The organism is Streptomyces diversicolor, from assembly GCF_057537855.1.
In genome coordinates, this window is sequence record NZ_BAAJXA010000046.1 from 1 (window position 1) to 57,437 (window position 57,437).

Annotated in this window: 51 protein-coding genes and 1 pseudogene (1 of these 52 running past the window's edge); 31 read left to right on the plus strand and 21 right to left on the minus strand. The window is 70.4% G+C overall.

Annotated elements, in window-relative coordinates; all coding sequences use genetic code 11:
* The first annotated feature begins 61 nt into the window (after positions 1-61).
* The 8 genes from AC27LF_RS37355 to AC27LF_RS37390 all read left to right on the plus strand — a co-directional run bounded on the left by AC27LF_RS37355 (position 62) and on the right by AC27LF_RS37390 (position 7,165).
* Positions 62-706: an HAD family hydrolase gene (locus AC27LF_RS37355; protein ID WP_479661092.1), complete on the plus strand. Its 645-nt coding sequence runs from the start codon at positions 62-64 to the stop codon at positions 704-706.
* An 89-nt stretch (positions 707-795) separates the two neighbouring features.
* A complete protein-coding gene (locus AC27LF_RS37360) occupies positions 796-2,040 on the plus strand; it encodes an MFS transporter (RefSeq protein WP_479661091.1) in 1,245 nt (414 codons plus the stop codon).
* Positions 1,991-3,163, plus strand: a complete 1,173-nt coding sequence (locus tag AC27LF_RS37365) for an acetoin utilization protein AcuC (protein ID WP_479661090.1) — start codon at positions 1,991-1,993, stop codon at positions 3,161-3,163. The genes AC27LF_RS37360 and AC27LF_RS37365 overlap by 50 nt, the downstream gene beginning before the upstream one ends.
* 317 nt (positions 3,164-3,480) lie before the next feature.
* Complete coding sequence (locus AC27LF_RS37370; RefSeq protein ID WP_479661089.1) at positions 3,481-4,296, plus strand: phosphatase; 816 nt, start codon at positions 3,481-3,483, stop codon at positions 4,294-4,296.
* Positions 4,297-4,425: 129 nt separating this feature from the next.
* Positions 4,426-4,635, plus strand: coding sequence for a helix-turn-helix domain-containing protein (locus AC27LF_RS37375; protein ID WP_067299677.1), 210 nt, complete (start codon positions 4,426-4,428; stop codon positions 4,633-4,635).
* Between the two features lie 132 nt (positions 4,636-4,767).
* Positions 4,768-4,866 carry a 30S ribosomal protein bS22 gene (locus tag AC27LF_RS37380; RefSeq protein WP_003948845.1) on the plus strand — a complete coding sequence of 33 codons (99 nt, stop codon included), beginning with the start codon at positions 4,768-4,770 and terminating at the stop codon, positions 4,864-4,866.
* 179 nt (positions 4,867-5,045) lie between these two features.
* A complete protein-coding gene (locus tag AC27LF_RS37385; RefSeq protein WP_479661094.1) occupies positions 5,046-6,107 on the plus strand; it encodes an NAD-dependent epimerase/dehydratase family protein in 1,062 nt (353 codons plus the stop codon).
* 14 nt (positions 6,108-6,121) lie between these two features.
* Positions 6,122-7,165, plus strand: a complete 1,044-nt coding sequence (locus tag AC27LF_RS37390) for a lysophospholipid acyltransferase family protein (protein ID WP_479661088.1) — start codon at positions 6,122-6,124, stop codon at positions 7,163-7,165.
* A 209-nt stretch (positions 7,166-7,374) separates the two neighbouring features.
* Here AC27LF_RS37390 and AC27LF_RS37395 read toward each other — a convergent pair whose 3' ends face one another.
* From AC27LF_RS37395 to AC27LF_RS37405, 3 genes are all read right to left on the minus strand, one after another.
* Positions 7,375-8,583: a DUF5667 domain-containing protein gene (locus AC27LF_RS37395; RefSeq protein WP_479661087.1), complete on the minus strand. Its 1,209-nt coding sequence runs from the start codon at positions 8,581-8,583 to the stop codon at positions 7,375-7,377.
* Positions 8,584-8,830: 247 nt separating this feature from the next.
* Positions 8,831-9,664, minus strand: coding sequence for an ECF subfamily RNA polymerase sigma factor, BldN family (locus AC27LF_RS37400; protein ID WP_404034150.1), 834 nt, complete (start codon positions 9,662-9,664; stop codon positions 8,831-8,833).
* A gap of 374 nt (positions 9,665-10,038) precedes the next feature.
* Positions 10,039-10,995, minus strand: a complete 957-nt coding sequence (locus AC27LF_RS37405) for an HAD family hydrolase (protein WP_479661086.1) — start codon at positions 10,993-10,995, stop codon at positions 10,039-10,041.
* Positions 10,996-11,124: 129 nt separating this feature from the next.
* Between AC27LF_RS37405 and AC27LF_RS37410 the strand changes: the two genes are divergently transcribed.
* The 5 genes from AC27LF_RS37410 to AC27LF_RS37430 all read left to right on the plus strand — a co-directional run bounded on the left by AC27LF_RS37410 (position 11,125) and on the right by AC27LF_RS37430 (position 16,995).
* The gene (locus AC27LF_RS37410; RefSeq protein WP_404034154.1) at positions 11,125-11,406 is read left to right on the plus strand and encodes a glutaredoxin family protein; all 282 of its coding nucleotides are present in this window, start codon (positions 11,125-11,127) and stop codon (positions 11,404-11,406) included.
* 369 nt (positions 11,407-11,775) lie between these two features.
* The gene (locus AC27LF_RS37415) at positions 11,776-12,537 is read left to right on the plus strand and encodes a redox-sensing transcriptional repressor Rex (RefSeq protein WP_479661085.1); all 762 of its coding nucleotides are present in this window, start codon (positions 11,776-11,778) and stop codon (positions 12,535-12,537) included.
* Complete coding sequence (locus AC27LF_RS37420; RefSeq protein WP_479661084.1) at positions 12,534-14,333, plus strand: glutamyl-tRNA reductase; 1,800 nt, start codon at positions 12,534-12,536, stop codon at positions 14,331-14,333. Before AC27LF_RS37415 ends, AC27LF_RS37420 begins: the two co-directional genes overlap by 4 nt.
* Complete coding sequence (hemC, locus tag AC27LF_RS37425) at positions 14,330-15,292, plus strand: hydroxymethylbilane synthase (protein WP_479661083.1); 963 nt, start codon at positions 14,330-14,332, stop codon at positions 15,290-15,292. Before AC27LF_RS37420 ends, hemC begins: the two co-directional genes overlap by 4 nt.
* Positions 15,289-16,995 (plus strand): bifunctional uroporphyrinogen-III C-methyltransferase/uroporphyrinogen-III synthase, encoded by a 1,707-nt coding sequence (locus AC27LF_RS37430; RefSeq protein WP_404034162.1) that lies wholly within the window; start codon positions 15,289-15,291, stop codon positions 16,993-16,995. Before hemC ends, AC27LF_RS37430 begins: the two co-directional genes overlap by 4 nt.
* Positions 16,996-17,411: 416 nt before the next feature.
* Here the strand turns inward: AC27LF_RS37430 and AC27LF_RS37435 are convergent, their stop codons facing one another.
* The 4 genes from AC27LF_RS37435 to AC27LF_RS37450 are packed head-to-tail and all read right to left on the minus strand — an operon-like array spanning position 17,412 to position 20,315.
* Positions 17,412-18,932, minus strand: a complete 1,521-nt coding sequence (locus tag AC27LF_RS37435; protein WP_479661082.1) for a hypothetical protein — start codon at positions 18,930-18,932, stop codon at positions 17,412-17,414.
* A 50-nt stretch (positions 18,933-18,982) separates the two neighbouring features.
* Positions 18,983-19,528, minus strand: a complete 546-nt coding sequence (locus AC27LF_RS37440) for a DUF3558 family protein (protein ID WP_479661081.1) — start codon at positions 19,526-19,528, stop codon at positions 18,983-18,985.
* 17 nt (positions 19,529-19,545) lie between these two features.
* On the minus strand, positions 19,546-20,067 hold the full coding sequence (locus AC27LF_RS37445; RefSeq protein ID WP_479663711.1) for a hypothetical protein: 522 nt from the start codon (positions 20,065-20,067) through the stop codon (positions 19,546-19,548).
* Positions 20,064-20,315, minus strand: coding sequence for a hypothetical protein (locus AC27LF_RS37450; protein ID WP_479661079.1), 252 nt, complete (start codon positions 20,313-20,315; stop codon positions 20,064-20,066). The genes AC27LF_RS37445 and AC27LF_RS37450 overlap by 4 nt, the downstream gene beginning before the upstream one ends.
* Positions 20,316-21,138: 823 nt before the next feature.
* Here AC27LF_RS37450 and hemB point away from each other — a divergent pair.
* Positions 21,139-22,131, plus strand: a complete 993-nt coding sequence (hemB, locus tag AC27LF_RS37455; protein ID WP_479661078.1) for a porphobilinogen synthase — start codon at positions 21,139-21,141, stop codon at positions 22,129-22,131.
* Positions 22,132-22,453: 322 nt separating this feature from the next.
* Positions 22,454-22,819, plus strand: a complete 366-nt coding sequence (locus AC27LF_RS37460; protein WP_479661077.1) for a DUF805 domain-containing protein — start codon at positions 22,454-22,456, stop codon at positions 22,817-22,819.
* Positions 22,820-22,868: 49 nt separating this feature from the next.
* On the opposite strand, the gene AC27LF_RS37465 is transcribed toward AC27LF_RS37460, so the two are convergent.
* The gene (locus AC27LF_RS37465; protein WP_479661076.1) at positions 22,869-23,156 is read right to left on the minus strand and encodes a hypothetical protein; all 288 of its coding nucleotides are present in this window, start codon (positions 23,154-23,156) and stop codon (positions 22,869-22,871) included.
* A gap of 340 nt (positions 23,157-23,496) precedes the next feature.
* On the opposite strand from AC27LF_RS37465, the gene AC27LF_RS37470 reads away from it, so the two are divergent.
* On the plus strand, positions 23,497-24,996 hold the full coding sequence (locus AC27LF_RS37470) for a polysaccharide pyruvyl transferase family protein (protein WP_479661075.1): 1,500 nt from the start codon (positions 23,497-23,499) through the stop codon (positions 24,994-24,996).
* Positions 24,997-25,054: 58 nt separating this feature from the next.
* Here AC27LF_RS37470 and AC27LF_RS37475 read toward each other — a convergent pair whose 3' ends face one another.
* From AC27LF_RS37475 to AC27LF_RS37500, 6 genes are all read right to left on the minus strand, one after another.
* Positions 25,055-25,906: a DUF4253 domain-containing protein gene (locus tag AC27LF_RS37475; protein ID WP_479661074.1), complete on the minus strand. Its 852-nt coding sequence runs from the start codon at positions 25,904-25,906 to the stop codon at positions 25,055-25,057.
* Positions 25,907-26,098: 192 nt separating this feature from the next.
* Entirely contained in the window at positions 26,099-26,701 is a 603-nt protein-coding gene (locus tag AC27LF_RS37480; RefSeq protein ID WP_479661073.1) for a hypothetical protein, read from the minus strand.
* Between the two features lie 223 nt (positions 26,702-26,924).
* A complete protein-coding gene (locus tag AC27LF_RS37485) occupies positions 26,925-27,287 on the minus strand; it encodes a hypothetical protein (protein ID WP_479661072.1) in 363 nt (120 codons plus the stop codon).
* 94 nt (positions 27,288-27,381) lie between these two features.
* Complete coding sequence (locus AC27LF_RS37490) at positions 27,382-28,632, minus strand: helix-turn-helix domain-containing protein (RefSeq protein WP_479661071.1); 1,251 nt, start codon at positions 28,630-28,632, stop codon at positions 27,382-27,384.
* Positions 28,633-29,178: 546 nt separating this feature from the next.
* On the minus strand, positions 29,179-30,300 hold the full coding sequence (locus tag AC27LF_RS37495; RefSeq protein ID WP_479661070.1) for a hypothetical protein: 1,122 nt from the start codon (positions 30,298-30,300) through the stop codon (positions 29,179-29,181).
* Positions 30,225-30,677, minus strand: coding sequence for an NUDIX domain-containing protein (locus tag AC27LF_RS37500; RefSeq protein WP_479661069.1), 453 nt, complete (start codon positions 30,675-30,677; stop codon positions 30,225-30,227). The genes AC27LF_RS37495 and AC27LF_RS37500 overlap by 76 nt, the downstream gene beginning before the upstream one ends.
* Before the next feature lie 178 nt (positions 30,678-30,855).
* Here AC27LF_RS37500 and AC27LF_RS37505 point away from each other — a divergent pair, with 178 nt between their 5' ends.
* The 3 genes from AC27LF_RS37505 (at position 30,856) to AC27LF_RS37515 (ending at position 33,301) form a co-directional block, all read left to right on the plus strand.
* Entirely contained in the window at positions 30,856-31,017 is a 162-nt protein-coding gene (locus tag AC27LF_RS37505; protein WP_479661068.1) for a hypothetical protein, read from the plus strand.
* A 664-nt stretch (positions 31,018-31,681) separates the two neighbouring features.
* Positions 31,682-32,434, plus strand: coding sequence for a DUF6879 family protein (locus AC27LF_RS37510; protein ID WP_479661067.1), 753 nt, complete (start codon positions 31,682-31,684; stop codon positions 32,432-32,434).
* A gap of 15 nt (positions 32,435-32,449) precedes the next feature.
* Positions 32,450-33,301, plus strand: coding sequence for a helix-turn-helix domain-containing protein (locus AC27LF_RS37515; RefSeq protein ID WP_479661066.1), 852 nt, complete (start codon positions 32,450-32,452; stop codon positions 33,299-33,301).
* 86 nt (positions 33,302-33,387) lie between these two features.
* Here the strand turns inward: AC27LF_RS37515 and argS are convergent, their stop codons facing one another.
* A complete protein-coding gene (argS, locus tag AC27LF_RS37520) occupies positions 33,388-35,166 on the minus strand; it encodes an arginine--tRNA ligase (protein WP_479661065.1) in 1,779 nt (592 codons plus the stop codon).
* 127 nt (positions 35,167-35,293) lie between these two features.
* Between argS and lysS the strand changes: the two genes are divergently transcribed.
* Positions 35,294-37,033, plus strand: a complete 1,740-nt coding sequence (gene lysS / locus AC27LF_RS37525) for a lysine--tRNA ligase (RefSeq protein ID WP_479661064.1) — start codon at positions 35,294-35,296, stop codon at positions 37,031-37,033.
* A gap of 135 nt (positions 37,034-37,168) precedes the next feature.
* Here the strand turns inward: lysS and AC27LF_RS37530 are convergent, their stop codons facing one another.
* The 3 genes from AC27LF_RS37530 to AC27LF_RS37540 form a co-directional block, all read right to left on the minus strand.
* On the minus strand, positions 37,169-38,653 hold the full coding sequence (locus AC27LF_RS37530) for a DUF2637 domain-containing protein (protein WP_479661063.1): 1,485 nt from the start codon (positions 38,651-38,653) through the stop codon (positions 37,169-37,171).
* A 90-nt stretch (positions 38,654-38,743) separates the two neighbouring features.
* Positions 38,744-39,622 (minus strand): DUF3558 family protein, encoded by an 879-nt coding sequence (locus AC27LF_RS37535; RefSeq protein WP_479661062.1) that lies wholly within the window; start codon positions 39,620-39,622, stop codon positions 38,744-38,746.
* Positions 39,623-39,739: 117 nt separating this feature from the next.
* On the minus strand, positions 39,740-40,600 hold the full coding sequence (locus AC27LF_RS37540; protein ID WP_479661061.1) for a DUF3558 domain-containing protein: 861 nt from the start codon (positions 40,598-40,600) through the stop codon (positions 39,740-39,742).
* 228 nt (positions 40,601-40,828) lie between these two features.
* Between AC27LF_RS37540 and AC27LF_RS37545 the strand changes: the two genes are divergently transcribed.
* Positions 40,829-42,022, plus strand: coding sequence for an RtcB family protein (locus tag AC27LF_RS37545; protein WP_479661060.1), 1,194 nt, complete (start codon positions 40,829-40,831; stop codon positions 42,020-42,022).
* Positions 42,023-42,670: 648 nt separating this feature from the next.
* On the opposite strand, the gene AC27LF_RS37550 is transcribed toward AC27LF_RS37545, so the two are convergent.
* Positions 42,671-43,168, minus strand: a complete 498-nt coding sequence (locus AC27LF_RS37550) for a MarR family winged helix-turn-helix transcriptional regulator (protein ID WP_479661059.1) — start codon at positions 43,166-43,168, stop codon at positions 42,671-42,673.
* Positions 43,169-43,528: 360 nt separating this feature from the next.
* The gene (locus tag AC27LF_RS37555) at positions 43,529-43,996 is read right to left on the minus strand and encodes a hypothetical protein (protein ID WP_479661058.1); all 468 of its coding nucleotides are present in this window, start codon (positions 43,994-43,996) and stop codon (positions 43,529-43,531) included.
* Between the two features lie 119 nt (positions 43,997-44,115).
* Here AC27LF_RS37555 and AC27LF_RS37560 point away from each other — a divergent pair, with 119 nt between their 5' ends.
* From AC27LF_RS37560 to AC27LF_RS37575, 4 genes and pseudogenes are all read left to right on the plus strand, one after another.
* Positions 44,116-44,454, plus strand: coding sequence for a YnfA family protein (locus AC27LF_RS37560; RefSeq protein WP_479661057.1), 339 nt, complete (start codon positions 44,116-44,118; stop codon positions 44,452-44,454).
* Between the two features lie 88 nt (positions 44,455-44,542).
* Positions 44,543-45,319, plus strand: coding sequence for an SDR family NAD(P)-dependent oxidoreductase (locus tag AC27LF_RS37565; protein ID WP_479661056.1), 777 nt, complete (start codon positions 44,543-44,545; stop codon positions 45,317-45,319).
* A complete protein-coding gene (locus AC27LF_RS37570) occupies positions 45,319-45,477 on the plus strand; it encodes a hypothetical protein (protein ID WP_479661055.1) in 159 nt (52 codons plus the stop codon). Before AC27LF_RS37565 ends, AC27LF_RS37570 begins: the two co-directional genes overlap by 1 nt.
* Positions 45,478-45,588: 111 nt before the next feature.
* A pseudogene (locus AC27LF_RS37575) lies at positions 45,589-45,825 on the plus strand (hypothetical protein); the annotation flags it as partial.
* Here AC27LF_RS37575 and AC27LF_RS37580 read toward each other — a convergent pair.
* Complete coding sequence (locus tag AC27LF_RS37580) at positions 45,776-47,560, minus strand: TIGR04141 family sporadically distributed protein (RefSeq protein WP_487227831.1); 1,785 nt, start codon at positions 47,558-47,560, stop codon at positions 45,776-45,778. The pseudogene AC27LF_RS37575 and the gene AC27LF_RS37580 sit on opposite strands and share 50 nt — an antisense overlap.
* Positions 47,561-47,754: 194 nt before the next feature.
* Between AC27LF_RS37580 and AC27LF_RS37585 the strand changes: the two genes are divergently transcribed.
* The 6 genes from AC27LF_RS37585 to AC27LF_RS37610 form a co-directional block, all read left to right on the plus strand.
* Positions 47,755-49,875, plus strand: a complete 2,121-nt coding sequence (locus AC27LF_RS37585; RefSeq protein WP_479661054.1) for an N-6 DNA methylase — start codon at positions 47,755-47,757, stop codon at positions 49,873-49,875.
* A 78-nt stretch (positions 49,876-49,953) separates the two neighbouring features.
* Positions 49,954-52,050: a type I restriction-modification system subunit M gene (locus AC27LF_RS37590; RefSeq protein ID WP_479661053.1), complete on the plus strand. Its 2,097-nt coding sequence runs from the start codon at positions 49,954-49,956 to the stop codon at positions 52,048-52,050.
* Between the two features lie 47 nt (positions 52,051-52,097).
* Positions 52,098-53,336 (plus strand): restriction endonuclease subunit S, encoded by a 1,239-nt coding sequence (locus AC27LF_RS37595; protein ID WP_487227832.1) that lies wholly within the window; start codon positions 52,098-52,100, stop codon positions 53,334-53,336.
* Positions 53,337-53,343: 7 nt separating this feature from the next.
* Positions 53,344-54,585: an AAA family ATPase gene (locus AC27LF_RS37600; RefSeq protein ID WP_479661051.1), complete on the plus strand. Its 1,242-nt coding sequence runs from the start codon at positions 53,344-53,346 to the stop codon at positions 54,583-54,585.
* Positions 54,582-55,196, plus strand: coding sequence for a DUF4276 family protein (locus AC27LF_RS37605; RefSeq protein ID WP_479661050.1), 615 nt, complete (start codon positions 54,582-54,584; stop codon positions 55,194-55,196). The genes AC27LF_RS37600 and AC27LF_RS37605 overlap by 4 nt, the downstream gene beginning before the upstream one ends.
* 6 nt (positions 55,197-55,202) lie before the next feature.
* Positions 55,203-57,437 carry the 5' portion of a type I restriction endonuclease subunit R gene (locus AC27LF_RS37610; RefSeq protein WP_479661049.1) on the plus strand. It continues 966 nt past the right edge of the window, so only the first 2,235 of its 3,201 coding nucleotides appear in the window; the start codon lies at positions 55,203-55,205; its stop codon lies off the right edge, out of view.

The following is a 57,437-nucleotide window of genomic DNA, read 5'->3' on the forward strand; positions in this document are numbered from 1 at the left end:
TAATCGTGGGAAAACCCCCGTGCCTTTTGGCACGGGGGTTTTCTGCGTTTAGGGTCGGACCATGCGCTATGACCTGGTCATCTTCGACAACGACGGTGTGCTCGTGGACAGCGAGCCCATCTCCAACCGGCTGCTGGCCGCCTATCTCACCGAACTGGGTCATCCGACCTCCTACGAGGACTCCCTGCGGGACTACATGGGGGCCGCCATGCACCGCGTGCACGACCTGGTGGCGGAGCGGACCGGGCAGCGGTTGCCCGCGGACTTCGACGACGTCTTCCACGCGCGTGTGTTCGCCGCGTTCGAGCGGGAGCTGAAGCCGGTCAGCGGGGTCGTCGGCGTGCTGGAGAAGCTGGCAGCGGACGGGGTGCCGTACTGCGTGGCGTCCTCCGGGAGCCATGAGCGGATCCGGGTGGGGCATCGGGCGACCGGGCTCGACAAGTGGTTCGAGGACTCCAGGATCTTCAGCTCGCAGGACGTGGGGCGCGGAAAGCCGGCGCCTGATCTGTTCCTGTACGCGGCCGAGCGGATGGGGGTCGCGCCGCGACGGTGTGTCGTCGTGGAGGACAGCCCGCTGGGCGTGCGGGCGGCCGTCGCGGCCGGGATGGACGTGTACGGATTCACCGCCATGACCCCACCGGCGAAGCTGACCGGTGCCGGACAACTCTTCTCCGACATGCGGGAGTTGGCCGACCTGCTGATATGAGCCCGGGCAGCCGTCCCGGGTGAAGATGAGGGAAATTCACCTTTGGCTGGATCTACCCACGGGTATCCCGGAGCCCTACGCTCGCGGCCATGACAGATGTGCTGCGGCGCGGCAGGGCCTCGTTGGCGTTCGGCTTCTTCGCCCAGGGCGCCGCCTTCGCCCTCCTCGTCACGCGCATCCCGGCCATCCAGGACCGGTACGGCGTCTCCGACGCGCTGCTGCCCGTCTTCCTGGCCGCCGTACCGGTCCTCGCCGGGGTCGGCAGCGTGACCACCGAGCAGCTGGTGAAGCGGATACGGCCCAGCCGAGTGCTGCGCTGGTCCCAGCCGTTGGTGCTGCTGGCGCTGCTCGCCGTAGGCGCCGGCGGCGAGCTTGCCTGGCTCGCGGTGGCGCTGGCGACGTTCGGGCTGGCCGTCGGCGCGCTGGACGCCTCGATGAACATGCTCGGGGTGAGCCTGCAACGGGCGTACGGGCGCAGCATCATGCTGAGCTTCCATGCCGTGTTCAGCCTGGGCGGGATCGTGGGCGCCTCGCTGGCCTGGGCGGGTGCGCACTGGCAGTTGGCGCTGTGGGTGTCGTACCTGCCGGTGGTGGCCGTGCTGCTGCCGGCGGTCCTGGTGGGCAGCCGGTGGTACCTGGACGGCGATCCGGCGCCCGCGGCGGACGGGACCGGTGGCGCCGGCCCGGAGGAGGGGCAGGACGGAGCGGGGGGCGGGGGCGTCGTCTTCCGTGTGCTGCTTCCGCTGTGTCTGGTGATGACCTTCGCGTACATCGGGGACTCGACCGTGTCCAACTGGAGCGCGAAGTACCTGAAGGACGTGCTGGGGAGTTCGGAGCAGCTGGCGACGGTTCCGTACAACGTGTACATGGTGACGACACTGGTGGGCCGGTCCATGGGGGACCTCGGGGTGCGGCGGTTCGGGGCGGCGGCGGTCGTACGGCTGGGGTCGCTGGTGGCGGCTGCCGGGTTCGCGGTGGTGTCGGCCGCGCCGGGCGCATGGGTCGGGATGCTCGGCTTCACCCTGCTGGGGCTGGGTCTGTGCGTGCTGGTGCCGCAGACGTTCGCGGCGGCGGGGCGGCTGTTCCCGGGGGCCTCGGACGCGGCGATCGCCCGGCTGAACATCTTCAACTACGTGGGTTTTCTGATCGGTTCGCCGTTGGTGGGGGTGCTCGGCGACGCCTGGGGCTACCGCTGGGCGATGCTTGTGCCGATGGTGTTGGTGCTGGTGACGTCGGTGTACGCCGGGTCGTTCGAGGCTCGGCCGGACCGATACGGTGGCCGGCATGAGCGGCCGCGCACAGCTGATGTGGGACGAGGCAGTAACGGGCTATGACTTCGGCCCGGACCATCCGATGGACCCGGTCCGGCTGGAGCTGACCCGCAGACTGGTGGGCGCCTTCGGGCTCGACCGCGTGGCGCAGGTCGTCGCGGCGAAGGCGGCGGGGGAGTCCACGCTGCGGCTGGTCCACCGGGAGGACTACATCGAGGCGGTGAAGGCGGCCTCGGCGGACCCCGGGTCGGCGGACGGTTCCTACGGACTGGGCACGGTGGACGATCCCGCGTTCGCCGGGATGCACGAGGTGTCCGCGCTGATCGCCGGGCAGTCGGTGGCGGCAGCGGAGGCGGTGTGGCACGGGGACGCGGTGCACGCGGTGAACTTCGCGGGCGGGCTGCACCATGCGATGCCCGGGGCCGCGTCGGGGTTCTGCATCTACAACGACGCCGCGCTGGCGATCGCGCGGCTGCTGGAGCTGGGGGCCGAGCGGATCGCGTACGTGGACGTGGACGTGCACCACGGGGACGGGGTGCAGGCGGCGTTCTGGGAGGATCCGCGGGTGCTGACGATCTCGCTGCACGAACACCCGCGGACGCTGTTCCCGCAGACCGGGTGGCCGGAGGAGACCGGGGCTGAGTCGGCGGCGGGGTCCGCGGTGAACCTGGCGCTGCCGGCCGGTACCGGGGACGAGGGGTGGCTGCGGGCGTTCCACGCCGTGGTGCCGGAACTGGTGGCCGACTTCCGGCCCGATGTGCTGGTGACGCAGCACGGGGCCGACACGCACTTCGAGGACCCGCTGGCCCATCTGGCGGTCTCGCTGGACGCGCAGCGGGCGGTGCAGGTGGCGTGCCATGACCTGGCGCACGAGTACGCGGGCGGGCGGTGGGTGGCGCTCGGTGGGGGCGGGTACGAGGTGGTGGACGTCGTGCCGCGCTCGTGGACGCATCTGGTGGGGATCGCGGCGGGGCGTCCCGTGGCGCCGGAGACCGTGATCCCCGAGGGGTGGCGGCAGGATGTCTACGCCCGTACGCGGCAGTTGGGGCCGATGCGGATGACCGACGGGCGTTGGCCTGTGTCGTGGGCCGACTGGGAGTCCGGGTACGATCCGGCCGACCGGCTGGACCAGGCGGTACGGGCGACCCGGCGGGCGGTGTTCCCGCTGCGGGGTCTTTTGGCGTAGGCGTAAGCGCTCCGCTGGGGGCCGTGACGGGTTGTCGTTCGGCTGCGGCTTCGTTGTGGCTGGTCGCGCAGTTCCCCGCGCCCCTGTCGGGGCGACACCCGCCGTCGTTCGGGTGCGGGAGTGTTGTGGCTTGTTGCGCCTGCGCGGCGGAGCCGCATATTGATACAGCCCCGCGCCCCTTTGGGGCGCGCCTGCGCGGCGGAGTCGCAAAGCAATACAGCCCCGCGCCCCTTTGGGGTGCTGGTGGGGTTGGGCCATGTGTGGGGTTGTTGGGGGTTTGGGGGGTGGTGGGGGGCTGGGGGCGTCAGGATCGAGGGGTGTTGAGTGTGGGAGCGCTTCGCGCGCATCTGTTGGCCGCTCGTATCGCCGGGCCGGTGGCCACCTCGCGGGAGGAGAGCCTGCGGAGCTATCGGCTCTTCGCGGCCCGCGATCCCCGTGTGCTGATCGGGATCGATCCCGAACTGACTTGGGGACAGCCCGAGTTGATCGAGCTGATGGCGAGGAGATGCGGGGTCTCGGCTGATCCCCGGCACACGTCCGGCCATGATGTGATTGACCCGGAGCTGACCCTGGCCGCGCTGGACGCCTTCGCGGAGCGCATCGCGGTCGCGGCCCGGCGCGGTGCCCCGGTGCTGTTCGGCACCGGGCACCCGCACTGTCTGCTCGGGTTCTACGCAGCCTTGGCGGACGCCCTGTCGGCGGCGGGATGTGACGTCCTCACCCCCGCGCAGGGTCGCCGTGTCGACATAACGACCCGGTTCGGACTACGTACCCACAACCTTGATTACGTACGGGGAGTCGCGCTGGTCCGGCCGGCCGGTGCCGAACGCCCCGGTGGTGAGCCCGGCGCGCACACCCACTCCCCGCTGCCGGTTCGTACCGTGCTGGCCGCCGCGGCGGAGGCCGGCGGGCCGCTGCCCGAGCTGGTGATCGGAGACCACGGCTGGGTCTGCGGAGCAGGTCAACTGGGGTTCGAGGCGATGGGTCTCGCGGACACCGACGACCCGGCGCCGTTCGTGGGTGAGGCCGAGGGGCGGGTGTCCGTGGTCGTTCCACTTGATGACGCGGTGCGGTCTGCTTACTACAGCCCGCTTACCCGCTACGTACTCAATCGAGCGTGTCTGTCACAGTAGGCCGCCGATGGGTGCACCTCTTCCCCACTCGCATCACCCGCATCTAGTCTGGGGAGTGAGCACGCAGCGACGAAGAGTCACCGGAAGGGGAAGCCGGTGGCCGTCGAGTGCGGAAGGTTCAGGTGTGTCATGGCTGCTGGCGAGAGGCCTCTGAACGAGGTCGTATTCCTTACCGTGGCGGAGGTCGCCGCGGTGATGCGCGTGTCGAAGATGACCGTGTACCGGTTGGTGCACAGCGGTCATCTGCCCGCGATCCGGGTCGGACGGTCGTTCCGTGTCCCGGAGCAAGCGGTCCACGAGTACCTCCGCGAGAGCTATGTGGGGGTCGAAACGGCTTGACGGCGGCTCCGGGTGACCGCCCGGAGCACCTCGATTACGACCTCAGCCCTCGGGCGGGTAGGCTAGCCCCTCGTAGGTCGTATGGGCCCATGGCGCCCAGCACCGAGTGATGAGAAGTGAGCGAGGGTAGTCGTGGGCTCTGTTATCAAGAAGCGACGCAAGCGGATGGCGAAGAAGAAGCACCGCAAGCTGCTCAAGCGCACGCGCGTTCAGCGTCGTAACAAGAAGTAAGGTTCGACGCGAGCCGCGAGAGCTGCGTCTGTGGCCCCCCACCGGGAGCGGTGGGGGGCCACAGGCATATTCCGACTGGGGAATTTCCGCCGCCCCCGGCATCGGGTGGTCATCACAGCGCAACGTCGACCCGCTAAGTTGACTCGAACACGGGGACATACGGAAGAAAGGCGCTGATGTTGGGGAAGGTCGTGCTCGTGACCGGCGTGGCCCGGCAGCTGGGCGGCCGTTTCGTCCGGCGGATCCAGCGTGACCCCCAGGTGGACCGGGTCGTCGCCGTGGACGCGGTGCCGCCCGAGCACCACCTCGGCGGGGCCGACTTCATCCAGGCCGACATCCGGCAGCCCACCATCGCCCGCGTCCTCGCCGAGACCGGCGCCGACACGGTCGTACACCTGGACGTGACGGGCATGGCGCTGGGCAGCGGCAGCCGGGCCACGGTCAAGGAGACCAACGTCATCGGCACCATGCAGCTGCTCGGCGCCTGTCAGAAGTCGCCTGCCGTGCGGCGCCTGGTCGTCAAGTCCAGCACCAATGTGTACGGGTCGGCGTCCCGCGACCCGGCCGTGTTCACCGAGACCACCCCGCCCAAGTCGCTGCCCAGCGGGGGCTTCGCCAAGGACACGGTGGAGGTCGAGGGGTATGTGCGCGGCTTCGCGCGGCGGCGGCCCGACGTGGCCGTGTGCGTCCTGAGGTTCGCCAACATCCTGGGGCCCACCGCCGACACGCCTCTGGCCGCCTACTTCTCGCTGCCCGTCCTGCCGACCGTGTTCGGCTACGACCCGCGGCTGCAGTTCGTGCACGAGGACGACGTGATCGACGTACTGCGGATCGCCGCGCACGAACCGGCCCGGGGCACGCTCAACAGCGGCACCTTCAACATCGCAGGCGACGGTGTCCTGCTGCTCTCGCAGTGCTCCAGGCGCCTCGGGCGGCCCACGGTGCCGCTGCTGCTGCCCGCGGTCACCTGGACCGGTTCCTTGGTGCGTACCCTGGGCATGACGGACTTTTCACCCGAGCAGATCCGGTTGCTCACCCACGGCCGGGTCGTGTCGACGGACCAGATGCGCGAGACCCTCGGCTTCCGGCCGAAGTACACGACGGCGGAGACCTTCGCGGACTTCGCGCGCAGCCGCGGTCCCGGGCTGCTGCCGCCCGAGGCCCTGGCCGGGGCCGTCGACCGGATCGCCGCACTGTCCCTGCGGGGCGGCGGCCACCCCCAGACGCAGAGCGCCGATTGAGGAGCGCAGCAACGATGGCGGACGCCAAGGTCATTCCGTTCGACGACGACCGGTCCCGCGGATCCGCCGTGGCCCGGTCCACACGGCGCCGGAGCGCGGCCGGCCGGCGCTCGGGCGAGAGCGCGGTGGTGCGCGAGGTGCAGCCCCTGCCGGGACGGGCCCCGGCGCAGGACGACGTTCCCGTGACCGCGGAGGAACAGCCGCCGCAGCCGCGGGACCGCGGCCTGGAGCAGCGGGTGGCGAGCGGCCTGGCCTTTCTGCGCCGGCGGCTGACCGGGGACTACGAGGTCGACGACTTCGGCTACGACGAGGAGCTGACCGACCAGGTCCTGATGTCCGTGCTGCGCCCGGTGTACGAGAGATACTTCCGGGTCGATGTGAAGGGCATCGAGAACGTCCCGGCCGAGGGCGGCGCCCTGATCGTCGCCAACCACTCCGGGACGCTGCCGCTGGACGGGCTGATGATGCAGGTCGCCGTGCACGACCACCATCCGGCGGGCCGGCATCTGCGGCTGCTCGCGGCCGACCTGGTCTTCGTGCTGCCGGTGATCAATGAACTCGCCCGCAAGCTGGGCCACACCCTGGCCTGCACGGAGGACGCCGAGCGGCTGCTGGAGGCGGGGGAACTGGTCGGGGTGATGCCGGAGGGCTTCAAGGGCATCGGCAAGCCCTTCAGCGAGCGCTACAAGCTCCAGCGGTTCGGGCGGGGCGGCTTCGTCTCCACGGCGCTGCGCAAGGGCACTCCGATCGTCCCCTGCTCGATCGTCGGGGCGGAGGAGATCTACCCGATGATCGGCAATGCCAGGACCGTGGCGCGGCTGCTGGGCTTCCCGTACTTCCCGCTGACGCCGACCTTCCCGTGGCTGGGGCCGTTGGGTGCGGTCCCGTTGCCGACGAAGTGGACGATCCAGTTCGGCGAGCCGATCCCGACGGACGGCTATCCGCCGGAGGCCGCGGACGACCCGATGCTGATGTTCAACCTGACCGACCAGGTCCGCGAGCAGATCCAGCACACCCTGTACAAGCTGCTCGTGCAGCGCCGGTCGGTGTTCTTCTGAGGTCCTGCCGTCCCTGACCCGTGTCGCATGATGGTGGGCCCCTCACGGGAGGGGCCCACCATGGGGCGCTGCCGCCTCAGCAGGTCCAGTGAAGTCCGCTGCGGTTCGACAGCGCCCCGAAAGTCGAAAGGGGCGCGGGGAACTGCGCGACCAGCCACGACGGCGCCGCAGACGACCGACGGCACAGCGCGGCATCTCCAGCGGAGCGCTTAGTTCGCGTCCTCGCTGTCGATGCCCAGGCCGGGCAGCAGGCCCGGGAGCAGGGGCGGGAGGGTGACATCCGGCTCGCTGCTGGGGGTTCTGCTGGTGGACGGGGAGGCGCTGCCGCTGCTCTTCGGCGGGTCGAGCAGCCCGCCCGTGCTGCCCCCGAGCAGGCCCTCCTGGGTGCTGCCGGTGGCCGCGTCGCTCGGGCTGCTGCTGGAGTCACCGCCGGCGGCGGAGCCGTGACCGGCGCTGGGTGTGGTCGAGTGGTGGGTGCCGGAGGGGCTGTCGGACGGGGAGCCGGGGCCCTGCTGCGGCTCCCCGCCGGTCTTGGCGGGGTTCTGCGGGAGCAGGGACTGGAGCGGAGCGACCTCTTCGTCTATGGCGTCGAAGACCGACGAGACCTGGTCGCTGACATCCCCGAGCTGGACCGGGAGCCTGTCGCGCACATCGCCCCACACCTCCCGGTGGGAGCGCGAAAAGGTGGACAGGGCCTGGATGGGACCGAGCGAGTCGGGGTCGCGCTGGTACGCCTCGTGCAGCAGGCGGTGGCCCTCGGTGACGTCTTGCCGCATGCCCGACAGGGTGCGGCGGATCTCGCCGATCGACTCATGGTCGAGCCGGCCGCCGCGGCCGCGCTCCAGCAGCCGCCGGGCCTCGCTCAGCCGGGTCGACGCCTGGTCGAGGTAGGTCTGGCCGCGTTCGTCGTCCCCGTCGGTCAGGTAGTTGAGCTTGAACTCCTCGATGCCCCGCTTGAGGCCGTACAGCGAATCGCCGGGCAGGGCGTCGGAACTCGCGGCGGCGACGCCCCCGAAGGCTCCGGCGGCCACTCCGACGCTGAGTCCGCCCGCGGCCAGCCCCTTGGTCAGCCGGGTACGCGGTCGCAGCTTGCCCAGGGGGCCGGCCCGGTGCGCACCTGCGGCGCGATGCGATCGCTGTGCCGGCACCGTGGGATCGGCCGCGCCGCCCTCCTGCACCATGGCCTGCATCGCGGCCACGAGCTGGGCCCGTTGGACGACCTTGACCTCCGGGTCGAGGTGCGGTTTGGGCAGTGCGCCGAGTCCCGTGGCGAGGGCCAACAACTCGCCCTGCTCCGTCCGTTCGCCGGCCGGGGCCGGCGCCTCGGACTGCTCGGCCGCCGTGTCCCGGGCGGACTGCTCCTCCAGGGCCTGGGCGAAGGCGTTCGCCCGCCGGTGCGCCGATACGTTCGCGATCACTGGCGGCACCTCCTCTCGTCATGACGGTCGACTCCCCAGGGGGTCCTGAGGGTTGCACGCCCATGACCACTTCCACACGATCAGGTGATCAGGGTCGGCCATGACGTGACCACAGGGAGCCTGTATCCCGCACAACGACTGGCTCGGCACTTGGGTTACGGACGACGGATGATCGACTGGGAAAGGCAATGGGCTTTCGCTGAACGTGAGTTGGACATTGCACAGGGTGGCGACATCCGGCCGGACGTCAGCGTGCGTCGTCCGGCAGGAGCCGGGCGAGGGTGCGCACGGCCCGGTACTGGAGCGTCTTGATGGCGCCCTCGTTCTTGCCCATCACACGGGCGGTCTCCGCGACCGAGAGGCCCTGAAGGAAACGAAGCGTCACGCACTCCTGCTGCTGGGGGTTGAGTCGTCGTACGGCGTCGAGCAGGGCCGCGTTGGACAGGGACTCCAGGACGGAGTCCTCGGGGGATCGTTCCACCTCGTTGGCGTCGAGCATCTCGCCGGTGGTGACCTCCAGCCGGAAGCGGCTGGACTTGAAGTGGTCGGCGACCAGGTTGCGGGCGATCGTGACCAGCCAGGCGCCGAAGTCGCGGCCCTGCCAGGTGAAGGTGCCGATGCGGCGCAGGGCCCGCAGAAAGGTCTCGCTGGTGAGGTCTTCGGCGGTCGCCTTGCCGCCCACCCGGTAGTAGATGTAGCGGTACACGGTGTCGCTGTACTGGTCGTAGAGGCGGCCGAACGCCTCGGCCTCGCCGGCCTGCGCGCGCTCGACGAGGTCCATCATCCGGGCGCTGTCGCTGTCCGCGGCCGGCCGGCGGGCGGTGGCGGCGCCGGACGCGCGCCCTCGTCTGCCGGCCACCCGTCCGTCGCCCGAGCGCCGCCCCTCGACGACCGCGCTGCGCGCGGGCGCCTGCTCGATGCCGTCGGCGAGTGCGTAGCACGGGCCTACGGGGGCGGCGGTGGCGAAGGCAGGGACGGCGTGCGCGGCCGGGACGAGGCCGCGCAGCAGTTCTTGGGCCGTAGCGACCGTTGCGCGCAGCGTAGCCAGGCCCGAGGCGTCAACCCCGACGTGTGGGTACACGGGACTCCCAGAGGCAGAGCTTCCATCACGTGCAGTGCGGGACCGTTCACCCGTCGTGGCGACGGAAGGGGTACCGGTTTGCGTCTGAGGAGAATAACGCTTCGTACAGGTGCTGCTACGCCCAGTTGCTCAAATCATCGATTACGTCGCTTCCGTAACCGATTGACGCACTATCAAGTGTCGCAGAGTGACCGCTTGTTGATCAGAAAAGTGCGCGTTTCGGCGGAGTGGGGGGCGTGTTGGTGCGCGTGCGACATCATGCGGGCGCCGGGGCCCGGCGCCCCGCCTGTGGTGCGCCGGCGCCGACCGGTAGTGCGTCGGTGGTGTGCCGGCCCGGACCGGTGGCGCGTCGGTGGTGTGTCGGTGTCCGGGCGTCACCGGCGGCGCCGGTGGAGTGCGATCGCGGCGGCCGTGCCGCCCGCCACCGCGCCCACGCCCGCCGCCGCGGGGATGCCGACCTTCGCCGCCTTGCGGCCCGTGCGGTAGTCGCGCAGCCGCCAGTCCTTCTCGCGGGCGTGCTTGCGCAGCTTGGTGTCCGGGTTGATCGCGTAGGGGTGGCCGACCAGCGACAGCATCGGGATGTCGTTGTGCGAGTCGCTGTAGGCGGCGCACCGGGCGAGGTCCAGGCCCTCCGCCGCCGCCAGCGCGCGGACCGCCTCCGCCTTGGCCGGGCCGTGCAGCGGCTCGCCGACCAGCTTGCCGGTGTAGATCCCGTCGACGGACTCGGCGACCGTGCCGAGCGCGCCGGTCAGGCCGAGCCGGCGGGCGATGACCGTGGCGATCTCCACCGGGGCCGCCGTGACCAGCCACACCTTCTGGCCCGCGTCCAGATGGGCCTGGGCCAGCGCCCGGGTACCCGGCCAGATGCGTTCGGCCATGTACTCGTCGTAGATCTCCTCGCCGATCGACCGGAGCTCGGCGACACGGTGGCCCTTGACGATGGACAGCGCGGAGTCGCGGGCGTCCTGCATGTGCTCGGGATCCTCGACGCCGGCCAGCCGGAACCACGCCTGCTGCCAGGCGAACTTCGCGAGGTCGCGGGTCTCGAAGAACTTCCGCTTGTAGAGGCCCCGGCCGAAGTGGAACAGCGCGGCGCCCTGCATCACGGTGTTGTCCAGGTCGAAGAAGGCCGCGGCCTTGTCGTCGCCGAGCACCGGGAACTCGGGTTCCCGGGCGGCGGCGTCCGCGGTGTCCTGGGCGTCCTGGACGTCATGGACGTCCTGGGTGTCCTGCGAGGACTTGCGCGCTGCCTCCGCCGAGGCCTCGCCTGCCAACACGCTCCGCGCCGTGGCGGAGCGCCTACGGGGAGTGAGCCATCCGAGAGCGGCCATGGCGTGAGCATAGCCAGTTTGTTCGGTGCTTCCGGAGTCGAGAGGTTTGGTCGGTGTGAACTCTCCCCGACCGAGCCGTTAAAGAACCGAGGCGACTGCTGGTCCCGAAGTGACCGCGAGCGCGCGAGAATGGCCGGTATGAGTCCCCTCTTCCGCAGGAAGCCGGCCCCCGAGGACCGGCGCGTCACCCTGATCCGCAAGCCGGGATGTCATCTGTGCGATGACGCGCAAGCCGTGGTCGAGCGGGTGTGCGGCGAACTCGGAGTGCCCTGGGAGCAGCAGGACATCACCGAGGACGCGCGCCTGCACGAGCAGTACTGGGAGCAGATCCCGGTGGTGCTCGTCGACGGCGCACAGCACACCTTCTGGCGGGTGAACGAGGACCGGCTGCGGAAAGAACTGACCGGGTAGTCCGACGGTCCGGGAGGCGGTCGGAAGGCGGCCCGGAAGCGGCCGGGAGACGTCCGGGAAGCAGCCGGGAAAGCGGCCCTCGGCGGACGGGAAGCAGCCGGAAAAGTCGCCTAGGATCGAGCACGTTTGGTCTCGGGGGCGGGATTTCACTGAGGAGAGTGTTCGGTTTTGCCCCCATCGGGAGAACAGCATCGCCGCAGGTGCGCCGGTTCCATACGGACGCGCCCGGAGCGCGTGACCCCGGTCACGTTGGCCGGACAAATCGGACACCATCTTTGTGCACGCGTTCACAAAGACATAGCCTGCTGTGGACGGGGCGGTCCGGGGACGTATGACCGCCCGCAGCCCCGCTCTACCCGCAGGAGCACCGTGGCAACTGGCCGAACTCACCGACCGGCGACCCGTAGCCGAGGGATTCCCGAGGCCACCGTCGCCAGGCTTCCGCTGTACCTCCGCGCCCTGACGGCGCTGTCCGAGCGTTCGGTACCCACGGTCTCCTCGGAGGAGCTGGCCGCCGCCGCGGGGGTCAACTCCGCGAAGCTGCGCAAGGACTTCTCCTACCTCGGCTCCTACGGGACCCGGGGCGTGGGCTACGACGTCGAGTATCTCGTCTACCAGATCTCCCGCGAACTGGGCCTGACCCAGGACTGGCCGGTTGTGATCGTCGGCATCGGTAATCTGGGCGCCGCGCTGGCCAACTACGGCGGCTTCGCCTCGCGTGGCTTCCGGGTCGCCGCGCTCATCGACGCGGACCCGGCGATGGCCGGCAAGCCCGTCGCGGGCATCCCCGTGCAGCACACCGACGAACTTGAGCAGATCATCGAGGGCAACGGCGTGTCGATCGGCGTGATCGCCACCCCGGCGGGCGCCGCCCAGCAGGTCTGCGACCGTCTGGTCGCCGCCGGTGTCACCTCCATCCTGAACTTCGCGCCGACCGTGCTGTCCGTCCCGGACGGCGTCGACGTGCGCAAGGTCGACCTCTCCATCGAGCTGCAGATCCTCGCCTTCCACGAGCAGCGCAAGGCAGGCGAGGAGGCCACGCCCAACGGCGCGGGACCGGTCGCCGCCACCCGCGAGGAGTCCACCGACCAGGGGCCCGACGGGGACGTACCCGCCGTGATGCCGGCATGAGTCTCCTCGTCGTCGGGCTGAGCCACCGCAGCTCACCGGTCAGCGTCCTGGAACGGGCCGCGCTCACCGGGGACGCCCAGGTCAAGCTGTTGCAGGACACGGTCGCCGCCGAACCGGCCGCCGAGGCCGCGGTGCTCGCCACCTGCAACCGCATCGAGCTGTACGCGGACGTGGACAAGTTCCACGCCGGCGTCGCCGAGCTGTCCACGCTGCTCGCCCGGCACAGCGGGGTGGGCCTGGACGAGCTGACCCCCCACCTCTATGTGCACTACGAGGACCGGGCCGTGCACCACCTCTTCTCGGTGGCCTGCGGACTGGACTCGATGGTCGTCGGCGAGGGCCAGATCCTCGGCCAGATCAAGGACTCCCTGGCCAGGGCGCAGGAGCTGCACACCGCAGGCCGCCTGCTGAACGACCTGTTCCAGCAGGCGCTCAGGGTCGGCAAGCGCGCGCACTCCGAGACCGGCATCGACCGCGCCGGGCAGTCCCTGGTCAGCTTCGGCCTTGAGCAGCTGGCCGCGGGCACGGCGGTGCAGTCCTGGGCGCGCGGCAAGAAGGCGCTGGTCATCGGGGCCGGTTCGATGTCCTCGCTGGCCGCGGCCACGCTCGCGCGTGCCGGTGTCGCCGAGGTCGTCGTCGCCAACCGGACCGTGGAGCGCGCCGAGCGCCTTGCGCAGATCCTCGCGGCGGCCGGCGACACGGACGTGGTGGCCCGCGCGGTACCGATGGACGCGGTGCCGGCCGAGCTGGCACGTGCCGACGTCGCCGTCTCCTGCACCGGCGCGACCGGGCTCGTCCTGACGGCGGAGACCATCGCCGCGGGCGTCGAGGGCCGTACCGGCACGACCGCCGCGGGCGCCGACGGCCGTACGGCATCCGAAACCGCCGGGGCCACCCAGGCCGGGCCCCACGACGGCGCCCAAGGCCGAGGCCCCGTCGTGCGCGACACGGCGTCCGCGTCCGGGTCGGCCGGGTCGGCCGGGTCGGCCGGTGACGAGCGTGCGGAGAACTGCCCGCTGGACCTGTCGGCCGTGCAGGGCACCGCCGCCTTCTCCGTGCTGGGCGAGGCCGCCGTGGCCGGCATGGCCGCCGCCGAGCTGGAGCAGCACGCGGTCTGGGTCGACAAGGGCGACGCCACCGGCCGCGCACAGCGCGGGCCGGGCGGCGAGAGCGACCCGGCCGAGGACGCCGACGCCATCGCCGCGCTGGCCGCCACCGTCGCGGTGGCCGGCCGCGTACCCGAGCGCCGCAGGCCCGAACCGGTCGCCGCGGTGCCGCGTCCGGCGCCCGCCCTCTACCTCCTCGACCTCGCCATGCCCCGCGACATCGACGCGGCCGTGCACCGGCTGGCCGGGGTGCGGCTGGTGGACATCGAGTCGCTGGCCGAGGCGTCCGCGGACGCCCCGATGGCGGCCGACGTCGACCAGGTCAGGCGTATCGTCTCCGACGAGGTCGCCGCCTTCGGGGCCGCGCAGCGCGCGGCGCACATCACGCCGACCGTGGTCGCCCTGCGCACCATGGCCGCCGACGTCGTCGCGGGTGAGATCGCCCGGCTCCACGGACGACTGCCGGACCTGGACGAACGCCAGCGCGGTGAGATCAGACAGGCCGTGCACCGAGTGGTCGACAAGCTGCTGCACGCGCCGACCGTACGGGTCAAGCAGCTCGCGGCCGAGCCCGGCGGCGCCGGGTACGCGGACGCGCTGCGGACCCTGTTCGACCTCGACCCCGAGACGGTGGCCTCCGTCTCCCGGGCCGGGGAAAGCACAGACAAGAAGAACCGAGGGCCAGCATGAGCAAGACAGCGGCGCTGCGGCTCGGGACCAGGCGGAGCAAGCTCGCCCTGGCCCAGTCCGGGCAGGTGGCGGACGCCGTGAGCCGGATGACCGGACGGCCCGTGGAACTGGTCGAGATCACCACGTACGGCGACACCTCCCGGGAGCACCTGGCGCAGATCGGCGGCACGGGCGTGTTCGTGGCCGCGTTGCGCGAGGCGGTGCACCGGGGCGAGGTGGACCTCGCCGTGCACTCGCTCAAGGACCTGCCGACCACGCAACCCGACGCGCTGGCGCTGGCCGCCGTGCCCGGACGCGAGGACCCGCGCGATGTGATCGTCGCCCGGGACGCGCTCAAGCTCACCGACCTGCCCCGCGGGGCGCGCATCGGCACCGGCTCGCCGCGCCGCATGGCCCAGCTGAACGCGTACGCGCGCGGCCACGGGCTGGACATCGAGACGATACCGATACGCGGCAACGTCGACACCCGCATCGGATACGTCCGCGGCGGCGAGCTGGACGCCGTGGTGCTGGCCGCCGCCGGCCTGAGCCGCCTCGGCCGTATCGACGAGGCGACCGACTTCCTGTCGGTCGACACGGTTTTGCCCGCCCCCGGCCAGGGGGCCCTGGCGATCGAGTGTGCCGCGGACAACGCGGATCTGATCGCCCTGCTCGGCGAGCTCGACGACCCGTTCACGCGGGTCGCCGTCACCGCCGAGCGCTCACTGCTCGCCGCCCTGGAGGCCGGCTGCAGCGCCCCCGTGGGCGCGCTGGCCGACCTTTTGGCCGACGGGCAGATTGTCAAGGAAATGCGCCTGCGGGGGGTTGTCGGCACGACCGACGGTGCCCGCATGGTGCAGTTGTCCACCACCGGTCCCGTGCCCGAGACGGACGACCAGGCAGTGACGCTCGGTCGCGAACTCGCCACCGAGATGCTCGCCCAGGGCGCGGCCGGTCTGATGGGGGAGCGAGCACATTGAGCCCCACCACCCTTCCCGCCGGCCTTGAACTCGGTCACGTCACCTTCCTGGGTGCCGGACCCGGGGATCCGGGACTGCTGACGCTGCGCGCCGTGGAGGCGCTGGCGAACGCGGACGTCCTCGTCGTCGAGCACGACGTGCTGGACGTGGTCCGTGCCCACGCCAGACAGGGCGTCTCCGTCCTGCGCGTCGACGCGGATCCTTCCACTGATACGCAGCCGGGCCCGGGCACGTCTCAACGAGCGGTTGTTGACGCCGCGTCAACAACCGCTGCGGTCCCGCCGACGCGGGATGCCGCACATCTTGTCATGGAGGCCGCGCGGGGCGGCAGGCGGGTCGTGCGTGCGGTGTCCGGGGACCCCGGGCTCGACACGTACGCCGCCGAGGAGATGCTGGCGTGCGCCGCCGCCGGGGTGCCCTTCGAGGTGGTCCCCGGCATCGCGGCCGCGGTCGGCGTGCCCGCGTACGCGGGTGTTCCGCTGCGGGACGCGCAGGGCGCCGACGTCCGGTTCGTGGACGCCCGTACCGCCTCCGAGCGGTGCTGGACCGAGGTGGGCGCGTCGGACGGCACGGTCGTCGTGTCGACCTCGCTGGACTCGGTGGCCGCCGCGGCCGGTGAGCTGGTGGCCGCGGGCCGCAAGCCGGACACCCCGATGACGGTGACCGTCGCCGGCACGACGACCCGGCAGCGCACCTGGACCGCCACCCTGGGGACCATCGCGCAGACCCTGAAGCAGGCGAAGGTGCTGCCGTCGCCGGACGGCGGGCGGCCGGTGATAGCCGTGGTCGGTGAGCGTTCCGCCGCGGCCCAGCGCGACCAGTTGTCGTGGTTCGAGTCCAAGCCGCTGTTCGGCTGGCGGGTCCTCGTGCCGCGTACGAAGGAGCAGGCGGCGTCGCTCTCCGACCAGCTGCGGTCCTACGGGGCGGTGCCGCACGAGGTGCCGACGATCGCCGTCGAGCCGCCGCGGACGCCGCAGCAGATGGAGCGGGCCGTGAAGGGCCTGGTGACCGGGCGGTACGAGTGGATCGCCTTCACCTCCGTCAACGCCGTGAAGGCGGTGCGGGAGAAGTTCGAGGAGTACGGGCTCGACGCGCGGGCCTTCGCGGGGATCAAGGTCGCCGCGGTGGGGGAGCAGACGGCGAAGGCGCTGATCGCCTTCGGTGTGAAGCCGGACCTGGTGCCGAGCGGTGAGCAGTCGGCCGCGGGGCTCCTGGAGGACTGGCCGCCCTACGACCCGGTCTTCGACCCGATCGACCGGGTCTTCCTGCCGCGGGCCGACATCGCCACCGAGACCCTGGTGGCCGGGCTGATCGAACTGGGCTGGGAGGTCGACGACGTCACCGCCTACCGGACCGTGCGGGCCTCGCCGCCGCCGGCCGAGACCCGGGAGGCGATCAAGGGCGGTGGCTTTGACGCCGTGCTGTTCACGTCGTCCTCGACCGTGCGGAACCTGGTGGGCATCGCGGGCAAGCCGCACAACGTGACCGTGATCGCGTGTATCGGTCCCGCCACGGCGAAGACCGCCGAGGAGCACGGCCTGCGGGTGGACGTGATGGCTCCGGAGCCGTCCGTGCACCGGCTGGCGGAGGCGCTGGCGGACTTCGGCGCGCGGCGGCGCGCCGCCGCGCTGGAGGCCGGGGACCCGGTGACGCGGCCCAGCGAGCGGCGACCGGGGGCGCGCAGACGGCGCAACTCCGGCTGACGGCTCGCCCCTGGAACGGTTCGCCGTACCGCAGCGGAATGACTCCGACGCGGTACGGCGAACCGTTTCTGCGGAGGGGGTCGGGGCGGTGACGGTCCCCGCGGCCCGCGGTCAGGGCGCGGCCGCGTCGGCTCGTCGCGATGCGTCGGCTGCCGGTGAGCCGGGGCTGTCCGGGCAGCGGGTAGGCCCAGGGGATGAGCGCCATCCGGAGCACCAGCAGGGCCCCCGCCAGGGCGGCCAGTACGGCGACGCCCGCCAGGCCCCGGCGCCGTACTCTGCGGCCGGCACCGCTGCGGACCCCGCGCGGCTCCGTCCTGTCCGTGGTCATGATGTGTCCCCCCGGGCGCGTGAAGTGCAGGCCGAGTGATCCGGCGCCGCGGCCTGTCCGGCGGATTGAGCCGGTCCTGTCACCGGAGTCAGCCTGAGCCGACGCACAGCGGGACCTTCGGACGGGTCTGGGAAGCACTGAAGAACGGCTTCAGGCTCTCGCTCTCGATTTCGACCTTCGCGCCGGGCGGAAGAAGTTTCCGGAGCGCCTTGAGCACCTCCGACGACATCGTGAGGCCCACCCCGCCGCCGGCTTTGGCCTCCAGGTTCGCCGATGTGCACTGGGCCAGCGGGGCGCCGAGCACCGAGCCGTTGGTCACGCCCGTGTCCATGACGAACTTGGCATAGGGACCGGCGAAGGCGGCCGGAATCCCAAGGCCGAGCTGGAACTTGGCCTCGACCGCGGCGGCGACGCCGCTGACGCCGACGGACACCCCGGCGATCGAATCCATGATGGACTTCGCCACGGTCAGACGGGGCGTCACCAGCTTGCCGTCCACCATGCCGAGCGGGCCGTCGAGCCGCCACATCCCGCCTGCGGTCACCGTGGTGTTCTTGCCGCTCAGCGCGGTGCCGATGATGAACTTCCAGGTGTTGCTGTACATCAGCGGCTCGCCCGGCAGCACGGGCACGGTCAGTTCGACGGGGACCTCGACCCGGATCTTCTTGTTGCTGTTCGCGCCGTCGGCGGCGCCGGCGGCGATGTCGATGGAGAAGCCGTCGACCCCCTCGACCACGAAGGTGGATCCGGATCCCAGCCTGCCGTTCGCTATGGAGACGTCGGACCGGACGCGGAGGTCGCCGGTGCGCAACGCGAAGTCGACGAAGACCTTGAGACCGTCGGCCTCGTGGCCGATCTTCAGTCCCAGTTTTCCGGGCGAGGACTCCGGCTGCACCTCCCATCCCCCGTAGCTCCAGGTGACGCTGTTCTCCCGGGCCGGTGGCAGCCGGTCCCCGTCGGCCGAGACGAACCGGGGCTGCCCCAGCGCGATGACCGCACCCGCCCGTTGTGACAGTGCGGCGGGCCGTGCTGTGAACGCCGCCGGGTTCGCCGACGGGGAGGCGGTGCCGGTGCCGCCCGCCGGGACCGACACGGCCCCAGGCAGATCGGGTACCTCCTGGTACAGCGTGGCGCTCTGGTCGATCTTCCGGTCGCTGCGGAAGTGCGCGTCGCGGAAGACCTCGGTGAGCGCCACCGGCGCCAGCGTCACGGCGAGATCGCCACCCTCCGGTTGTACCCGGACGACCCGGCCGACTGCCCTGCTGCTGGCGTACATGACCTTGCCGACCTCGATGTCGGCCGCACCGGCCGCCTGCCCGTCGATCGTCCAGGTCAACCCGTCCGCGCCGGCGGACCGGATGGCACCCGGTCCGCCCGCGACGCGGACCACGTCGGATTGATAGGTCACCGACCGGTCCTCGACCGGTCCGGCTCCGTAGGTGAGGGCGGCTGCTGTGGCGTCCACGCCCTCCGCTCTGCTTCCCTCGGCGGCCGGGGTCTTTCGGGCCTGCCCTGTGCCGCCGGTCGCCGAGGTGCAGCCGGCCAGCATCACGAGGACGAGCAGGGCTCCGGCCGCGGCGCTGAGCCGCCCGGTCAGGTTCCGATGCATGGTTCAAGCTCCTTGGTGGCGTGGGGCGCTCGCACGGTCCGGATCTCCGCTCACAGACGCGCCGCGACCTGGCGTGCCAGGTTCTGCAGCGGTTCGCGGTTGGCCGCGGGATCGTTGAGCCGGACCAGCCGGATCGCCACCCATGTCGTGGCCTTGCGGAAGAAGACCGCGTTGTCCTCGGCGTACGCCTCCTCGCCGGCACCGGAGACCGGCGTGAACGTGTGGCCCAGCGTGCGGTCGATGTCGTAGTACTTCTTGGCGCCGTCGCCGAGGTAGATCTCCACCTGGGCCGTCGGTCCGGTGACCGGTCCGGTGTATGTGCATCCCGGGCTCGTCCCGGGACCTTCGACACCTTCGTTGAGCGGGGTCGCCGCCAGGGCCTCCGCGTCCTTCTTCGGCAGGAGTTCGCACACCTTGACGGCCGCCCCCGCAGGGGACGCCGTGGCCGGGTCCGGGCTCGGCGGTTCGGCTTCACTCGGGGACGCGGGTGCGGTTGCGGACTTGGTGACCGTGACGGTGGGTGCCGGGGATGCCTTCGAGGCACACCCGGTCACCGCGGCCAGGAGCAGGGGTACGGCGATCGCCGTGCGGCGCATGACGGGGTCGTCCTCTCTCAGATCCGGCCGCGGAGCAGACCGACCAGCTTGACGGCCCTCGACCGGTCGCCGTCGCCGCCACCGGTGACGACCTGGACCTGGCAGTCGCGGTCGCCCGCGACGAAGCGCGCGATGCCACCGCTGAGGAAGCGGATTCCATCGGGTCCCGGTTCGCTGCTGACGCCGGGTTCGTCCTGGATCTCACCCGACGCGGCCGTGCTGGGGCCGCCGATGCTGACCGTGACCGAGTGGTAGGTGTCCGGGTTCTCCCATCCGCACACGCTGTCCCCCACCCCCGAAGTGGGTCGGCCGCCGTCGTTCTTGCCGATGACCGGCGTGACCTCCCCGGGCTTGAGCAGGGTGCAGGCGTCGACCGTCGCGCTCTGGTCGGTGTCGTCCGCCGCGGTCGTGGCGGCGGCGGAGGGCCGCCCGCCGGATGCCTCGTCGCCGACGGGCGCCGCGGCCGGGGAAGAGTCGCATGCCGAGGCCGCCAAGGCCAGGGGCACGACCAACAACGCTGTCAGGGATGTGCGCTTCACTTCTGTTCCCCCCATGGGTAAAGCCAGTCTGCTGGGTCGATGCGGTGGGCCGGCCAGCCGACCTCGGCCAGGGCCGCGGCGACGACATCGGCGTCCGGGCCCTCGACGAGCGCCAGCACGACCTCGTCGGCGGGCAGGTGCACAGCGGCGATCAGGCGTACCGCGGAGGCGGCCGGCAGCGGCGGTTGCCATACGGTTCCGCGACCGGAGTCGTCGTAGCGTTCCACCGCGAAGAGTCGCCTGGTCACGGAGTCGACGCTAGGCGGATCGGGGTGCCGTCGAATCGGGTGTTTCCCTATGTATTGCGATGCGTCCGGTCTCAGATCCGGCCCCGGGCCAGACCGGGAGCTATGGGAGTTGCGGGCGTGCGGCTGTCTGGAGCGGGTGCGGGAGCGTACGGCCATGGGACGGCTGTGCAACGGGACGTACGCGCATCACGCTCCCGCCCACGACGTGCAGAACGTTCACAGGGCGAGGGAAGACGCCCCTTGCGACGGACGTCGGGAGCGGGCCGCGGCCCTGCCGGCAGACCTCCCCCGCGCCGACGACCGGCTCACCCTCTCCGCCCGGGAGTGCACCGGCTCGCGCCCGCCGTCTCCGCCTGGTTCGCCGCCGGAGCCACGGCCGCCGCCGTCCATCGCGCGCTGACCGCCGACCTCCCCGCGGACCCGCGGCACCCGGCCGGTCCGGTCGCCCACCGCCTCCGCGAGATGCTGCCGCCGCCCCTCCCGGAGAGTCCACCCGTCGCGGAGGCGGCGCAGGCCGAACCCGCCGTCCGTCCCCACCCCTTCCAGACCTGCGACGGCTGCGAACGTGCCGTCCGGGCCCCGCGCCCCGGCCGCTGCCGAAGGTGCAGATCCGATGCGCCCGCGACCGTCGGTCTGACCCCCGCAGCCTGAGCCGACCATGGTCGTCCGACCACGGCGTACGACCTTGGCGCACGGCCCTGACACAGGGGTCCTGGACGACATAGGGGTCCTGGAAACAGGGGGCCTCCGCCGGGTTCCCGGGCTCCTGGGGCCGACCGGCCGTCGGCAAAACGGGTGCCGGGGCGGGCGTAGCGTAGAAGCCATGACGAAGTATGGATCCTTCCCCGGTACGCGTCCCCGTCGGCTGCGCACCAGCCCCGTCATGCGCCGCATGGTCGCCGAGACCCGGCTGCACCCGGCGGACTTCGTCCTGCCCGCGTTCGTGCGGGAGGGCGTGAGCGAGCCCGTGCCGATCGCCGCCATGCCGGGCGTCGTCCAGCACACCCGGGACAGCCTGAAGAAGGCCGCCGCGGAGGCCGTGGCGGCGGGGATCTCCGGGATCATGCTGTTCGGGGTGCCCGAGGAGGCCAAGAAGGACGCCGTCGGAACCCCGGGGACCGACCCGGACGGGATCCTCCAGGTCGCGATCCGCGATGTGCGGGCCGAGGTCGGCGACGACCTGCTCGTCATGTCCGACCTCTGCCTGGACGAGACCACCGACCACGGACACTGCGGTGTGCTCGACGAGCAGGGGCGCGTCGACAACGACGCCACCCTGGAGCGGTACGCCGAGATGGCCCGGGTGCAGGCCGACGCCGGTGCCCATGTGGTCGGGCCCAGCGGGATGATGGACGGGCAGATCCGGGTCATCCGGGAGGCGCTGGACCAGATCGGACGGGAGGACGTGGCGATCCTCGCCTACACCGCCAAGTACTCGTCCGTCTTCTTCGGGCCGTTCCGGGAGGCCATCGCCTCCTCGCTCACGGGCGACCGGAAGACGTACCAGCAGGACCCCGCCAACTGGCGTGAATCGCTCAGGGAGTTGGCGCTGGACCTGGAGGAGGGGGCCGACATGGTGATGGTGAAGCCGGCCGGGCCCTACCTGGACATCCTGGCCCGGGTCGCCGACGCCGTGGACGTGCCCGTCGCCGCCTACCAGATCTCCGGCGAGTACGCGATGGTCGAGGCCGCCGCGGAGAAGGGCTGGGTCGACCGGGACCAGGCGATCATCGAGACGCTGACCGGTATCAAGCGGGCCGGGGCGCGCACCATCCTCACCTACTGGGCCGTAGAGGCGGCCCAGCGGCTGCGCTGACGGCCGCCCGCTCCACGGCCGGTCGGACACGGTTCGAGGTCGTTCCGGTACCGAACCGGTGGCGGGGCGATCTCGGTGTGTCTGCGGTTCGGCCACGAAACGAACTCGGTGACCGAAACGTCCGGAGGCCGGCCGGGGAATCCAGGGTGGTCAAAGGCTGGTCTGTCCTGAAATCGACGTAGATCCAAGGGTGTTCGCCGTCCGTGGGCGGGGCGTTCCAGGTCGGCGGCGGGCGCGACAGGTTCCTGTCAACGTCCATATCCTCTGCGCCTGGCCTGATCCGTTCCGGTGGGCCCCGGATGTCGATCCCTGGGGGGACGCAATGAACTGGTACATCGAAGTGCTCAAGAAGTACGCGGTCTTCGAGGGGCGGGCGCGCCGCAAGGAGTACTGGATGTTCGCGCTCGTCAATGTGGTCATCGCCATCGTGCTGGCCATCGTGGACGTCATCCTGGGCAACCAGATCCTGTCCCTCATCTACACCCTGGCGATCCTGCTGCCCGGCCTCGGTGTCTCGGTCCGCCGACTGCACGACACCGGCCGCACCGGCTGGTGGCTGCTGATCGGGATCATCCCGGTGGTGGGCTTCATCGTGCTGCTGGTCTTCACGGTCAGCGAGGGCACGCGGGGGCAGAACGCGTACGGGGCGGACCCGAAGGACGGCGGGTACTCTCCGGCGCACAGCTGACGCCGGGGGCGCGCACGCGCCCGACCGGTCCGAAGGCCGCCCGGCCCGCTCACCGGGCGGCCTTCTGGTCGTCCGCGTCCGCGAGGCGAGCGGTGTTCTGGCGGTCCGCGTCGGCGAGGTGGGCGGTGTTCTGGCGGTCCGTGTCCGTGAGGTGGGTGGTCTTCCGGCTGTCCGCGTCCGCGAGGTGACCGGCCGACGGCGCCTGCCGTGCGGTGGCGGGGGTGCGGTCCGACGGCCCCTCGTCGCGAAGGCCCATCCCGTCGTGACATCCGCTCAGAGCGAGGGCGACGAAGGCGGCCAAGGCGACGAGCGCCGCGCGGGCGCCGCGAGCGGGCATGGGTCCTCCCGGCGGTGGGGGCGAAGGGCGCGGACCCAGCGTGCGGCGGACGGTGGCGGCGGCGCCATGGCCCGGCCTGAAGTGGGGACGCCGGGGGACGGTCCGGCCCCCTGACCTGCCCGGACGGCCCGTCCCAAACCGAGAAACGGGACACGGGAAGCCCCACAGCCCGCCGAGACCGACACGCGCGCACGCCTGACGCACACCGTCCCCTTGACATCCCTTAACCCTGTCTTCACCCCTCCCTTGCTTTTCACGTAAGGTGCATTCGCACGCACAGTCGAACTGCATATATGCGCCCCGACCGTGCGGATTTCGTCCGTCGTAGCCGGGGAGTGTCGTGAAGCGCATCCTGATCCGTTCCGGGAAGAGCCCGTTCCATGTGGCCACCCCCACCGAGTTCATCCAGCAGGACCTGATCGGGACGAACACCGGCAATCTGCTCTTCAGTGACTCCGCACACAAGATGCTGACGACACCGGACACCGAGGTCGTCTCCAACGGCATCCGCACCAACGCGTCGCCCGAGCGCGCCGCCGAGATCAACGAGCAGTACGACGCCTTCGTCGTCCCGCTGGCCAACGCCTTCCGGCCCTCGTTCCACGCCTCGCTCGACCGGCTGTCCACGCTGATCGAACAGCTCACCATTCCGGTCGTGGTGTTCGGCGTCGGCGCCCAGGCGGGCGACGACTACGAGACCGACGTACTGAAGCCGATGGAGGCATCGGTAAAACGATTCATCTCCGCCGTTCTCGACCGGTCGGCGTCCATCGGTGTCCGTGGCGAGCTGACCGCGCGGTATCTGACGGGCCTCGGCTTCGGCTCCGACAAGATCGACATCATGGGCTGTCCGTCGATGTTCCTCTACGGCGACAGGTTCCCCGAGATACGCGCCACCGAGATCTCAGCCGACTCGCGCATCGCCCTGAACCTCTCGCCCAACGCGATACGGGTCGGCGACATCACCGGCATCGCACACCACGCGTGGGAGCGCTACCCCCGCCTCACCTACTACGCGCAGAACACCTCCGACGCGGAGCTGCTGCTGTGGGGCGACACCAGCCCCGAGTCGGGCCGGCAGGACGCCTTTCCGCGTCAGCTCAGCCACGCCATGCTCCAGGAGAACAAGGTCCGCATGCCGCTGGACCCGGCCACCTGGATCAAGGAACTGAGCGGCTACGACTTCGCGTACGGCACCCGCATCCACGGAAACATCGCCGCGCTGCTGGCCGGCACGCCCGCGGTCGTCCTCACCCATGACTCGCGCACGCTGGAGCTGTGCCGGTACTTCGACATACCGCACCGCCAGCTGTCCGCGCTGCCGGGCGACACCGATCCGCGCGACCTGTACGAGGACGCCGACTACTCGGCGATGATCAAGGGCCACGGTGAACGCTTCGAGCGGATCGTCGCCTTCCTCGACCGCAACGGCCTGCGGAACACCTACACCCACGGCGATGGCGGCGCCGCCTTCGAGGCCAGGCTCGCCGCGCTGGACCTGCCTGCGTCGATGTCCGTCTGGGATGGCTCCCACGATGAGTACATGCGCTACCGCGTGAGCCGGCTGCGGGAGCGGATCACGACCGCCGATGCCCGGATCGACAAGCGGGTGGACGAGGCCAGGCAGTTGCGCGTCCGGCTTGCCGCGGCCGAGAAGCGGGAGGCCGCGACCGCCCGTCAGCTGGAGGCCGTGCGCAAGGAACTGGCCGCGGCCCGCAAGCAGTTGGCCGCGGTGGAGCGCCGGGTCGGCGGCATCGAGAAGCGGGTCCTGGTCAAGGTCGGCCCGGCCCTGCGCCGCCGAGCCCGAAAGCTCTCCGGTTCGGCAGCCAAGAAGCCCTGACAACACCGCCCGGCCGACCCAGGCGCATACCGCGGTGCCGTGGGAGCGGGGTCGAAGGTCAGTCCCACCAGAAGGGCCAGGTGCGTTCCGTCATCAGGGTTTCGGCGTAGTCGGCCAGGTTGCCGGGGCCGTTCTGGGTGAGGTTGTCCGGGCAGAACGCGAAGTGCTCGGCGGCCAGCGCCTGCGCCTCGGCCCGGGTGGCGGGCGGTGCGGCCACGGAGACGACCAGCGTGTCGAAGCCGAGGGCGACCACCCGTATCCCGAAGCGGTCCTCCCATGAGCGCAGCACCGCGCAGAGCCGGGCGACGTCGTTCTCATGGTTGACCGGGCCGCTCCAGCCGATGGCGGCGGGGATGTCGGCGGAGCGGCGGGCCGGGACGAGCGCCAGATGCGGGTCCTTGAAGGCGGCGTGCGCGTGGCCGCCCGCGTCGGCGCCGCTCAGCAGGTCGGCGACCCGGGCGGCGCAGACCCCGGGCTCGACGGTGAGCGACCCGGCGGGAGCCAGTCCGGGCCAGTCCGCCCCGAACGGCGCAAGGAGCCGGGCCAGTTCGGGATCGAACCCCTCCTCCTCGTCGTCGACCATGGCTTCCCAGCATTCCGCGAGCACGTCCTCGGCGTCATGGTCCCCCGGGTACGAGGTCTCCGCCGGGGACAACTGCCACCGCTCCGGGCCGCCTTGGGAGCCGCCCAGTTCGAGGAGCACGGGCAGCAGGCCCACCCGGCCGGCCGGTGCGCCCAGCGCCGCCCAACTGCCGGGCGCGGCCGACTTGTCGGCGTGCCACAGCAGGGGCTGGGGCCAGGGCCCGTCGTCCGTCGCGTCGATCAGTCTCCCGGGCGGGAGCCGGAGCCCCAGGGAACGCCCGCTCGGGTCGGCCGCCAGCTTGGGCAGCGGGTTGGGAAGAGTCGCCATACCGCGACTTTAAGGTGAGGCACTGACAACGCCGACGGCCCCCACCGGAACGTCTTGAGTTCCAGTGGTCGTCGCAACACCCCAGTTCGGGGAGTGCGATGGACTTCGAGGGCCGGGCCCACGCGGAACGAATGCGGGTCCGGCGGCATGGGAAGCCGGTCACTTCGCCGCGACCGGCCCGAGGCGGGTGTATCAGGTGCAGGCGACCTTCAGCAGCGTCGCGATCCGGGTGAACTCCTCCTCCAGGCGGTCGCGTCCGAGGGCCGCGAACTCGCGGTCCAGGTCCGCCGGTGTCACTCCGCGCAGTTCCACCATCGTGCGGGCGGCCCGGACCCAGGGGGCCCACTGTGAGCCGTATTTCACCTGCTCCATGTACGCGCCCGGGATGGGCTGGAGCGTCTGTGGGTGGTGGAGGGGGCCGACGACGCCCCACGCGGGTACGCGTCTCGCCCATGCCGCCACGAACTGCCCGCGGCGCAGGGCGTTGCAGAGCTGGATGGAGATCCCGGCGCAGGGGACGCACACCGGCGGGCTCGTCGTGCGTTCCCCTTCGCGGATCGCGCCGACGCTGTCCCGCAGGAGAAAGAGGTGCGGGCCGTGCGGGTCCGGCGGCATGCGGGAGCAGACCTGGCACATCATGTTGAGCATGGCGCGGCGCTGCCGGTAGGGGTGGACGTTCCGGAGCTGTGGGCTGCCCCGGCGCCGCTTGGGCCGGAGGGCGTAGCGGGCCCACAGCACGCCGAAGCTGTCGCGGTCGTACGGTGTCTCATCCGCGTACGCGATCCCCGGGACCACGCGGCGGCGGACGATCGGACACTTCAGGAGCCTTTCCTCACTCCATCCGGCGATGTACGGGACAACACCTGGCGGTGCCGGAGGCAACACGATCGAGAACCTTCCTTTGTCGAGACGAGGGTGGCGGGCCCGCCGGCCCCCGCGGGGGAGAGACGGGAGCGGGAAGCCGGCGGGAGTCTGGGAGGCTCCGGTCGCCCCCTGGGGCGCGAGCGACCGGAGCCGGTCATGAGGTCAGCGGCCGATACCGGCCACGAGGGCACCCATGAGGGCGGCCAGGACCAAAGCCGCGGCCGACGATGCATTTGGCGGCTGTCGCCTTCGTCTCGCAGAGGTCGTGCACGGGCCTGTGGGCGAACAGGCCGCGGTGCGCACGGTCGGCGACGCACTTCCGGTAGGCGCGCGGGAAGCACGTACCCGCGTCAGCCTTCTGCTCGCCGAGGTCGACAGCCGTCTCGATCGTCAGACGCCGGTCGCACCAGATGCGTGCGCGGCCGGCCCCCGGGGCCTCGTCCAGGCTGTCCACGTCGGGCAGTCCCAAGATGTCCAGGACCTCGGTCGGCGGCACGTTTACGGTTTCGCTCGACATGGTTCACTCCTCCGCGGTCACGGTGATCCGTCTCACACCTGTGACCGTAGAAGCCCGCGCGTACTACCGCCGACCGGAATCCGGTCGCTACACCTCAAGCAGCGAGGATGCCAACCTTCGCCGCCAGCTCCGCCGCCCGCCGACGACGAGCAGCCTGCGTGGACTCCACTTCTTCCAGCAGGATCGCCCGTGCATATCCGTTGTACCGGATCGTCTCCGGCGCAGCCTCGAACGCCTTCTCCAGCGAAGCGACCGCCACGTCCGGCTGGTTGTCGATCTGGTAGCCGCGGGCCTCCTCGATCCGGTGCCGAGCCCGCCGCGGACGCGACTTGATCACGGTCGTGTCGGCCTTCGCAGCCTGCCGTACGGACTCGCCGCCCTGGCGCAACTCCACCGCTACGGTGACCGCGTGAGCGCCCATCACGGCCCGGCCGAAGCTGGTGACGGGATGGTAGTAATCGGCTGGCAGTCGGTTCGCCATCTTCTTGGCCTTGTCCCAGTGCCCCCACGCGGTGCCGGTCTCCCGCCGGCGGGCCGCGGTGTAGCCGAGCTCGAACTCCAAGGCGCCGGCGATGGCGAGGACATCGTCGCTCGCGTCCGGCAGCAGCGGGTCCAGGAACCGGACAGCCTCCAGGTTGATGGCGTCAGCCGCGTCGAAGTGCCGCGCCCCGGAGTCGCGATGTGCCTGCGCGAGCAGCCAGGCGGCGACGCCGATGGTGTGCGGGTCGCCGGAGTCCTGGGCCGCGACCATGCCCCGCTCTGCGACGCGCCACAGCAGGGCGGCATCCGGTTGGTAGGCGATGAAGAACTGGCTGAGACTGTAGGTCTCGGCGAGCAGGGCCTGCGCCGCGCGCCGTTCATTGGCGGTGTCGGCGTGCCGGACGAGGGCCTGGCCGTCGCGGATCAGGTCGGGCAGCAGCTTGCCGATGGCCTCGCGGTGGTTCTTCGCCGCGTGCCGTTCCTTCCACGCGGCGTGCAGGCGGGCTTCGAGGTGCGCCACGGGCGGCGGCTCGGTGTCTGAGGACAGGGTGAAGGTGTCGATGGCGGCCTTGACCGCGGCGAGGCGTGGGTGGCCGGGGCCGATGAAGAGGTCGACGTGCATGTCCGGGTGGCCTGTCAGATCGGCGAGGTCGCCGACGCGTAGGGCTTCGGCGATCCGCAGCACCATGTCGAGGCCGGGGGCCTTCTGCTGCCCGTTCTCGATCTTGCGGAGGGTGTGTGGTGAGAGCGCTACGAGGTCGGCGAGCTGGGCTTGGGTCATTCCGCGGCGTTCGCGGAGGATCTGCACTCGTTGGCCGAAGCGCACCGAGTCGGCGTACGGGTCCGAGGTGGCATCAGATGGCACGGTCTGGCCCCAATCTCTGAACAGGTCGCACTGTCAGGGTATGAGGCGGGGCCATTTCCGTGTGAGGACTCTGCTGCCTGTTCATGTCCGGCATGACGAAATAGCCCTGCCGCCCGAGCGGCAGAGGGCGTGTGCCTTTCGGGGCGGGGTCGCCCGAGCGCGAACTGGAACGCGCGGCGGCGTGACAAGCCACGGGTTCGCTCTGAACGTCGCGCCGGACCTGGCCGCGTTCTCGACCTTCACGGCATGCGGACTGCCCGAGGTGGCCATGACCTCCCTTGCGGACATGGCCGCCGCCTTGGGTAAGCCCGCCCGTACTGCGAGAGGCTGTAGCCGCGGCTCTCGGGGCGGTTTGACGACCCGGACCGTCCAGAGCCTCACCGCCGCCCAGAGGAACGCCCGACTGGGCGAGATCAGCGTGCACGCCAGAACCGAGTTCTGCTCCATCCAGCCCGGCGGCCGTGATCACCGAAGGGGCAGGGGACAGTGGGCCGCCCCGCCCTCCAGCACGCAGGACGGGGCGGCCGTGGGTTGCAGGGAGGCAGGTCACACCGCGGGCTGCCCGCTTACCGGACGTGTCTCGTGGCTGCTGGGCGTCTGCTGCGGTGCCAGGTAGCTTCCGGCCTGGAACATGGCGCTGAACGCTCCCGGACCGTGGCGGTCGTCGAGCCACCGGCACAGCCGGATCGCGTCACCGCTGACGATGGCGGCCACGACCAGGTCGTGCAGGGCTTCAGGCTCGCCCCCGCCGAACTCGGCGAGCCACAGCTCGTACCGGTGGTTCACGCCCTTCTCGTAGCGGCACAGCGCGTTGACGTAGGCGCCTGCTTCGCCGCTGGTCAGGCCGTTGAGGTCTCCGGGGTCCATGGCAGCGCCGAGTCGGCCCGTCACGTCCCGGTAGGCCCACCATCCCGGATCGCTCGGAGAGTCGGGACCTGTGACGCCGAACCGGCCGGCGACGTACCGCGTGACGCGCCGGGCCTCCCGGTCGCAGGCTCCTTCCATGACGACACCCAGGTTGCGGGTGTGCGGGGCGTCGTGCGGGTCGGCCGCCGAGTACGAGCGCCCATCGGGGCGGCGCCAGTTGATGCCGTACTGCGTCCGCATCACCTTCCCGTCGACGAGGACGTACCGGCGAGCAGACCCGTAGTGCAGACAGTCGTGCGCGTAAGCCCGTACCACGTCGAGCATTGCCAGACCGGGATCGGCCGGGACTGCCCGGTCCATCGGGCCGTACATGGTGATGACGGCGGCCATCTGCATATGCCGGTAGCCCTGGTTCGGGTGGTGGAATCCACCCCAGGCGCCGGGGCGTGTCGACTCGGCGCCGACGAGTATGCGGTCCAGGGGCACCATCTGGTCGAGGCCGAACTCGGCGTACCGGATGCGGGCACGGCGCAGTCCGCTGCGCACGAGTGCGGTGTCCAGGCCGGCGTCCTCCCACGCCTCCAGGCGGTCGGAGAGAGTGCGGAAGACGTGCGCGGAGTGCTCGGTACTGCTGGTCAGCGGCGAGAGGTCGTCGCGCCACGCGGTGAGCGCGTCGGCTACCGCCGTCCGGTCGCCGACCAGGGTCTCGTTGGGCGCGAACAGGTTCAGGTCGTGGTGCCGTTGATGAGCTGTCGGTGGGATTCCTGCATCCCCTCCGGCAGATCCGTAGGTGTGACCCATCGGGCCTCCAGGATCTCGAAGGTGTCGAGAGCGAGGGAGCCACCGACAACGAGCGCTTCGTAGGCGACCTCAATGCGCAGCTTGTAGCCGCTCTTGAGGTGCACCAGGCGGCCGACCTTGACGTCCAGGCCGGTCTCTTCCTTCACCTCCCGGACGATGGTCTTCTGGAACTCCTCGCCCTTGTCGGCGTAGCCGGTGGGGAGCCCCCATGGCCTTTCGGGCGGCCACATGCGGTGGCGGAGCAGCAGGACACGGCCGGAGTCATCGCGGACGACACCGGTCACGCCGACCATGAACTTGGCGTGGGCAAACCAGAGGACGCGCCACTGGAGCGGGCCTCGGATCGCACGCCACAGGGGGGTGATGAGTCGCTTCATCGGTGGACCCTTTCCGGTAGGAGATCCGCCATAGTGGCGGCCGTCTCCTGGTGGTGACCAATTGCCTGCGTGGGAGGGGTGAACGGCTGTCCGGCTCATGGGGACGGTACTGGGCAGCCGCCCCGCTGCCGGCGGGGCCGGCCGCGGAGCTTTCTGGGGTGGAGGGGACGTCCGGGGTGTGGCTACGGGCGCAGTCGGGGCAGGCGTACACCTCAACGTCGAGGACGTGCACGCCTTCCTGGCCGCGGGCGACGCCGGCGGACACGGCGCCGAACACGTCGAGCAGAGTCCTGGCGCACCAGCAGCAGGCCCACCCCGAGTACTGGGCATAGGTCAGTGACGCGACAGGCGGTGGCTCGTGCCGCGAGGGGCATGGGCGATCGGCGAGCGGGATCACGTGGTTCCTCTTCCGGCACCCGGCGCAGGCGTACAGGGCGGCCTGGACGGGCCCGGAGACTGCGTCCTGACCTGGACGAGGCGCACATCGTCGCCGAGCCCCTTGCACCAGGAGCACAGGCCGGACCTGCCTTGGGAGGGCGGCGACCGGCGGGACTCGGCACGCACGCACGGCGGGCAGCCGCGCGGGTACCAGCGGGCGCCGCTCCTTCCCTAGGCCGGCAGCGTGCGCCAAGGCTCATGACGGCGCCGGCGGTGGGGTGCGTGGTGCGCCAGACGCACGCCCGGCCGAGCAGCTGATCTGAGCGAGGGCGGGTGACGCCGGATCCACGGACAGGGACGGCAGCACGATCCCGGCTTGATCGAGTGCCGCTCGCAGAGACTCGACCGCCGTGAACGGATCGACGTCTTCCCATTCGCCTGCTGTGGCCATGAACAGGACGGTAGGCAGCGGGCCTGCTCTCGAACCACAGAGGTTGCGCGAAGTTGCTTGACGCATACAGCACGTTGCGCGATGTTGCTGACAAGGACCCCTGCGAGCCGGTGACGGATGATGCGGACCTCGGACAGGCTGAGCTGATCAGTCCTCAGGCGAAAGGGAACTGGTCATGGCACGACGACTGCGCTTCAACGGCACGGGCAGCGGCGTCAACGGCTGCCCGTCCGTACACGAAGACCTGGACAGCGGCGAGGTGATCGTGCACGGTCCGCCCCTCACGGACCCCGCCGACATCGGCCAACTGCACCACCTGAGCGAGGGCGAAGTCCCCATCGTGGTACCACGCGAAGTACTCGTGGACTTCGGTCCCAAGGAGGTCACCCGCGTGCCGAACATCATCGGACTTGACGAGTTCGACCAGCTCTTTACCCAGTTCAAGCACACGGCGTGGCGCCTGGAGTCACGCCGCCGGTACGCATCTGACGAACAGACCGAGACCTACCGGCAGTTCACCCGTGGAGAGGCCGTCGACTGGGAGGGAGCCGACGCCGAGTGGTGCGCCGAGCGGCGTGAGCAGACCGGGCTCGGTAAGCGTTTCGAGCGGGTGAGGATCATCGACAGCCCACCCACGCCTGGCCAGCTGTACCTCCTCGACAACGCGCGGCGCAACAGCAGCGTGGGCGAGACGATCTACAGTCTGCGGCGAGCGGACGCTGACCGCGTGGCGCTGCCCGGCGAAGATTTCTGGCTGTTCGACTCGCGGCTTGTCGCGCTCCTCGACTTCGACGCAGACGACCAGCTGCTCAGCGTCGAACTCATCACGGAACCCGCCGCGGTGCTGCGGTACGCCCAGGCCCGCGACGCGGCAATGCATGATGCCATCCCGTACGAGGAGTTCGCGGCCGAGTCGACCGCGGAGTAAGGCAAGGGCGCACCGGTGAGCACGGACTATCAGCAGGCACGAGAAGCACTCGGAGTGCGGCTCCGCGAACTGCGGCTCTCGGCCCCTGGCGGCCGGCTCACCGGCACGCAGCTCGCCGTCCTGTGCTCGTGGAACAAGTCCAAGGTGTCCAGGATGGAGAACGGGCGCCAGACGCCCACGCCCGACGACCTGCGCCAGTGGGCCGATGCAGTGGGCCGGCCCGAGGCGTACGACGAACTCCTCGCCAGACTGCGCGGCTTCGAGTCCCACATCCGGTCGTGGCGCCGACAGCTGGCTGCCGGGCACCGGGCGGTACAGGACACACACCTGAGCGCCCACACGGACGCCACGGTGTTCCGCGGCTGGGAAACCTCCATGATCTTCGGCATCCTCCAGACACCGGACTACGCCCGAGCCATCTTCACCAGGTACGCGGAGCTACAGCGGTCGCCGAGGGATACCGAGGAAGCGGTCCGGTCCCGGATGCTGCGACAGCAGGCCCTCTACGACTCCTCGAAGCGGTTTCACCTGCTGCTCTGGGAGGCGGCCCTGCACGTCCTCGTGTGCCCGCCCGCAGTTCTCGCCGCTCAGCTCGATCGCCTCGCGGGAACGATCGGTCTGGACACTGTTGAGCTGGGGATGGTCCCGCTGTCGGCGTCGGTGAAGATCCCCCCGTCCACCGCTTTCTGGCTGTACGACGACCGGCAGGTGATCGTCGAGAACTGGCACGCGGAACTGTGGATCGATGACCGGGCGAGCGTGGACACCTACCTGCGGGCCTGGGAGACGCTGCGTGAGTCGGCGGTGTACGGGGCGGACGCTCTGAACGTCATCCACCGGGCCCGGCACGCGCTCGTCCCGCGGTGAGTGCGCGTTCTCGGACATGACGAAACGGCCCCCGGCCGGAACGGGGTCCGGCGGGGGCCGTGCGCGGCTGGGCGCGGTGGCGCGGGTCAGAGTCGGTCGGGTGTGCGGATGCCCAGCAGGCGCATGCCGCGGTGCAGTGTGCGGGCCGTGAGGTCCACGAGGAACAGGCGGTTCTCCCGCTGCTCCGGGGTGTCGGCCTTCAGCACCGGGCACTGGTCGTAGAACGTGGTCAGCAGCGTGGCCAGGTGGTACAGGTACGCGGCCAGCTTGTGCGGTTCGTACGCCGCGGCCACCTCGCGGACCGTCTCGGCGAACTGGTCCAGGTGCAGGCCCAGCGCGCGCTCCGCCGGCGCCAGCGGCAGCTCCGGGTGGGCGGCCGGGCGGGCGTCGCCCGCCTTGCGCAGGATCGACTGGATACGGGCGTACGCGTACTGGAGGTAGACCGAGGTGTCGCCGTTGAGCGAGACCATCTGGTCGAGGTCGAACTTGTAGTCCCGCACCGCCGACGTGGACAGGTCCGCGTACTTCACCGCACCGATGCCGACGTACCGGCCGTTCTCGACGATCTCCTCCTCGGTCAGGCCCACCTTCTCGGCCTTCTCGCGGACGACGGAGGTCGCCCGGTCGATCGCCTCGTCCAGGAGGTCGACCAGCCGGACCGTCTCGCCCGCACGCGTCTTGAACGGCTTGCCGTCCTTGCCGAGGACCGTGCCGAACGCCAGCTGCCGCGCCTTCACGTCCCCATTGAGCCAGCCCGCCCGGCGGGCCGTCTCGAAGACCATGCGGAAGTGCAGCGACTGGCGGGCGTCGACCACGTACAGCAGCGTGTCCGCCTTCAGGTGGAAGACGCGGTCCCGGATCGCCGACAGATCGGTGGCCGCGTAGCCGTAGCCGCCGTCGGACTTCTGCACGATCAGCGGGACCGGCTGGCCGTCCGGGCCCTTGACGTCGTCGAAGAACACGCAGAGCGCGCCCTCGGAGCGGACCGCCACGCCGGACTCCTCCAGCAGGCGGCAGGTCTCGGCCAGCATGTCGTTGTACCCGGACTCGCCGACGATGTCCGGGTCGCTGATCTCCATGTCCAGCTTCTCGAAGACCGAGAAGAAGTAGATCTTCGACTCGTCCACGAACCGCTGCCAGATGGCGAGCGTGGTCGGTTCGCCGGCCTGGAGGTCGACCACCCGGCGCCGGGCCCGCGTCTTGAACTCCTCGTCGGAGTCGAAGAGCCCCCGCGCCGCCTTGTAGAGGCGGTCGAGGTTCGACATCGCCTCCTCGCCGGAGACCGCGGTGCTCTCGTCGGCCTTGTGGTCCAGCTCGTGCGGGTGCTCGTCCAGGTACTGGATGAGCATGCCGAACTGGGTGCCCCAGTCGCCGATGTGGTGCCGGCGGATCACGGTCTCGCCGGTGAACTCCAGGATCTGGACCACCGCGTCGCCGATGACGGCCGAGCGCAGATGGCCGACGTGCATCTCCTTCGCCACGTTCGGCTGGGCGTAGTCGATCACCGTCGTACCGGGGTCGGGGGCGTGGGGCACGCCGAGGCGGCCCGCCTCGTCCGCGTACCGCTGCGCGAGGTTCCGGGTGATCGCGCCGTCGCCGACGGTGATGTTCAGGAAGCCGGGCCCGGAGACCTCGATGTCCTCGATCACATCACCGGTGACGACCCGGGAGACGACCTCGGCCGCCAGCTCCCGCGGGTTCGCCTTGGCCTTCTTGGCGAGCGCCAGGATCCCGTTGGCCTGGAAGTCCGCCCGGTCGCTTCGTCGCAGCAGCGGGTCCGCGGAGTCGGCGTCCGGCAGTGCCGCCGAGAGGGCCGCCGCGAGACGCTGCTGTACGGAGTCGCTGAGGGACGTGACCGAGGCCATAGGAAGGGGTGCCGTTCTCCTCGTGGGGATGGATGGTCTCCGTCAGTATCCCACGGGGGGTAAAGCGGTTTTCGCGGTCGCAAGGCGGTCTGTGACAATGGGGTGTCAACCGTTCAGAAAGAAGGACGTGCCGATCGTGGCTCAGAGCACCGAGACCACCGACTGGGTCTCCCGTTTCGCGGATGAGGTCATCGAGGAGTCGGAGCGTCGGGCCCCGGGCAAACCGGTAGTCGTCGCGTCCGGCCTCTCCCCCTCAGGCCCGATCCACCTGGGCAACCTGCGTGAGGTCATGACCCCGCACCTGGTCGCCGACGAGATCCGCCGCCGCGGCCGCGAGGTCCGGCACCTGATCTCCTGGGACGACTACGACCGCTACCGCAAGGTCCCGGCCGGCATCGCGGGCGTCGACGAGTCCTGGGCCGAGCACATCGGCAAGCCGCTGACGTCCGTGCCCGCGCCGCACGGCTCCGCGTACCCGAACTGGGCCGAGCACTTCAAGGCCGCCATGACCGAGTCGCTGGCCGAACTGGGCGTGGAGTTCGACGGGATCAGCCAGACCGCGCAGTACACCTCCGGCGCCTATCGCGAGCAGATCCTGCACGCGATGCGGCACCGGGGTGACATCGACGCGATCCTCGCGCAGTACCGGACCAAGCCGAAGGCGCAGAAGCAGTCGCAGAAGCCGGTCGACGAGGCCGAGCTGGAGGCCGCGGAGGGCTCAGGCGCGGCGAGCGAGGACGACGGCAGCTCCGGCTCCGCCGGCTACTTCCCGTACAAGCCGTACTGCGGCAACTGCGAGAAGGACCTCACCACGGTCACCTCGTACGACGACGACAGCACCGAGCTCACGTACACCTGCGGTGCCTGCGGCTTCACGGAGACCGTCCGGCTGAGCGAGTTCGACCGCGGCAAGCTGGTGTGGAAGGTCGACTGGCCGATGCGCTGGGCGTACGAGGGTGTCGTCTTCGAACCCTCCGGCGTCGACCACACCTCGCCGGGGTCCAGCTTCCAGGTCGGCGGCCAGATCGTCGGGATCTTCGGCGGCAAGCAGCCCATCGGGCCGATGTACGCCTTCGTCGGGATCAGCGGCATGGCGAAGATGTCGTCGTCCCGTGGCGGCGTGCCCACCCCGGCCGACGCGCTGAAGATCATGGAGCCGCAGCTGCTGCGCTGGCTGTACGCCCGCCGCAGGCCCAACCAGTCCTTCAAGATCGCCTTCGACCAGGAGATCCAGCGTCTGTACGACGAGTGGGACAAGCTGGCCGGCAAGGTCGCCGAGGGTGCCGCGCTCCCCGGGGACGTGGCCGCCTACACGCGCGCCGTCGGCACGGCGGCCGGCGACCTGCCGAGGACGCCGCGTCCGCTGCCGTACCGCACGCTCGCGTCGGTCGCCGACATCACCGCTGGCCACCAGGACCAGGCCCTGCGCATCCTGTCCGAACTCGACCCGGCCGATCCGCTGGGCTCGCTCGACGAGGCCCGGCCGCGCTACGACAAGGCCGAGGCGTGGATCAACACGCACGTCCCGGCCGACCAGCGCACCATCGTGCGCGAGGAGCCCGACGCCGAGTTGCTGAAGTCGCTGGACGAGCGGGGGCAGCAGTCGCTGCGGCTGCTGCTGGACGGGCTGGCCGGGCACTGGTCGCTGGACGGGCTGACCCACCTCGTGTACGGCGTGCCCAAGGTGCAGGCCGGGTTCCCTGCCGACGCGACGCCGAAGGAGCTGCCGCCGGAGATCAAGACCGCCCAGCGGTCGTTCTTCGCGCTGCTGTACCACCTGCTGGTCGGCCGCGACACCGGGCCGCGCCTGCCCACACTGCTGCTGGCGGTCGGCCAGGACCGCGTCCGGGCCCTGCTCGGCGAGTGACCCCGGCACCCTGACGAGGGGGCGCCCGGTGCACACCGGGCGCCCCCGTGCCGTGTCCGTCCGTGCCGGGCGTGTCCCGGTGGGCGGGTCCGTACGCAGCGGGTCCCCTCGTCGGTCGCGTGGTGGTCGCGGGGCTCAGGCGATGTGGTCCTCTTCGAGTTCCGCGGTGTGGCGGTTGGTGAAGCGGTTGACCATGCGTTTGGTCTCGTCCGAGGGCAGCGATCTGCCGAACTCGGCCTCGACGTTGTCGCCGAACTCGCGCGGGGTCGGGTAGCTGCCGTTGATCGACTTCTTGAAGACCTGGTAGTACGCGTCCTCGTCCGGCTCCGCGGCCGGGGTGCCGCCGCCCTCGCCCAGCTCCCGGGTGCGGTTCGGGCCCACCGGGATCGGGAAGCTGCCGGTGTCCTCGGGGGAGGGGGCGGGCGGTTCGGGCTCCTGGTGCTGCTCAGGGTAGGGCTGTTCCTGGTAGTACGGCTGTTCCCGGTAGGGGCCGGTGGCCTGCTGGTTTACGGGCCGCTCCTGGTACGGGCCGGTGGCCTGCTGGTTCTGGGGGCGCTCCTGGTACCGGTCGGCCGGCAACTGGTCCGGGTACTGCTGGGCCTCGAACCACTGCTGCTCGTACTGCTCGTCGAGGCCGTACTGGGGGCCGTACGCCGCATCGCCCGGGTCGCCCGGGTCGAAGGAGGGGTCGTAGCCACCCTGGTAGTCGACGTGCTGGGGGTGCTTCTGGAACCAGGGGCTCTGCTCCGGGTCCTGCGCGGCCTCGGGCTGCGCCGCCTCCGGCTGCCCGGCGTCCTGCTCGACCGGCCCGGAGTGCCGCTCGTCGTCGTGCGCCGGCGGCCGCTGGACGGGGACAGCAGCCGCGGCCACGCCGGGGACGCCGGCCGTCGGCAGCTCCGGCTGCGGGGGCGCCGCGGCTATCAGAATCGGTTCTATGCCCGCCGCGGCCAGGCCCGAGGGGGCGGTCTCGCCGAGCGGCACCCCGTACTTGGCCAGCCGCAGCGGCATCAGGGACTCCACCGGCGCCTTCCTGCGCCAGGCCCGGCCGAAGCGGGAGCGCAGCCGCGCCTGGTACACGAGGCGTTCCTGCTCCAGCTTGATCACCTGCTCGTAGGAGCGCAGCTCCCACAGCTTCATGCGGCGCCACAGCAGGAACGTCGGGACGGGGGAGAGCAGCCAGCGGGTGAGGCGTACCCCCTCCATGTGCTTGTCCGCCGTGATGTCGGCGATGCGGCCGATGGCGTGCCGTGCGGCCTCGACCGCGACCACGAACAGCACCGGGATCACCGCGTGCATGCCCACGCCCAGCGGGTCGGGCCAGGCCGCCGCGCCGTTGAAGGCGATGGTCGCCGCGGTCAGCAGCCAGGCCGTCTGGCGCAGCAGCGGGAAGGGGATGCGGATCCACGTCAGCAGCAGGTCCAGGGCGAGCAGGACGCAGATGCCCGCGTCGATGCCGATCGGGAAGACGTAGGAGAAATCCCCGAACCCCTTTTTGAGGGCCAGCTCGCGGACGGCCGCGTAGGAACCGGCGAAGCCGATGCCGGCGATGATCACGGCGCCGGTCACGACCACGCCGATGAGAACGCGGTGCATCCGGGTCAGCTGGATTGGCCGGGCCACCCGACTCCCCTCCCCTTGCGTGTGGTTGCGCGCAACAGGGTGGCACATGTGTGCGGCGCGTGTGGCGCCGGTCCGTCAGCAGGCCGCTGGTCAGCCCTTCTTGCCCGACTCGGACGCGGACGGCGACGCGGACGACGACTTCGAGGGCGACCCGGACGGCGACTTGGAGGGGGACGCGGACGACGAGCCGCCCCCGTCGTTCGCCGACGACACCGCGGCCACGGCCTCCTTTGCCGCCTTCTGCGCGGCCTTCGCCAGATCGTCCGCGTTCGGGGTCTTCTCGCCGGCCAGGCCCGCGCCGTTGTAGTCGAGGGTGACGACGACGTTCTCGACGCGTGCCACGATCGTCTGCTGCTTGAAGGCGCCTTCCTTCTTCTTCAGGTCGTAGCGCACCGCGGTCGCCTGGTCGCCCGCCCCGGTGAGCGGCTTCGACGTGACGTTCTTGGCGCCCTCCACGGCCTGCGCGTCCTGGACCTGCTTGGCGTAGTACTCCTGTGCCTGCTCGTCGGCCGGGCCGCGGTGGGTGTCCGACTCGAAACGCAGCAGGGACACGCTCAGCCAGCGGAACTGGGAGCCCTTCACCCCGTTGTCGTCCAGGCTGGTCCAGGAGCAACTGGCCCGGGAGGAGGTGTCGTCGGAGCCGCCCTCCTTGCCCGACGTCGTGCCCTTCGGGACGAGTTCGCCGAGCGTCTTCTTCGACAGCACGGCGCACGACTCCGGCAGCTTGCGGTACGCGGCGGCCTGCACGGTGGGCGACGGGCTCACGGAGGTGCCGGCCGTGCCGCCGCTCGGGGACCGCTCGGCCGTGCCGCCCTGGGAGCCGGAGTCCGAGGAGCAGCCGGCGACGGCGAGCACCGCCGCAGCGGCGGCCGCGCAGCCAAGGGCTCGGGCGAGCCTCCCCGCTCGCCGGTCACGCTGATCACGGTGGTCGTCTCGCTGGGCTGCTCGCTGCATGGTTCCTTCACTCATGACGCTGGTGTTCCTGCGGTCGGATCGGGTCCGAGGGGCCACGGTACGCGGTGAAGGAGCGGTGCGGTTCCGGTTCGCGCGCCTTGCGCAGCGGCACCGGAGCGGGCGAGGGGGCGGCTAGCCGCTCAGCGAGCCGGCCAGTTGCGCGGCCAGATTCCGCGCCCTGTCCTGCAGTTCCTTGCTGTCCGGGCTCACCCCGACGGTCGTCGGCTGCTCCGCGTACTCGATGGTCACGATCACGTTGGACGTGCGGAACACCACAGTCACCGTCCGTCGCGCGGCCGTCGAACCGGAGCCGCCGAGCTGGTCGTCGAGGAAGGACTCGTCGCCCAGGCCGTCGAGCACGCGCGGCTGGAGGTCGGTCGGGGCGCCACCGCCGGACGCGCCGGCCGAGGACGAGCCGGACGGGGACGGAGACGACGACGGGGACTGTGACGAGGCCGAGGACGACGGCGAGTTGCCGGGCGAGGCGTCGGCGGTCGCTTCGCCGCCGGCCGCGAGCGCGGAGGAGGAGGTGGTCAGGGTGGGCTCGGGCAGGTCGGCCGCCGTCTCCTTGGCCGCGAACAGGTTGTGCGCCTGGCTGTCGTCGCTGACGGCGTTGTCGTACGACACGACCCGCTCGAAGTCGACGAGGAGGTGGTCGGTGGCGTCGGCGGACTCGACCTTCCAACGGCAGCCGACCTTGCGGTCGGTGTCGTACGTCAGGGTCGCGGTGCCCTCGTACGCCTTGGCCCGCTGGTCCTGGTCGGCGATCTGCTTGATGCCGGGCAACAGGGAGTCGAGGGTGCCGCGGCCGACCACGCCGCAGGGTTCGGGGAGCGTGCGGTACTTGCCGGGCTGGGCCGCCGCGGTCGCCGCGCCGGTGTCGCCCGGGTTCGCGTTGTCCGTCGACCCCTTGTCACCGGACCCGCCGGTGCAGCCGGTCAGCAGCGCCGCGAGGAGGGCGGCGGTGCCGATTGCGTACGCCTTCCGCTGCACGGTCAGGGTCCTCTCGACGGTGTCGGTGCGTTCGGTTCTCCAGTGTCCCCGCTGGTTATTCGCTTGCCGCAGCGGGGCGCCCCCTGGAGACAATGTGTATCGCACGCGCTGCCGTACACGCCGGTCCGTTGTCGCTTTTCACCGACCTGGGCGTCAATTTTGCCGTGTGTCGCTTCCAAGGCTTTTGTTGACTTCTCGGGGGATTCTTCTCGGGGGAATGAGGAAGACATGTCGTACGTGGAGATACCGGGCGCCAAGGTCCCCATCCGCATGTGGACGGACCCCGCCACGGTCGAGGAGGGCGCGCTGCAGCAACTGCGCAACGTCGCCACGCTGCCCTGGATCAAGGGCCTGGCCGTGATGCCGGACGTCCACTACGGCAAGGGCGCGACGGTCGGATCGGTCATCGCCATGCGGGGCGCGGTGTGCCCGGCCGCGGTGGGCGTGGACATCGGCTGCGGCATGTCGGCGGTCAAGACCTCGCTGACGGAGAACGACCTGCCCGGGGACCTGTCCCGGCTCCGCTCGAAGATAGAGGAAGCGATTCCGGTGGGCCGCGGCATGCATGAGGACCCCGTCCACCCGTCCCGTTTCCACGGCCTCGGCACCGCGCAGTGGGACGGGTTCTGGGGACGGTTCGACGGGGTCGCGGACGCGGTCAGGTTCCGGGCGGACCGGGCCCGCAAGCAGATGGGCACGCTCGGCTCCGGCAACCACTTCTGCGAGGTGTGCGTCGACACGGACGGCTCCGTCTGGCTCATGCTGCACTCCGGCTCCCGCAACATCGGCAAGGAACTCGCCGACCACCACATCGACGTCGCCCGGAGCCTTCCGCACAACCAGGGACTGGTCGACCGCGACCTCGCCGTCTTCGTGGCGGACACCCCGCAGATGGCGGCGTACGAACACGACCTGTACTGGGCACAGGAGTACGCGCGGCACAACCGGTCGATCATGATGGCGCTGCTCAAGGAGGTCGTCCGCAAGGAGTTCAAGAAGGCCAAGGTGACCTTCGAGCCCGAGGTGAGCTGCCACCACAACTACGTGAGCCGCGAGCGCTACGAGGGCATGGACCTGCTCGTCACCCGCAAGGGCGCGATCCGCGCGGGCTCCGGCGAGTACGGGATCATCCCGGGCTCGATGGGTACGGGCTCCTACATCGTGCGCGGCCTCGGCAACGAGAAGTCCTTCAACTCCGCGTCCCACGGCGCCGGTCGGCGCATGAGCCGCAATGCCGCCAAGCGCCGTTTCTCCACCAAGGACCTGGAGGAGCAGACGCGTGGCGTGGAGTGCCGCAAGGACTCCGGCGTGGTCGACGAGATCCCGGCCGCCTACAAGCCGATCGAGCGGGTCATCGACCAGCAGCGGGATTTGGTGGAGGTCGTCGCGAAGCTGAAGCAGGTCGTGTGCGTGAAGGGCTGACGCCGCGGCCCCCGACCGGGCGCCCGAGCCTCAGCCGCCGGGCGGGGGCTGGGGGCGGGTTTCACCTGCGGGGTGGGGGCTGGGGGCGGGTTTCGCCTGCCCGGCGGGGGCTGAGGCCGGGTTTCGCTTGCCGGGTGGGGAGTGCGGCCGGGCGTCAGCCGCCGGGCGGGGGCTGGGGGCGGGTCTCACTTGCCGGGTGGGGGCTGGGGCGGGTTTCGCCTGCCCGGCGGGGGCTGGGGGCGGGTTTCGCCTGCCGGGTGGGGGCTGGGGCGGGTTTCGCCTGCCCGGCGGGGGCTGGGGCCGGGTTTCATCTGCCGGGTGGGGGTTGGGGCCGGGTTTCGCCTGCGGGGTGGGGTTGGGGGCGGGTTTCGCTTGCCGGGTGGGGAGTGCGGCCGGGCGTCAGCCGCCGGGCGGGGTTGGGGGCGGGTCTCACTTGCCGGGTGGGGGCTGGGGCCGGCTCTCACCTGCCGGGCGGGGAGTGCGGCCGGGTCTCACTTGCCGGGTGGGGGCTGGGGGCGGGTTTCGCCTGCCGGGCGGGGAGTGCGCGGCCGGGTTTCACCTGTCGGGCGGGGAGTGCGGCCGGGTCTCACTTGCCGGGTGGGGGCTGGGGCCGGGCGTCAGCTGCCGGGCGGGGAGTGCGGCCGGGTTTCACTTGCCGGGTGGGGGCTGGGGGCGGGTCTCGCGCAGGCGGTTGATCCGGGCGGTGCTGAAGGCCACCGTTCGCCTCATGTGGCGGACGATCGTGGCGAGTTCGGTGTCGTCCAGGTCCTCGAAGAGAGCGGCCCAGTCGCCGCCGAGCCGCTCCCACGCCCGCCCGAACTCGGCGATCCTCTCCGGCACGGTCGCCACCAGCACCCGCCGCCGGTCGGACGCGTCCCGCTCCCGGACCACATAGCCCGACCGCTCCAGCCGGTCCACCAGCCGGGTCGCCGACCCGGTCGTCAGCCCGGTCAGCTCCGCGACCCGGCCCGTCGTCACCGGCGCCCGCTCCAGGGTGAGCAGGTTCAGACACTGCAGATCGGTGGGGTGCAGGCCCAGGTGGTCGGCGACGGCCTGGTTGAACAGGGCGTACGAGGCCATGTACCGGCGGGAGACGGTGGACAGCTCCGCCAGCAGCCGCCCCCGCGCACTCCCGCTCCCGGCCATGCGCTCCCTTTCATCCGCGATTCCGCTCACGCTCCTGCACACGGGCCTGTTCGCTCCGCGCTGCCCGCTCACGCTCCTGCACACGGGCCTGTTCGCGCCACGCGGCCCGCTCGTGCTCCTGCGCACGGGCTTGTTCGGCCGGCCCTGCCTGCTTGCGCTCCTTCGCTCGGGCTTGTTCGGCCGGCGCTGCCTGCTCGTGCCGTTGTGCTCGGGTGGTTCGCTCCGCGCTGCCCGTTTGCGCTTCGCTCCGCGCTGTTCCGCGCGGGGCGCATCGTCCGGATTTCTTGAGCGCGCTGTCGCATCGGCGCTGTTTCGTCCGTGCCGTCGGGTGGTGCGCGTCGTGCGGCGGGGCGTACCGGGTCAGAAGGCGTACGGGTCCCCGGTGTTCAGGATCAGCAGCCGTTGTCGGTCGTTGGTGCGGTCGCGGTCCCATGTGCCGCCGTTCCACACCGTGTCGAGTTCCACCGTGACCTCCGCGGGCCGGTCCCGCAGCGCCACCACGAGCCGGATCTGCTCCCCGACCCCGTCCTCGGCCAGCGGCCCCGTCCCGCACACCAGCTCCCGCTCGCCCGTGCGCGCGCACCCGGCCGGCAGCTCCTGCCGGTCCGCGAGCGGCACCGACCAGCGCAGTTGCACGCTCGCGCCCGGCACCGCGGACGGCCCGTGGTTGCGCGGTGTGAGCCGGATGTCGACCCGGTCTCCGGTCAGCACCGCCGACCCGTGGTACGCCAGGTCCGCCTCCGGCGCCCCGGCCGCCCCGGCGGGCCCCGCGGCGGCGACCGCCAGCGCGGCGGCGCCCCCCACAGCAAGCACCCTCGTCCTTCGCATGCCACCCACTCCGTCGTGCGATCCGGTATCACGTCATGGCGTACGCAGGGATGTATGCCACGCGCGGCGGGCGGCAGGCGCCGTCCATCAGGTGACACCGTGCATGCCAAGCTGCACGCATGCTGATCCTCCGCTCCGCCGCCCTGTTCGTCGTCGCCGCCCTCTTCGAGATCGGCGGCGCCTGGCTCGTCTGGCAGGGCGTCCGGGAGCACCGCGGCTGGTTGTGGGTGACCGGCGGCGTGCTCGCCCTCGGCGCCTACGGCTTTGTCGCCACCTTCCAGCCCGACGCCCACTTCGGCCGCATCCTCGCCGCCTACGGCGGGATCTTCGTGGCCGGCTCGATCCTGTGGGGTGTGGTCGCCGACGGCTACCGGCCCGACCGCTGGGACCTCGCCGGCGCGCTGATCTGCCTCGTCGGGATGGCCGTGATCATGTGGGCGCCGCGCGACGCCGGCTGATCCGCCGCCCAGGCACCGGGCGGCGGGCGGCGGCGGCCGTCACCTACCCTGGGCGCAGACCCGCCTCCGCCCGCCCGAGGAGCAGCCCATGGCCACCGCCGTACCGCCCGCCGCCTCCCGCATCGCCGTCGTCACCGGTGCGAGCAGCGGAATCGGCGCCGCCACCGCCCGTGCGCTGGCCGCCGCCGGTTACCGGGTCGTGCTCACGGCCCGCCGCAAGGACCGTATCGAGGCGCTGGCCGAGGAGATCGAAGCGGCCGGGGGCGCGGCGACGGCCTATCCGCTGGACGTCACCGACCGGGCCGCCGTCGACGAGTTCGCGACCGCCTTCAAGACGGTCGGGGTGCTGGTCAACAACGCGGGCGGGGCGCTCGGCGCCGACCCGGTCGCCACCGGTGATCCGGCCCAGTGGCGCGCCATGTACGAGACGAACGTCATCGGCACCCTCAACCTCACCCAGGCGCTGCTGCCCAAGCTGGAGGCGAGCGGCGACGGCACGGTCGTGGTGGTCTCCTCCACCGCGGGCCACGGCACCTACGAGGGCGGCGCGGGCTATGTCGCCGCGAAGCACGGCGCCCATGTCCTCGCCGAGACCCTGCGCCTGGAGATCGTCGGCCGGCCGGTCCGCGTCATCGAGATCGCGCCCGGCATGGTCAGGACGGACGAGTTCGCGCTGACCCGCTTCGGCGGCGACGCGGAGAAGGCGGCGAAGGTGTACGAGGGCGTGGCGGAGCCGCTCACCGCGGAGGACGTGGCGGACACCATCGCCTGGGCGGTGACCCGGCCCAGCCACGTCAATGTGGACCTGCTGATCCTGCGTCCGCGGGCCCAGGCGTCGAACACGAAGGTCCACCGGGAGCGCTGATGTCCGAGGAGCTTTCGCCGGAGCGCGCCGCCGAGAAGCGCCGGCTCGCCCAGGAGACGAAGAACGAGCGCCAGGTCTGGTACTTCCTCGCGTACTTCCTGTTCGGCATCCACATCCTGGCCTGGGTCATGATCTACGCGGTACGGCACGGCAACTGATTCTTTCCCAGTAAGCGCCCGTCGCTCGTTGTGATCGCGAGGTTTGCGCTGCCGCCCATGAGGTCCTCAAGTCCGGGCAGGCGTAAGGACCCTGGTAGGAACGATCTTGCGATGGATTGTTCTGACCGAAGGCCTCACGTGTCGACCGGTGTCACCTACACCGGGGTGCTCGATGTCAAGCGGTCCACCGCCGGGCACCTGGCCCGGTTGCTGCGCGATCACCACATCGCGGCCGCAATCCGGAGGTGCAAGCGTGCGCTGGGCTGCTCCCGCCAGGCGGTGCCCGTCCCGCGCTGGTTCATCGACGGCACCCGCCTTCCCCAACTCGCGTGCGACAACGACCTGTCGGCCCCACCGCGTACCTTCGGACCGGACGGTTCAGTTGGGGCCCCGTTATGCGGCTAGGCGGCGGATTCCCGCCCGGCCCGGAGGCACTGCCGTGGCCTGGATCCCGATGACCTCGACGGCGACGCCCCACGCCTCCAGCACCTTGGCCGTCTGCACGAGGGTGACCTGGGAGAACGGGAACAGCGTGTCGGCGGTGAGGCCGGTTCCGCTCTTCAGCAGGATCGCGAATACGATCTTCGACGGCCGGAAGCCGTCCGGCAGGGCCCGGCCGGGCCGCGGCCACCTTCCGGGCGAAACCGTCCATGGCCTCCGGCGAGTGCAGCAGGGTCTGAACGGCGACCACGGCCTGACCGAACAGATGGCTCAGCGCGTCGGAGCCCTTGGCCCGCTTCACCATGACCAGGACATCGTCCGGGCTCAGCAGGTCGCAGATCTCCACGCCGTTGCCCCGGTGCAGCGCGGTCCGGACGTTGTCACGGTCGAAGCAGACGTACCCGGGCCGCAGGTCGGGCACCGACTCGTTGTAGTCCCGCTCCTTGTCCCCGAGCACCCAGGCCGGAAGGTCGACCGAGGGCGTGCCGGTGATGAGCCGCTCCACCTGCGAACGGATCATCTCCAGGTACACCTCACCGATCTCGTACCACTGCCCGTCGAGCAGGAAGAACCGGCGGGCACCGAACGCCACCTCCGCCTCGATCCACCGCAGCACGCTCGACGTCCAGATGACGTCGCCCTTCTCCGCCCGGATGTGCGTGTAGAGGGTGACGGTGCCGTCACGGAGCGCGGCGAAGCGCGTTCCCGCCCTCTGCACGCGGGCCCGGTTGAGGACGTACTCCAGGCTGAAGTCGTCGGTGAGGTGTGCCTCCAGGCTGTGCACCTTGGTGGCGAATGCCCTGGCGGCGCCGTAGTCGTCCCAGTGCTCGGACGGGACGGCGACTGCGATACGTCCGTCCGGTACCTCGCCCAGCATGTCATCGAGCCGCTTCTCCAGCCGCGTGACGAGGCCGGCGTCCTTGACCGGAATGATGTGCTCGACGAACTCCAGTTCCGGAGCCGGTGCCTCGTCCCGCACGACACGGGCGATGGCCCGGATGTCCGCGACCAGGGCCGCGGCGTCGATACCGAGGCGCATCCGCAGCCCGGTGCCGCCCTCGACGCTGGAGATCTTCGTACGGTCGTCCTGAGCGATCGTCAGCTGGATCCCGTCCAGCCGGCCGCCCAGCCGCCGCACGATCTGCGCATGTTCCTGGACACCCAGGCTCCAGACCGGAGCGCCGCCGGGCACGAGGGTGATGTCGGTCCGGCCGCCGCCCGGCGTATGGGAGACCATGTCCCGGATCTGGGCGGGGTCCACCCTGCGGATCACGAAGCTCAGCCCGAACCGCCGGTCCTTGACCCGGTCGGGCACCAGGCGGAAGCCCTGGTCGTAGCCGACGGCGTACACCTCACCGTCGACCGCAAGCATCAGCAGCCCGGCCGACCGGTTCACCGGCCGCGCCACCTCGCACCCGGTCGTGCGATTGATCTCGTCGCACCAACTCGCGACCGGCTGCTCGAAGCTGCCGGTGACCAGCAGCGCCGGAACACCCAACCGCTCCTGGGGGAAGTGCAGTTCCGCGTCAACGGCTTCGAGCCGAGCCGGGTCGAGGACATCGAACATGGCGTCGACCGTGGGAGCGACACCCGTGAGTCGGTACAGGGTGCGCTTGGACGTGCCGGACGTGCTGGTGGCCATGGTGCCGCTCCATTCGAATCGACGTGGTGTGGGCAGGGGGAAGCCCGGGAGACCCGGGACGCCGGGAAGCCGAGTGAAAGCACAACCAGTAGAGCGAGAACTGAAAGCACTGTCAAATACTTCACACCGGTTAAGGGTCGGTATAGAGTGGAGCCGTCCAGCACGCCCGCCCCCACGTCACCCGGCAGGAGCCCATGAACCAGCAGGCCAGTGCCCTCGTGACCGCCGCCGACATCTCCCGGCTAGCCCGAGTCACCCGCGCCACGGTGAGCAACTGGCGTCGTCGGCATCCGGACTTCCCGGCCCCTGTGGGAGGCACGGACACCAGCCCCACCTACGACCTCGACGCTGTACGCGCCTGGCTCTCCGCCCGTGGCCAACTCCCCGAGGAAACACCCGCGGATCGGCTTCGCACCGCGCTGCGCACTCACCCCGGCGACGGCGAACTGGCCCTGCACCTGCTCCCTGTGGTGCTCGCGGCTGCCCGGCTGGACCGGAGCGAGCGCGAAGCCCTTCCCGAACTGCGTGACGACGCACTGCTGCGATGGGTCCGGTCAGCTGCGGACGACGGAGCCGACGACATCCCTAGGATCGCGGACGCCACGTACGGCCTCGACGCGACCGGGCCACTGAGGGCCTTGTTGCGGTGCGTCGTCACGGATGGTGCCGAGGCCGCAACGGATGTCCTGGCCGAACGCCTGACGGAGGACACGGGGAGTACCGGCACCTACCTCACGCCGCGTCCCTTGGCCGACCTTATGGCCCGGCTCCTCACCGACAGCGCGGGTGCCTTCCCCGCGAGCGTTCTCGACCCTGCGTGCGGGACGGGATCGCTGCTCGCCGCGGCGGCATCCACGGGCGCGAGCGAACTGCACGGCCAGGACGTGCTGGTCGTCCAGGCCGCCCAGGCCGCCGTGCGGCTTCGGCTGAGTGCCCCCGAGGCGGCGATCTCCGTGCGTACGGGGGACAGTCTGCGCTCCGACGCCTTCAAGGGCCTCACCGTGGACGCCGTCCTGTGCAATCCCCCGTACGGGGTCCGTGACTGGGGGCACGACGATCTGGCGTACGACCAACGCTGGGCCTACGGCGTGCCTCCCAAGGGCGAGCCCGAGCTCGCCTGGGTCCAGCACTGCCTGGCCCACCTCGCGCCCCGCGGCCGAGCCGTACTGCTCATGCCGCCCGCCGTCGCGGAGCGCACCGCCGGCCGGCGTATCCGGGCTCAACTGGTACGGGACGGAGCCCTCCGTGCGGTCGTCTCGCTCCCCCCCGGTGCGGCGGTCCCGCTCCACATCGGCCTGCACCTGTGGGTGCTGGAACGACCCGATCCGCGGGCCGAAGCCCCCGGGACGGTCCTGCTCGTCGACGCCGCGGCCGAGAGCCGAGATCTCGCCGGGAAGAGCGTCGACGACACCGTGCTCTCGGCGTGGCAGCCCTACCTCGACGACCAGGACGGCTACACAGGAGCCCCGGGCATCGCCGCCGCCATGCCGGTCACCGACCTCCTGGACGAGGCCGTGGACCTGACCCCGGCCCGCCGCATTCGGACGGCTTCCGGGCAAGCCCTCCGCCCCGCCCTGCTGGCCCGGCAGGTATCGGAGCTGTATGACCAACTACATCGAGCGGCAACGGACCTGGTCGGCCTCAGCACCGACGGCGACTGGCCGCCGGCCGACGACCGGCCTCGCGACTGGCGCACCGCAACAGTCGCGGACCTTCTGCGCGGCAGCGCTCTCAGCCTGCTCCACACCGCGCCCCCGGGCCGCCGGACCCGTACTGGCCAGCCGAAGCCCCGGCCCGAAGCAGAACCGGACGCACGACCGGCGCTCACGGCTGCCGACGTCTTCGAGAACCGGCCCGCCTCCGGAACGGAAGCGGACCTTCCCACCGGCGTCACCCTGCCCTTGGTCCAGGCAAGTGACGTGCTTCTCACAGAGATCCTCCGCGTCGGACGCCCGGCCGGGGCCCGGGTCGTCGAACCGGGCGAGGCAGGTTGCTTGCTTGGACCCCACCTGCTGCTGTTCCGCCCGGATCGGCGTCGGCTCGACCCCTGGTTCCTGGCCGGGTTCCTCGCGACGGAGCAGAACGTCAACGCCGCAGCCACCGGCACCTCCCTCGTCCGGGTCGACCCGCGACGCCTGCGCGTTCCCCTGCTCCCGCTCGCCGAGCAGCAGCGCTACGGCGCCGCCTTCCGCCGCCTGCATGAACTGCGTACCGCCGCTCGCCGTGCCGACCAGGCCACCGAGGAGGTCACACGTCTCCTCGGCACCGGCCTCACCGGCGGCGCGCTGTTGCCGGACCGTCACGGATCGGCGTGAAACGTGCGCCGCAGCACCGCGAACGACCAGACTTGACGTCCCTGTCCCGCTGGGACGGCGAACACCGGAAGGACTTCGTTGAACAGCAGTAAGCACACGGAACTGGCAAACCACGCGTGGTCGGTCGCCGACCTCCTGCGCGGCGACTACAAGCAGTCTGACTACGGCAAGGTGATCCTGCCGTTCACCGTGCTGCGGCGCCTGGAGTGTGTCCTCGCTCCGACCAAGGACAAGGTCCTGGAGGTCGCCGCCCGCTACCAGGACCAGGACATCAACCCCGACCGCTTCCTGCGCAAGGCGTCCGGCCACAGCTTCTACAACACCAGCAGCTACACGCTGAAGGCCATCGCGGGCGACCCCTCACACGCCGCGAAGTACCTCACCGAGTACTACGGCGCCTTCTCACCCAACGCCCGGGAGGTCCTGGAGCGGTACGAGTTCACTCAGCAGATCAAGCGGCTGGACTCGGCGGACCTGCTGTACCAGGTGGTCGGACGGTTCGCCGACCTCGACCTTCGGCCGGTGGAGAGGGACGCCGACGGCAACGTCGTACTCGACGAGGACGGCGAGCCCGTCGAGATCGTCTCCAACCACCAGATGGGCTACATCTTCGAGGAGCTGATCCGGCGCTTCGCCGAGCAGTCCAACGAGACGGCCGGTGAGCACTTCACACCGCGGGAAGTCATCCGGCTGATGGTGAACCTGCTCGTCGCGCCGGACAGTGACGCGCTGGCTCTGCCGGGCACCGTCCGTACGGTCATGGACCCGGCCTGCGGCACCGGCGGCATGCTCAGCGCGGCCGAGGAGCGCATCACTGCCCTCAACCCGGACGCCACCGTCAAGGTCTTCGGCCAGGAACTCAATCCCGAGTCCTGGGCCATCTGCCGGTCGGACATGATGATCAAGGGTCAGGACCCGGAGAACATCAAGTTCGGCAACTCCTTCAGCGACGACGGCTTCAGCCGCGACGACTCCAGGAGGGACAAGAACACGCCCACCACGTTCGACTATCTGCTGGCCAACCCGCCGTTCGGTGTGGAGTGGAAGAAGGTCAAGGACGCGGTCGAGTACGAACACGAACACCTCGGCGAGAGCGGGCGGTTCGGCGCCGGCCTGCCACGCATCAACGACGGCTCACTGCTCTTTCTCCAGCACATGATCTCGAAGATGAAGCCGGTGGACGCGTCGGGGGCGGGCGGCAGCCGCATCGCGATTGTCTTCAATGGCTCCCCGCTGTTCACAGGAGCGGCCGAGTCGGGTGAGTCCAAGATCCGGCAGTGGATCCTGGAGAAGGACTGGCTGGAGGGCATCGTCGCCCTGCCCGACCAGCTCTTCTACAACACCGGTATCTCCACATACTTCTGGGTGCTCAGCAACCGCAAGGCCAGGGACCGGCGCGGCAAGGTCGTCCTGCTGGACGCGCGCGACTACTGGCGCAAGATGCGGAAGTCGCTCGGCGACAAGCGCAAGGAACTGGGCGAGCAGCACATCTCCGAGATCACGAGGCTCTACACGGAGGCGCTGGCGGTCCTCGACGCGGCGAAGAAGGGTGGCGGCCATGACCTCGCCGACCGGGCCGGAAAGATCAAGGTCTTCCGTAACGAGGACTTCGGGTATCGCCGGATCACCGTCGAGCGGCCGCTGAAGCTCCGCTTCGAGGTGACGGAGGAGACGCTGACGGCGATCATCGCGTCCAAGCCGATCGCACGGGCCACGAACGTCGAGGAGTTCGCGGCGGCACTCCGCCCGCTGGTCGGCAAGTCCTGGAAGACGAAGTCCGACGCGTGGATCGACCTCAAGGACGCGGTCGTCGCGGCCGGCCTGACGTGGCCGACGGGTGCGCCGTTCGGCAAGGCCCTGCGGGAGGCGGTCGGCGTCCGGGATCCGGAGGGTGAGGAACAGAAGGTCAAGGGCCAGCCGGAGCCGGACCCGGAGCTGCGGGACTACGAGAACGTGCCGCTGGAGGAGGACGTGGAGGAGTACCTGCGCCGCGAGGTGCTGCCGCACGTCCCGGACGCCTGGATCGACCACAGCAAGACGAAGATCGGATACGAGATCCCGTTCACGCGGCATTTCTATGTGTACAAGCCGCCGCGGCCGTTGGCGGAGATCGACGCGGAATTGAAGGGCCTTGAGACCGAGATCCAGGCGCTTCTTGGGGAGGTGACGGAGTGACAAGCACTTCCGTCGCCCCCTGGCTTGAAGGGTCCCACTGGCCAACCGTGCCGATTCGGCTTGTCGCCCGGCTTGGTTCCGGGCACACGCCCAGTCGGAGAGTGCCCAAATACTGGGATAATTGCACGGTTCCCTGGATTACCCTGGCCGACGTATGGCAGTTGCGCAGCGGCACCACCGATGTCATCAGGGAGACAAAAGAAAAAGTTAGCACGCTAGGCTTGGCCAATTCGGCAGCGGTAAAGCATCCGGCTGGCACCGTGATCCTCTCCCGTACCGCATCAGTCGGCTTCTCCGCCATCATGGGCGCGGATATGGCAACGAGTCAAGATTTCGCCACGTGGACGTGCGGACCAAAATTGGATCCCAGATATCTCCTCCATTCTCTCAGGGCGATGGCTCCGGATCTCAAACGCATTGCGACGGGATCCACCCATAAGACGATTTACATGCCGGATATTGAGCAATTGAGGGTCCCCGTACCGGCGATGGATGAGCAGCGCCGCATCGCCGAGTTTCTCGACGCCGAGACCGCCCGAATTGACTCCCTGTCTGCCGCACGTGGCGCGCAATTGTCTTGCCTGGAAGATCTTTGGGTGTCTCGATTGGCCTGCCGAATCGAGGAGCTGATCGCCAAATACGGCCTTGTGCCGCTTCGGCGCGTAGTTAACTCGATTGAGCAAGGATGGAGTCCACAGTGTGAAGATTCCATCGCCGCGCCGTCCGAATGGGCAGTCCTCAAGACGAGTGCCGTCAGTTCGGGAGTTTTCGATCCACTCGAACACAAGAAACTTCCCGATAACGTTTCCCCCGACTTGCGGTATCAGATTGCCGATGGCGATATTCTACTGACTAGGGGAAGCGGCTCACCGGCACATGTGGGAGTTCCTGCCGTCGCTCACCCCGCAGGCAGACGTCTTCTCCTCAGCGACCTCCTCTATCGGATTCGCTTGGATCGCGACTGGTCGCCGCAATTTACCGCCCTGGCCCTGCAAAGTCAGCCGGTTCGCGGCTTCATGGCCTTGCTCTTCCGTGGTCAGTCAGGTCAGACGATCAAGCTGCGAGCTGACGACGTTCGCTCTATCGACGTGCCAGCCGTCCCGGCTGGCCTGCAAGCGCAGTGCGCCGCAGATCTTGTAGCAGAACGCCAGTCGATTAACTCAGCCGTAGCCGCCCTGCGAAAGTCGTCAGCACTGCTCGCCGAGCGACGCCAAGCCCTGATCACTGCCGCCGTCACCGGCCAGATCGATGTGTCCACCGCCAGTGGACGAGGGATCGAGGAATGATCGCGCCATGAGTCCCGCCGCGCCTCACCGCCCGATGCCGTTCATCACCCGCGTTCGAATTGAGAACTACAAGTCCATCGCTCATTGCGATGTGACTCTCGGCCGGTTCACCGTGCTGCTCGGACTGAACGCCGCAGGCAAGTCGAACTTCCTGGACGCCCTGCGCTTCGTACGCGACGCGCTGGTGAACGGCCCGGCCGAGGCCGTGGCAGCGCGCGGCGGGTGGGAGGAGGTGCTGCGCCGGGTCCCTGAGTCGGCGACCTCCTTCACGATCGGTCTGGAATTCCGCCTGCCGACGATCAACCATGACACAAAGCCCTGGGTGGGGCGGTACGAGATCACCCTTGCCCCGCCAACCGTCCCCGAGACGGGGCGAGATACGGGGCCTGGTGTCCGCATCCAGCGGGAGTTGTGCGAGATGCGTCGCCTGGGCGCCAAGGGTCGGGCGAACGCCGAGCGCTTTCTGATGCGCGACCGCACAGGGAAGGGGCGTCGCAAGAGACACCTGCACCTTTCACAACTCAGTGAGGGCGAGCCGTTCGGCGACCTTTACGGGGCTCTCACGGAGATGTTCTTCTACAGCCCCGACCTGGCCAATCTCCGCCAGGCCAGCCCGAACACGCCGACCGCCGGAGCCTTGGGCGAGGACGGCGGCGACCTCGGCCCGGCCCTGGCCGCTCTCGGGGAACAGGAGCGTGAACGCATCTCGCAGTACCTGGGGGTGATCGTGCCCGGTGTTGTGGAGGTCGGCCCCACAGACCCCTCCGCCGATTACATCGCGGCGCGGATCAACTTCGCCACCGATGGCGAGACGGAACCCCACGTTTTCCGGGCCGAGTCCATGTCGGAAGGGACCATCCGGGCCATCGGTCTGCTGACCGCCCTTTTCCAGCCCGATGCCCGTGAAGGCTGGATTCCGCTCATCGCCGTCGAGGAGCCCGAACTGGCACTGCACCCGCTCGCGGCCGGGGCACTCTATGACGCGCTCACGGAAGCAAGTGAGCACGTGCAGATCCTTGCCACCACGCAGAGCGCGGAGCTGTTCGACCGTAAGGAGGCGGACCTGTCGGCCATCCGCGTGGTCGCTGCCGAGCACGGGGTGACGGTGATCGGCGAAGTGGACCCGGTGAGCCGGTCGATCGTTGCCGACGGCCTGGCGACCACCGCTGAACTGCTGCGCTCCAACCAACTGCGCCCGACCGTCGAACCCCCGGACCAGTCGAACGAGCAGCCGGAGGGTGAGGAGTGAGCCACCCGAAGGTCACGATCGCCTCCGTCGTGGAGGGTGAGGGCGAGATCAGCGCGTTGCCCGTGCTCCTGCGACGGCTGATGTACGAGGCGCAGATCTGGGACGCGGACATCCAGCCGCCCTTCCTGGTCGACCGCGGCCGACTGATCCGACCGGGCGGTCTGGAAGCCGCCGTGGAGGCCCAAGCCCGACGCGTACCCGCCGACCACCCGGGCGGCATCCTGGTAGTAATCGACGCCGACGACGACTGTCCGGCCAGCCTCGGGCCTTCGCTCCTGGCCAGGGCCGAGGCCACCCGCCCAGACCGCCGCACGGCCGTCGTACTGGCGAACCGGGAGTTCGAGGCGTGGTTCCTCGCGTCGGCGCCCTCCCTCGGTGGGCGCGCGGGTCTCGCCGAACAGCTGGAGGTCCCGGCCAACAGCGAGACGTTGCGTGACTGCAAGGGCTGGCTGACTCACCACCGACGCGACGGAGTGCGGTACCGCCCCCGCGTGGATCAGCCGGCACTGACCCAAGACATGGATCTCGACCTGGCCCGCGCCAACTCATCCTCGTTCGACAAGTTCTGCCGCGACATCACCTATCTGGTCACCGGAAAGCGGGGGGAATAGCCGCTCATGCCCGTCCACGACGAAGCAGCATTCGGAAACGCCATAGTCGCCGCCTTGCTGGAGCGCGGTTGGCATGAAGGGAACCGGCAGGACTACCGCCCCCAACTCGGCCTTGACACCGCCCAGCTCTTCGAGTTCATCGGCAAGACCCAAGCCGAAGAATGGGCCGGACTGATCGACCTCTACGGCGGCGATCCCGACACCGCCCAGGCCGGGTTCGCCAAGCGCGTGGACCAGGCGATCGCGACCGACGGTGTGCTGGACGTACTCCGCAAGGGCGTGAAGGACCACGGCGTCCTGATCAGGCTCGCCTATTTCAAGCCGTCGCTCGTCGCTTCGGACGCGGTTCTGGACGACTACCGGGCGAACCGGCTGACCTTCGTCAAGGAGCTGGAGTACGCCAGCAAGCAGACGGACAAGGGCAAGCGGCTCGACCTCACCCTCTTCCTCAACGGGATCCCGCTGGCTACCGCCGAATTGAAGAACGCCCTCACACGTCAGGGAGTGGAGGCCGCCAAGGACCAGTACCGCACGGACCGCGACCCCACCGAGCTGATCTTCACGAGGCGCGTGATCGCGAACTTCGCCATCGACACGGACCTGGTGTTCGTCGCGCCGGAGCTGCGGGGCAAGCCGACGCGGTTCCTGCCGTTCAACACCGGGTCGGAGGGCCCGGGGAAGCCCGGCGGCGCCGGGAATCCGGCGCCCACCGTCCCTGGGACGTACGCGACCTCGTACCTCTGGGAGCAGATCTGGGAGCGGGACACCTGGCTGGACCTGATCGAGCGGTTCGTACACCTCAGCAAGGAGAAGGGGGCGGACGGGCGGACGCGGAAGAAGCTGATCTTCCCGCGCTATCACCAGTGGGACATCGTCAAGAAGCTCGCCGATTACGCGGCCCGCCACGGCGCTGGTCACAACTACCTCGGCATGGCCTCGGCCGGCTCCGGCAAGTCGAACACCATCGGCTGGCTGGCGCATCGCCTGTCGTCGCTGCACACGCCCACGGACCCCGCCGAGATCGACCCCGATGCCCTGGCGGCCGGGCTCAAGCCGGGCGCGCCCGTGTTCGACAAGATCGTGATCATCACCGACCGCCGCAATCTCGACGCCCAGCTCCGGGAGACCGTCGGCAGTTTCGAGAAGACCGCCGGTCTGGTGGTGAAGATCGACGAGAGGCACGGTGCGAAGTCGGACCAGCTCGCCAAGGCGCTGTCCCGCGAGACCGGGAAGATCATCACGGTCACGCTGCACACCTTCCCGGCCCTCATCGACTACCTGCGCCGCAACCCCACCGAGATCCAGGGCCACAACTTCGCGATCATCGTGGACGAGGCCCACTCCTCGCAGTCCGGCGGCGCGGCCACGGACGTACGCGCGGCCCTGCGTGGCCTGGGCCTGGACTCGGACTCCGACGAGGCCGGGGCGATCGAGCAGGAAGCAGAAGCCACCACCGATGCCAAGCTCCGCCGGAAGGCCATCCAGCGCAGCATGGCAGAGAACCTGTCCTACTTCGCGTTCACGGCCACGCCCAAGGCCAAGACGCTCGAACTCTTCGGCACTCTGACCAGCGTCAACGGCAAGCCGACGTACGTCCCCTTCCACACGTACTCGATGCGCCAGGCCATCGAGGAAGGCTTCATCCTCGACCCCCTGCGTACCTACGTCACGTACAACACGTACTGGAAGCTGGTGAACAAGAACCCGGACGAGCGCAGGGTGGATCCGTCCAAGGCCAATCCGCTGCTCGCCCGGTACGCGCTCACGCACGACTCCACCGTGACGCAGCAGGCGCAGGTGATCGTCGAGCACTTCCGCACGCACACCGCCGGCCGGCTCGGCGGGCGTGCCAAGGCCATGGTGGTGACGGCCTCCCGGCACAGCGCCGTGCAGATGGCCCGTGCGATCAGGAAGTACGTCGATGATCGCGCGTACGCCGATCCGGGCGTCCTGGTCGCTTTCTCCGGCAGCCTGACGTACGACGGCAAGGAGACCACCGAGCCGAAGGAGAACGGCGGCCTGGCCGAGTCCGCTCTGCCGAAGGCGTTCGCGTACACACGCAAGGACGACAAGGCCGTGCGCACCGGCGGGAAGGCGACGCAGCGCGAGTACCGCATCCTGGTCGTCGCCGAGAAGTACCAGACCGGCTTCGACCAGCCGCTCCTCACCACGATGTACGTGAACAAGAAGCTCGCGGGCATCAGCGCCGTCCAGACCCTCTCCCGTCTGAACCGCACGGCC

What these genes read in the sequence shown, in the direction of transcription:
- AC27LF_RS37485 (WP_479661072.1), bottom strand. Translation starts at nt 27,287, where the DNA reads ATGTCGAGCGAAACCGTAAACGTGCCGCCGACCGAGGTCCTGGACATC.
- hemB (WP_479661078.1), top strand. Translation starts at nt 21,139, where the DNA reads ATGACGAAGTATGGATCCTTCCCCGGTACGCGTCCCCGTCGGCTGCGC.
- hemC (WP_479661083.1), top strand. Translation starts at nt 14,330, where the DNA reads ATGAGCAAGACAGCGGCGCTGCGGCTCGGGACCAGGCGGAGCAAGCTC.
- AC27LF_RS37580 (WP_487227831.1), bottom strand. Translation starts at nt 47,560, where the DNA reads ATGGCCACCAGCACGTCCGGCACGTCCAAGCGCACCCTGTACCGACTC.
- AC27LF_RS37460 (WP_479661077.1), top strand. Translation starts at nt 22,454, where the DNA reads ATGAACTGGTACATCGAAGTGCTCAAGAAGTACGCGGTCTTCGAGGGG.
- AC27LF_RS37420 (WP_479661084.1), top strand. Translation starts at nt 12,534, where the DNA reads ATGAGTCTCCTCGTCGTCGGGCTGAGCCACCGCAGCTCACCGGTCAGC.
- AC27LF_RS37500 (WP_479661069.1), bottom strand. Translation starts at nt 30,677, where the DNA reads ATGAAGCGACTCATCACCCCCCTGTGGCGTGCGATCCGAGGCCCGCTC.
- AC27LF_RS37440 (WP_479661081.1), bottom strand. Translation starts at nt 19,528, where the DNA reads ATGCGCCGCACGGCGATCGCCGTACCCCTGCTCCTGGCCGCGGTGACC.
- AC27LF_RS37570 (WP_479661055.1), top strand. Translation starts at nt 45,319, where the DNA reads ATGTCCGAGGAGCTTTCGCCGGAGCGCGCCGCCGAGAAGCGCCGGCTC.
- AC27LF_RS37510 (WP_479661067.1), top strand. Translation starts at nt 31,682, where the DNA reads ATGGCACGACGACTGCGCTTCAACGGCACGGGCAGCGGCGTCAACGGC.
- AC27LF_RS37435 (WP_479661082.1), bottom strand. Translation starts at nt 18,932, where the DNA reads ATGCATCGGAACCTGACCGGGCGGCTCAGCGCCGCGGCCGGAGCCCTG.
- AC27LF_RS37565 (WP_479661056.1), top strand. Translation starts at nt 44,543, where the DNA reads ATGGCCACCGCCGTACCGCCCGCCGCCTCCCGCATCGCCGTCGTCACC.
- AC27LF_RS37535 (WP_479661062.1), bottom strand. Translation starts at nt 39,622, where the DNA reads ATGAGTGAAGGAACCATGCAGCGAGCAGCCCAGCGAGACGACCACCGT.
- AC27LF_RS37550 (WP_479661059.1), bottom strand. Translation starts at nt 43,168, where the DNA reads ATGGCCGGGAGCGGGAGTGCGCGGGGGCGGCTGCTGGCGGAGCTGTCC.
- AC27LF_RS37585 (WP_479661054.1), top strand. Translation starts at nt 47,755, where the DNA reads ATGAACCAGCAGGCCAGTGCCCTCGTGACCGCCGCCGACATCTCCCGG.
- AC27LF_RS37405 (WP_479661086.1), bottom strand. Translation starts at nt 10,995, where the DNA reads ATGGCCGCTCTCGGATGGCTCACTCCCCGTAGGCGCTCCGCCACGGCG.
- AC27LF_RS37375 (WP_067299677.1), top strand. Translation starts at nt 4,426, where the DNA reads ATGGCTGCTGGCGAGAGGCCTCTGAACGAGGTCGTATTCCTTACCGTG.
- AC27LF_RS37495 (WP_479661070.1), bottom strand. Translation starts at nt 30,300, where the DNA reads ATGGGTCACACCTACGGATCTGCCGGAGGGGATGCAGGAATCCCACCG.
- argS (WP_479661065.1), bottom strand. Translation starts at nt 35,166, where the DNA reads ATGGCCTCGGTCACGTCCCTCAGCGACTCCGTACAGCAGCGTCTCGCG.
- AC27LF_RS37410 (WP_404034154.1), top strand. Translation starts at nt 11,125, where the DNA reads ATGGCCGGTATGAGTCCCCTCTTCCGCAGGAAGCCGGCCCCCGAGGAC.
- AC27LF_RS37545 (WP_479661060.1), top strand. Translation starts at nt 40,829, where the DNA reads ATGTCGTACGTGGAGATACCGGGCGCCAAGGTCCCCATCCGCATGTGG.
- AC27LF_RS37365 (WP_479661090.1), top strand. Translation starts at nt 1,991, where the DNA reads ATGAGCGGCCGCGCACAGCTGATGTGGGACGAGGCAGTAACGGGCTAT.
- AC27LF_RS37555 (WP_479661058.1), bottom strand. Translation starts at nt 43,996, where the DNA reads ATGCGAAGGACGAGGGTGCTTGCTGTGGGGGGCGCCGCCGCGCTGGCG.
- AC27LF_RS37360 (WP_479661091.1), top strand. Translation starts at nt 796, where the DNA reads ATGACAGATGTGCTGCGGCGCGGCAGGGCCTCGTTGGCGTTCGGCTTC.
- AC27LF_RS37465 (WP_479661076.1), bottom strand. Translation starts at nt 23,156, where the DNA reads ATGCCCGCTCGCGGCGCCCGCGCGGCGCTCGTCGCCTTGGCCGCCTTC.
- AC27LF_RS37355 (WP_479661092.1), top strand. Translation starts at nt 62, where the DNA reads ATGCGCTATGACCTGGTCATCTTCGACAACGACGGTGTGCTCGTGGAC.
- AC27LF_RS37390 (WP_479661088.1), top strand. Translation starts at nt 6,122, where the DNA reads ATGGCGGACGCCAAGGTCATTCCGTTCGACGACGACCGGTCCCGCGGA.
- AC27LF_RS37475 (WP_479661074.1), bottom strand. Translation starts at nt 25,906, where the DNA reads ATGGCGACTCTTCCCAACCCGCTGCCCAAGCTGGCGGCCGACCCGAGC.
- AC27LF_RS37560 (WP_479661057.1), top strand. Translation starts at nt 44,116, where the DNA reads ATGCTGATCCTCCGCTCCGCCGCCCTGTTCGTCGTCGCCGCCCTCTTC.
- AC27LF_RS37600 (WP_479661051.1), top strand. Translation starts at nt 53,344, where the DNA reads ATGAGTCCCGCCGCGCCTCACCGCCCGATGCCGTTCATCACCCGCGTT.